This is a genomic window from uncultured Moraxella sp., from assembly GCF_945873075.1.
Classification (GTDB): Bacteria; Pseudomonadota; Gammaproteobacteria; order Pseudomonadales; family Moraxellaceae; genus Moraxella.
Window position 1 is genome coordinate 1 of sequence record NZ_CAMCBS010000008.1, and the last position, 57,671, is coordinate 57,671.

Sequence of the window (57,671 nt, forward strand, 5' to 3'; positions counted from 1 at the left end):
CCGTAGGTGCTGGTGTTGTTGCAACTGTTAAAGACTAATCGTCAAACAGAACAACCAAGCAAAAAGACAAATCCGAGAGGGTTTGTCTTTTTTATTATCTACCAATAACTTTTTTGCAAAAAAAGCTTGCAAAATCAAAAAAGCTTGCTATAATAGCAACCCATAACTAACCCTAGGCGATTGGCTCAATTGGTAGAGCATCGGACTCCAAATTCGAGGGTTGGGGGTTCGAGTCCCTCATCGCCTGCCATCTTCTTATAATACCACTCTTTTACATCAAAATTGGTCATTCCAAGGCAAGTCACTGCATGAGCAATAACAAAGACAATTTGGATACCCAATCTAGCAATACCGAATCATCAAAAAAACCAATTACTATTTCAAAAGAAAGCGTTGTCGAAGTTGCTAAAACTCGTACGGGCTTAGATTCTATTTTATGGTTATTGGCGATTGTTGCATTAATCTCATCAACTTTGGTGAGTGAGTATTTGCCACGATATTGGGCGCCAGCCAATGATATTTGGACACAGGTTGGCATCACCGCAGCATTGGTTATTTTTGCGTTTGCTTGCTTGGCTTTGACGCATCAAGGCCGTGCCTTTAAGACCTTACTAAAAGATGCTGGTATTGAATTGCGCCGTGTGACATGGCCAACCAAAGATGAAACCATCAAATATACATGGCAAGTCATCCTTGTCATGATTATCGTGGGCATCATGGTTTGGCTACTTGATATGTTTTTTGGCTATGTTGTTGGTTTTATTATTTAATATTTAGTGGAATAGACTCATGCGTTGGTATATCATTCAAGCATTTTCAGGTTATGAAAAACAAGTACAGCGTTCATTAATCGAACGTATTAAGCGCAGTGACTTTGCTGATAAATTTGGTGATGTACTTGTACCAACCGAAGAAGTCATCGAGATGCGTGATGGCAAAAAACGCACAGTTGAACAAAAACTATTTCCTGGTTATGTGCTCATCAATATGGAAATGAACGAAGATACTTGGCATGTAGTCAAAACTTGCCCAAATATCACAGGTTTTATTGGTGGTACGCCAGAAAATCCAGCACCAATCACCAAAGCAGAAGCGGACCGTATCCTAAATCGCATTAATAAAACTGGCGATGCACCACGACCGAAGACGCTATTTGAACCAGGTGAGGAAGTCTTGGTCATCGATGGCCCATTCACCGATTTCAAAGGTTTGGTGAAAAAAGTTGATTATGACAAATCAAAACTTCATCTAACTGTCAGCGTATTCAACCGCCCAACTGAAGTTGAGCTTGAATTCACCAAGGTTGAAAAGATTAACTAATTTGCGTATAATACGCAGTTTGGGCTCTAGGCGTCTTGTCTAGAGCTTGTTATTCACGGGGAGCTCATTGAGCGTTTGTACCCACCATAGGAGAGATTCTCATGGCAAAGAAGATTGATGGCTACATCAAACTACAAGTGCCTGCCGGTAAGGCAAACCCTTCACCACCAATTGGTCCAGCTTTGGGTCAAAAAGGTGTTAACATCATGGCATTCTGTAAAGAGTTCAACGCAGCATCTGCGAACATCGAACCAGGCTTGCCAATTCCAGTTGTGATCACTGTATTTAGCGACAAATCATTCACATTTGTGATGAAGTCACCACCTGCAGCCGTACTACTACGCAAAGCAGCTGGCATCGCTAAAGGTTCAAGCACACCACACAGCGCCAAAGTTGGTACTGTCACTCGTGCACAACTAGAAGAAATCGTTAAAACCAAGCAAGCAGACCTAACCGCTGCTGACCTTGAAGCGGCAGTTCGTACCATCGCTGGTACTGCTCGCTCAATGGGTATCACTGTGGAGGGTGTATAATGGCTAAGCTAACTAAGCGTCAACAGCTAATCAAAGATCGTGTCGATAGCAATAAGCTATACACCATCGAAGAAGCGGTAGCAATCCTAAATGATCTACCAGCAGCAAAATTCAAAGAGTCAATCGACATCGCAATCAACCTAGGCGTTGACCCACGTAAATCAGACCAAGTGGTTCGTGGTGCAACTAACCTACCAGCAGGTACTGGCAAAACTAAGCGTGTTGCTGTATTTGCTCAAGGCGCTGCTGCAGAAGCTGCAAAAGAAGCAGGTGCGGATGTTGTTGGTTTTGAAGACCTAGCAGACAGCATCAAAGCTGGCAACATGGACTTTGATGTGGTTATCGCATCACCAGACGCTATGCGTGTTGTTGGTCAGTTGGGTACTATCCTTGGCCCACGTGGCTTGATGCCAAACCCAAAAGTTGGCACAGTAACTGCTGATGTCGCTACTGCTGTTAAGAACACGAAAGCTGGTCAGGCTCAATACCGTGTTGATAAAGCGGGTATCATCCACGCTTCAATCGGTCAAGTTGGCTTCACTGCTGAACAAATCGAACAAAACGCAACTGCACTTCTAAACGACCTTAAGCGTGCTAAACCTGCGACTTCTAAAGGTATCTATATCAAGAAGATCACGCTATCTAGCACTATGGGTCCTGGCATTGCAATCGATCCAGTTCCACATCGCGTTAATAAGTAATTTGATTAAAAATCAAGTAGATACAACATTTAACTTGATTTTAAAATAAATTCACTTATAATAGTGCGACTTTTCATCATCAAGCTACCCGCTGTCTTTGACAAATGGCCTGATGATGAATCAAGAATTTATTAGTTCAGCACAACGGGTTGTGCTGTCTAAGACCGTAGGTGCTCTTATGAGTCTAATTGGGAAACCTGCCTACGCAGACGGTGAGACACATGTCGCCGTAATGGTGCAAAACATCTTTTGATGCTTTGTGAAATTAGCTTATTGCTTATGCCATATAAGCAATAAAATTGGAGACAACCCATGGCACTAAATCTTCAAGACAAACAAGCAATTGTTGCTGAAGTAAATGAAGCTGCCAAAGGTGCGCTCTCTGCTGTAGTTGCCGACTCGCGCGGTGTTACAGTAGCAAAGATGACCGAACTTCGTAAAGCTGCTCGTGAAGCAGGTGTTGATATGCGTATCGTGCGTAACACTTTGTTGCGTCGTGCCCTAGCTGACACTTCATTCGAGTGCATGAACGATGTATTCGTTGGTCCTACTTTGATTGCATTCTCTAACGAACATCCAGGTGCAGCAGCACGCTTGTTCAAAGAATTTGCAAAGGCCAATGACAAGTTCGAAATCAAAGGCGCAGCTTTTGAAGGTGAATTTATCGACGCAAAATCTATCGATCGCCTAGCAACTCTACCTACTTACGACGAAGCTATCGCTCGCCTAATGGGTACAATGAAAGAAGCAGCAGCTGGCAAACTAGCTCGCACCCTTGCTGCTCTACGCGACAAGATGGAATCAGAAGCGGCTTAATTTACCGTTTTATTTTAAACTTATTTACTCTCATACCTTTATTTAGGAATAATTGCTATGTCACTAACTAACGAACAAATCCTAGACGCAATCGCGGCAAAATCAGTAATGGAAATCGTTGAGCTTATCTCTGCGATGGAAGAAAAATTCGGCGTATCTGCAGCAGCTCTAGCAGCAGCTCCAGCAGCTGGTGGCGACGCTGGCGCAGCAGCTGAAGAAAAAGACGACTTCAACGTTGTTCTAACTAACGGCGGCGACAAGAAAGTAGCTGTAATTAAAGTTGTACGTGAAGTAACTGGCCTAGGCTTGAAAGAAGCTAAAGACCTAGTTGAAGGCGCTCCACAAACTGTTAAAGAAGGCGCTTCAAAAGCTGAAGCTGAAGAGCTTAAGAAGAAGCTTGAAGAAGCTGGCGCGACCGTTGAACTTAAATAATTTGACTGATCTGACTTTGGCAGCTTAGCCAAACAAAGATCAAAATTATTTAGCGAAAAAGCCAATAATGTTATTGCATTATTGGCTTTTTTTTATTATAATTTAGTATTTGACCTTTTGTGTTATACATCTTTCAGCAGATGCCATGACACACCTCAAAAGGACAAACGCACCCATGCAAGCTGAACGACATTTCCACGCATAAACATTGAGCTAAATGCCTTTGGTATTTGGCGTTTTGTTGTGTCTACCGTCTTTTTGCTGGTGCGAAAGTCTTAAAAAAGTTCAAAAATGGGTGCATAAATCGCGAATTGCAATGATTCGCAACGAATTTTTGGGGCTAATTCAAGCTTTTGGATCAGTTCTGGGCTGTGTTTGCCGTTGGGCGACACGATTTTAAGTTTAACCTAAGGAATCTTAATGGCATATTCTTATACCGAAAAGAAACGCATTCGTAAAAGTTTTTCACGGCTTCCAGATGTCATGGATGTGCCGTATCTACTTGCCATCCAAGTGGATTCTTATGAGCAGTTTTTGCAAGAGCATAAGAAACCTCAAGCTCGTGCAAATGTTGGCTTGCAAGCAGCGTTTTCATCGATTTTCCCAATTGAAAGCCATTCTGGCAACGCACAGCTTCAATTTGTCGAGTACTATTTGGGTGAGCCTGAGTTTGATGAGCGTGAATGTATCATGCGTGGCTCAACTTTTGCAGCGCCATTGCGTGTCAAAATCCGCCTAGTTATCAAAGACAAAGAAAATAAAACCGCCATCAAAGACATCCGTGAACAAAGCGTCTATATGGGCGAGATTCCTTTGATGACTGACAACGGTACATTCATCATCAACGGTACTGAGCGTGTCATCGTATCGCAGCTACATCGTTCACCGGGCGTGTTCTTTGATCATGACAAGGGTAAATCACACTCAAGCGGTAAAGTGCTATATAACGCTCGTATCATTCCTTATCGTGGCTCATGGCTTGATTTTGAATTTGATGTCAAAGATTTGGTGTATGCGCGTATCGACCGTCGCCGTAAACTGCTTGCAACCATTATCCTGCGTGCTATTGGTATGGATACACAGCAGATTTTGGATGCGTTCTTTGAAAAAGTGGAAGTGTTCAAAGGTCAAGAGTCATTCGAAATCGAATTGGTTGCTGATCGCCTAAAAGGTGAGATGGCGCAGTTTGACATTGTTAGCCCAGACGGTAAAGTAATCGTTGAGCAAGGTCAGCGTATCAATGCTCGCCGTGTGAAGCAAATCATCGAATCTGGCATGACTAAGCTTGCTGTGCCTGATGAGTACCTATATGAGCGTATCATCGGCGAAGATGTGATTGTTAATGACGAAGTTATCGTCCGTGCCAACAGCCTAATTGACCATGAAACATTGGTTAAACTGGCTGAAAAAAATGTTCAGTCATTCAAGATTTTGTTCACCAATGACATCGATCACGGCTCGTTCATCGCTGATACATTGCGTGCAGATACAGTGCTGACTCGTGAAGAAGCATTGATTGAGATCTATAAAGTGATGCGTCCAGGTGAGCCGCCAACGCTAGAAACTGCCGAAAAATTGTTTGAATCAATGTTCTTTAGCCAAGAGCGTTATGATCTGTCGAATGTCGGTCGTATGAAGTTCAACCGTCGTTTGGGTCGTGAGTTCGTTGATACTGATGACATCGAAGTACAGCGTGAACAAGGCGTGCTATCAAACGCTGACATCGTTGATGTGCTAAAAGAGCTGATTGAGATTCGTAACGGTCGTGGCGAAGTCGATGATATCGACCACTTGGGTAACCGTCGTATCCGTTCGGTAGGTGAGATGACCGAGAACCAATTCCGTATTGGTTTGGCTCGTGTTGAGCGTGCGGTCAAAGAGCGTCTAACCACTGCTGAATCTGACAGCCTATCACCACAAGATTTGATCAACTCAAAACCAGTAGCAGCTGCCATCAAAGAATTCTTTGGCTCAAGCCAGCTGTCTCAGTTCATGGATCAAAACAACCCATTGTCTGAGATTACCCATAAGCGCCGTGTATCAGCGCTTGGCCCGGGCGGCTTGACTCGTGAGCGTGCAGGCTTTGAAGTGCGTGACGTACATACCACGCATTATGGTCGTGTGTGTCCGATCGAAACGCCTGAAGGTCCAAACATTGGCTTGATTAACTCATTGGCGGTATTTGCCAAGACCAATAACTTTGGTTTCCTTGAGACGCCTTATCGCCGTGTCATCGATGGTCGTGTGACTGACGAGATTGATTATGTGTCAGCCATCGAAGAAGTGGGTATGGTTATCGCTCAGGCTGACTCGCCAATGAATGACAAGGGTGAGCTGACCGAAGAGATGGTAATGGTACGCTATCAAGGTGAATCGGTGCGTATGAGTGCGGACAAGGTCACGCATATGGATGTTTCGCCACGCCAAGTTGTTTCCGTTGCGGCAAGCTTGATTCCATTCCTTGAGCATGACGATGCGAACCGTGCCTTGATGGGTTCGAACATGCAACGACAAGCAGTACCAACATTGCGCTCAGACAAGCCATTGGTCGGTACGGGCATGGAGCGTCACGTAGCTCGTGACTCAGGCGTGTGTGTGGTCGCTAAGCGTGGCGGTGTGATCGAAGAAGTCGATGCTAGCCGTATCATCGTGCGTGTCAATGAAAGTGAGATGACCGCCGGTGAAGCAGGTATTGATATCTATAACTTGATCAAATACACCCGTTCAAACCAAAACACCTGTATCAACCAGCGTGTTATCGTCAATGAAGGCGATCAAATCGCTCGTGGCGACATCCTAGCTGACGGCCCATCGACTGACTTGGGTGAGTTGGCACTGGGTCAAAATATGCGTGTGGCATTCATGCCGTGGAATGGTTATAACTTCGAAGACTCGATCTTGCTGTCTGAGCGTGTGGTTCAAGAAGATCGCTTTACTACCATCCACATCCAAGAGCTGACCTGTGTGGCTCGTGATACCAAGCTTGGCCCTGAAGAAATCACTGGCGATATTCCAAATGTCGGTGAAGCAGCACTTGCCAACCTTGATGAAGCAGGTATCGTGTATATCGGCGCTGAAGTTGATGCGGGTGATATCTTGGTCGGTAAAGTCACGCCAAAAGGCGAAAGCCAATTGACCCCAGAAGAGAAGCTACTTCGTGCGATTTTTGGTGAAAAAGCTGCTGATGTCAAAGACACGTCACTGCGTGTCCCATCATCAACCAAAGGTACTGTCATCGATGTACAGGTCTTTACCCGTGATGGTCTAGAAAAAGACAGCCGTGCCAAGTCGATCGAAAAAGCGATGCTCGATAACTACCGCAAAGACCTAAAAGAAGAGCTGGTGATTTTTGAAGCAGCGGCAAAAGGTCGTATCCTAAGCCTACTTGATGGCAAAAAAGTCTCAGGTGGTGCAGGCTTTAAGGCGGGTACGGTATTGGCATTGGCTGACATCGAAAACTTGCCACTAGAAACCTTGCTTGACATTCAGCCAGCCGAAGAAGAAGTGTCAGAGCGTCTAAGCCAAATCGCTGAATTCCTAAGCGATAAGCAAAAAGACATCGATAACAAATTCGCTGAGAAAAAACGCAAATTGACTCAAGGTGATGATTTGGCACATGGTGTCCAAAAAATCGTCAAAGTCTATTTGGCAGTCAAGCGTCGTATTCAGCCGGGCGATAAGATGGCTGGTCGTCATGGTAACAAGGGTGTTGTCTCACGCATCATGCCTGTGGAAGATATGCCGTACGACGAAAACGGTAAGCCAGTTGATATCGTACTAAACCCACTGGGCGTACCATCGCGTATGAACATCGGTCAGGTACTTGAGACGCATCTGGGTATGGCGGCAAAAGGCTTGGGTGATAAGATTGATGGTATGCTGCGTGCGCAAGCAAGCATCAATGAATTGCGTGACTTTTTAGATAAGATTTATAACAAGGTTGGCGGTGAGCAGGTGGATCTTGACAGCTTGTCTGATGAAGATCTGTTGGCACTGTGCCAAAACCTAAAAGATGGCGTACCAATGGGTACAGCGGTCTTTGACGGTGCTAAAGAAACGCAAATCAAAGAGCTACTGAGCCTAGCAGGTCTATCAACCACCGGTCAGCAAACCTTGTACGATGGCCGTACTGGTAAGAAGTTTGACCGTCCTGTGACTGTCGGCTATATGTATATGCTTAAGCTGAACCACTTGGTTGATGACAAGATGCACGCGCGTTCAACTGGCTCGTACTCGCTAGTGACTCAGCAGCCACTTGGTGGTAAAGCGCAGTTCGGTGGTCAGCGTTTCGGTGAGATGGAAGTCTGGGCACTAGAAGCGTATGGCGCAACTTATACACTTCAAGAGATGCTGACAGTCAAGTCGGACGATGTTGAAGGCCGTACCCGTATGTATAAGAACATCGTTGATGGTGAACAATACATGAACCCAGGTATGCCAGAGTCGTTCAATGTCTTGACCAAAGAGATTCGCTCGCTGGGTATTAACATTGACTTAAAAGAAAAGAAATAAGTCAGCCAAGACCAAAATTTGCTTAGCCATCGCCAATGATGGCTAGGTGTCAGAATTACGACGAATACAACGGAGAAACCTTTTGAAAGATTTATTAGATATCATGAAAGGCCCTGCTGATAGTGGCGCAAGAGAATTTGACAGCATTCAAATCTCACTTGCGTCGCCTGAAGCGATCAAATCTTGGTCACACGGTGAAGTTAAAAAGCCAGAAACGATCAACTATCGTACCTTTAAGCCTGAGCGTGATGGCTTGTTCTGTGCCAAAATCTTTGGCCCTGTCAAGGATTTTGAGTGCTTGTGTGGTAAATATAAGCGCCGTAAATTCCAAGGCATCATCTGCGAAAAATGTGGCGTTGAAGTCACCGCTGCCAAAGTTCGCCGTGAGCGCATGGGCCATATCGAATTGGCAAGCCCTGTTGCACATATTTGGTTCTTAAAATCACTACCAAGCCGTATCGGTCTATTGCTTGACATCACGCTGCGTGATATCGAGCGTGTGCTGTATTTCGAAAGCTACATCGTCACCGATCCAGGCATGACCAGCCTTGAAAAATACCAACTGCTTGATGATGAAGAATACTTCAATGCGCTTGAGCAGTATGGTGATGAATTTGTTGCCAAAATGGGTGCTGAAGCGGTTCAAGACTTGCTCAAAGACATCGATGTCGATGGCGAGATTGACGAGCTACGCCAAGCCATTCCGCAAACAGGTTCAGAAACCAAGCTGAAAAAAATGGCAAAACGCCTACAGCTACTTGAGTCATTCCGTGATTCAGGCAACAAGCCTGAGTGGATGGTGATGACGGTATTGCCTGTATTGCCACCAGATTTGCGCCCGCTAGTACCGCTTGAAGGTGGTCGATTTGCTACTTCAGACTTGAACGATCTATATCGCCGTGTCATCAACCGTAACAACCGCTTGAAGCGCCTATTGGAGCTAAATGCGCCTGACATCATCGTGCGTAACGAAAAGCGTATGCTACAAGAAGCGGTGGATGCGCTACTAGACAACGGTCGTCGTGGTCGTGCTATCACTGGTAGCAACAAGCGTCCATTGAAATCTTTGGCTGATATGATCAAAGGTAAGCAAGGTCGTTTCCGTCAAAACCTACTAGGTAAGCGTGTGGACTATTCAGGTCGTTCGGTCATCGTTGTTGGCCCGACACTACGCCTACATCAATGTGGTCTGCCAAAGAAAATGGCACTTGAGCTATTCAAGCCATTTACTTATGCCAAATTGCTACAAAACAACATCGCAAGCACCATCAAAGCTGCTAAGAAGATGGTAGAGCGTGAAGAGCCTGCCGTTTGGGATATGTTGGCGATGGTGATTCGTGAACATCCAGTACTGCTAAACCGTGCGCCGACACTGCACCGTCTGGGTCTGCAAGCGTTTGAGCCTGTACTGATTGAAGGTAAAGCCATTCAGCTACACCCACTGGTCTGTGCGGCATTCAACGCCGACTTTGACGGTGACCAAATGGCGGTACACGTACCATTGACACTAGAAGCACAGCTAGAAGCTCGTGCGCTGATGATGTCAACCAACAACATTCTATCGCCTGCAAACGGTGAGCCGATTATCGTACCTTCTCAAGACGTTGTTTTGGGTCTGTACTACATCAGTCGTGCGTGTGTCAATGCTAAAGGTGAAGGCATGGTGTTTAGTACCGTGAACGAAGCGTTGCGTGCGATTGGTTCTGATGATTTGTCAGTCAATGCCAAAATCAAAGTGCGTGTGGCAGAAACCATTTTGGACGAAAAAACTGGCGAAAAAACCAGCCGTACCGAAATCAAAGAAACCGTCGCTGGTCGTCTATTGATTTGGAACATCATGCCTGAAGGGATGGCGTTTAGCGAATGTAATACTGAGATGACCAAGAAAAACATCTCAAAACTACTAAACTCATGCTATCGCAAACTGGGCGTCAAAGAATCAGTACTATTTGCTGACCACTTGATGTATCTAGGTTTTGCACAAGCGACGCTATCGGGTATCTCGATTGGTATGGAAGACATGGTCATTCCACCAACCAAAAAAGAAATCGTCGATGCTGCTGATGCTGAAGTGCGTGATATTGAGCATCAATTTGAGCAAGGCTTTGTGACCGCAGGTGAGCGATACAACAAAGTTGTTGATATTTGGGCTCGTACATCGGACAAAATCGCCAATGCGATGATGGAAAACCTATCAACCGATGAAGTTGTGAACCGTGATGGCGAAACTGAACGCCAAAAATCGTTCAACTCAATCTATATGATGGCAGACTCTGGTGCTCGTGGTAGTGCGACTCAGATTCGTCAGCTTGCAGGTATGCGTGGTCTGATGGCAAAATCAGACGGCTCGATCATTGAGACGCCAATTAAGGCGAACTTCCGTGAAGGCCTGACTGTTTTGCAGTACTTTATCTCGACGCACGGTGCGCGTAAAGGTCTTGCTGATACCGCATTGAAAACGGCAAACTCAGGTTACTTGACCCGTCGTCTGGTCGATGTGGCTCAAGACCTTGTCATCACCCAAGATGACTGTGGCACAGAAGCAGGTCAGCGTATGACACCAGTGATTGACGGTGGTGAAATCGTTGAACGCCTGGGCGATCGCGTACTTGGTCGTGTCGCTGCCAAAGATGTCGTGAATGCTGATGGTGAAGTCGTTGTCGCAGCTGGTACGCTGATTGATGAGCGTTTGGTTGAACAGCTTGATGCCAATGCGATTGACGAAGTTTATGTCCGCTCAGTCATTACCTGTGAAGCCGGTCAAGGCGTGTGTGCTAAGTGTTATGGCCGTGACCTAGCTCGTGGTCACTTGGTGAATATCGGTGAATCTGTGGGCGTTATGGCAGCACAGTCAATCGGTGAACCGGGTACTCAGCTGACCATGCGTACTTTCCACGTGGGTGGTGCGGCATCGGCAGCATCTGTGGACAACAGCGTTTCGGTCGGTAATACTGGTACAGTCCGTTTCCACAACATGAAGACTGTAGAGCACGTCGATGGTCATTTGGTGATCGTCTCTCGTTCAGCTGAAATCGGTGTGGCAGATGCCCAAGGCCGTGAGCGTGAGCGTTATAAAGTGCCTTATGGCTCAAGCGTACTAGTGCGTGATGGCGATGCAGTAGAAGCAGGTCAAGTGATCGCCAAATGGGATCCACATACCCATCCAATTATCACAGAATTTGCGGGTACGGCGCGCTTTAGCGACATCACCGATGGTATGACTGCGACTGTCAAGGTTGATGAAATGACGGGTGTCAGCTCGTTTGAAATCTTGGCAAGTAAAGACCGTCCAAGCATCGCCAAAGACTTGCGTCCTGCGATTATCCTTGATACTGATGATGGCAAAGAAGTTGTGTACTTCCTACCAAACGACACCATCATCCGTGTTGCCGAAGGTGAGCATGTGACCGCAGGTTCGGTACTAGGCCGTGTTCCTCAAGCCACTTCAGGTACTAAAGATATTACCGGTGGTCTGCCACGAGTTGCTGACCTATTTGAAGCCCGCCGTCCAAAAGACCATGCAATCATGGCTGAGATGAGCGGTGTGGTGAGCTTTGGTAAAGAAACCAAAGGCAAGAACCGCTTTATCATCACCAACGAAGATGGTGATGTACACGAAGAACTGATTCCAAAATGGCGTCAAATCAACGTGTTCGAAGGTGAAACGGTGGAGCGTGGCGAAATCGTCTCTGACGGCCCACAAAACCCACACGACATCCTGCGTCTTAAAGGTGAAACTGCATTGGCAAACTACATCGTCAATGAAGTCCAAGAAGTTTATCGCTTACAAGGTGTTAAGATCAACGATAAGCACATCGAAGTCATCGTGCGTCAGATGTTGCGCAAAGTTGAAATCATCGACGGCGGCGATTCGAACTACTTCAAAGGCGACCAAGCGGAATACTCGAAGATCCGTGCACTCAATGCTGAACTGATTGCGAATAACAAATTCCCAGTACAGTACGAGCGTCAGCTACTTGGTATCACCAAGGCAAGCCTTGCAACCGAAAGCTTTATCTCGGCAGCATCGTTCCAAGAGACTACCCGTGTCTTGACAGCAGCTGCGGTGATGGGTAAAGTCGATGACCTAAGCGGTCTAAAAGAGAACGTCGTGGTGGGTCGCTTGATCCCAGCTGGTACTGGTTTGGCTTATCACCAAAACCGCCAACGCAAAGCTGAAAAGGCAATCAAAGAAGCGTTGCCAGTTGAAGAGCTATTGGCTGATCTGACCGCAAGCAGTGAACCTGCTGCTGCTGACCTAAGTGTCGAAGATAGCTTTGCCAAAGCCTTCGCCGATGAATTGGGTAGCCAAGAATAATGGCCCAGTAATACCAAAAGCCTGTCAGTAGTGATGGGCTTTTGTGTTTTTTTATCCTGTGAATTTTGTGAGTTGGGTGCGTTATTCCAAGATTTTATAAACTAATTACTCGCCCAATCTTGCAAATATTTATTAATAAGTGTATAACAGTACATTGAATTTCACCCGCCAAAGGAATCCGACATGACCTTATCTCTACAAAAAGACAAGATTCGTTTTCTGCTATTAGAAGGCGTGCATGATAACGCCCTAAAAGTGCTGAACGATGCTGGCTATACCAATATCGAATACATCAAATCAGCACTGGATGAAGCTGAATTGATCGAAAAAATCAAAGATGCACACTTTATCGGCATCCGCTCACGCACGCAGTTGACCCGCAAAGTGCTTGAAAGTGCCGAAAAGCTAATCGCCATTGGTTGCTTCTGCATTGGCACGAACCAAGTGGATCTAGAAGCAGCGCTTGAGCTGGGTATCCCTGTCTTTAATGCGCCATATTCAAACACTCGCTCTGTGGCTGAGCTGGTATTGGCTGAGACCATCATGCTGATGCGTGGCGTCCCTGAAAAAAATGCCGTCGTGCATCGTGGTGGCTGGAACAAATCAGCCAAAGACAGCTATGAAGTGCGTGGCAAAGTGATGGGTATCGTCGGCTATGGCTCAATCGGCTCACAGCTGTCTGTGCTTGCCGAAAGTCTTGGTATGAAAGTTATCTATCATGATGCGGTGACTAAACTGCCATTGGGTAATGCTGTGCAAGTCGGTAGCCTAGAAGAGCTACTTGCTAAGGCAGATGTCGTGACACTACACGTACCTGATTTGCCAAGCACTCGCAATATGATGACGGCAAATGAATTTGCCCAAATGAAAGATGGCGCATTCTTTATCAATGCCGCTCGTGGTGGCTGTGTGGATATTGATGCGTTGGCTGCAGCACTTGAGAGCAAAAAAATCTTAGGCGCTGCCATCGATGTGTTCCCAAAAGAGCCAAAATCAGCGGATGAAGAGTTCGAATCACCACTGCGTGCCTTTGACAATGTTATCTTGACCCCACACGTGGGTGGCTCAACCCAAGAAGCGCAAGCCAACATCGGTCTTGAAGTGGGTGAGAAATTCGTCCGCTATTCTGACCAAGGCGACACCACCAGTGCGGTCAATTTCCCGAATGTCTCTATCCCATTCATCGATGGCACGCACCGTCTATTGCACATCCACCGCAATGTCCCGGGCGTACTATCACAAATCAATGCATCCTTTGCTGATGCGGGCATCAACATCGCCGCACAGTCATTGATGACCAAAGGTGATGTTGGTTATCTGGTGATGGATGTTGATGACAATGATTCAGCCAAAGCGATGGAGCGTCTGCGCGCTGTCCCTGAGACTATCCGTGTGCGCGTGTTGTTCTAAGTGCTGATAAGACATTACTAGCATCAAAAGCCAAATTGCATCGTCGATTTGGCTTTTTTGTTGGTGGCGAAACAGCCAAGCTTTGGCTATAATAGCGATTTTGACAATTGAGATGACCATGAACCAATCGCTACTCATCACCATCTATCTGTGGGCAAGCCTAGCTGTGGCGCTGATGATTATTATCGAAAATGGACTGCTACGCCGACATGGCGGTCGCCTGCCCAATACGCCTGTGCTGATGGTGATTAGCATGGTGACGAGCATTTGGGGCTTTGTTGTGCCTGCAGCGATGTATTTTTTGCCGATTGATGGGCTGATGCGTGCAGTGCCTGTGGCGTACATTGTCTATGTGTTTGCCACTTTGGTGTATAGTTTTCGCTTGGTGCGTGGCAAGGATTTGCCCGATGACCCCAATGACATCATCATGCCGAGCGCTTATATGAATTTTTGCCAGTCGTTTGGCATCGTGTATTTGCTGTTGTGTGCTGTGGTGCTGGCTTGGCATTATGGCATTATCCATCTGCCACTGTGATGCATCATTCACCGAGTGAATATTTTTATAAATAATTTAAGACTTTTTGAGAAAAATTTGTTATAATAATCCACATGGTATTTATGTACCAGAGTTTGATTTGTTTAGGGCATAGAATTTTCTTGGTCTAGACCAAAATGACTTTGATAACTGCAGACAGACGCAGTGGTATCAAGCGTTCTTTAGAAAGACCAGTAAGTTTCTTATTTGGATGAGTGAAGAAGTTAGGGTGATTTGCCCGTGATCCCGATCGTTTTGTAAGTTTTGCATGAATAGCATAAGTTGCGTGTTTTACGCTTTTCATCATCCAAATTAGGAAAATTGTTATGTCAAACAAAGTTTTAGGCACTGTTAAGTGGTTCAATGAATCAAAAGGTTTTGGCTTTATCGCTCAAGACAATGGCGGTCAAGATGTGTTCGCACATTATAGCGCCATCAAAGGTTCTGGTTTTAAGACCCTTGCTGAAGGTCAAAAAGTATCATTCATTCTAGGCGAAGGCAAAAAAGGCCCACAAGCTGAAGAAATCGAAGCAATCTAATCGCTTGGTATTGCCAAGTTGCAAATACCGCCTATAATGATTATGGGCGGTATTTTTATTGGAATAAACATATGGCACGCATCAAGACAACACCGGCAAAAACGCCATCAACCACCATCGCACACGCACTCATCTCACCGCAGATGACGGCGCATTTTGGGCTATTTGGCTTGGCACTCGTGGCGGTGTCTTTGTTGTATCTTGTAGGGGCAAATTGGTTGCTACTGCCTGATATAGTCAAGATTGCCATTCCGATGGTGGTACTCGTGCTGTCTGCTGTGGTGAGTCTGCGTACGGCGGGCGTGTGGATGAGTGCGCTACATACGGTATGTGCACTGATGGCGGGGCTGCTGCTTGCGGTGATTGGTCAGGTGTATCAGACGGGCGCAGATAGTCTGTGGTTGTTTGTGCTGTGGTCGCTATTGATTGTGCCGTGGCTGTATCGTGCCAATGACGGGGCGATGGTGCTATTGATGGTGGTGTCGCAGATTGCACTGTGGCTGACGGTCGATCAGATGGCATGGGATGAGTATTGGTATCCTGCGTGGGCGATGGTGTTATTGCTTGGGGTGTGGCGAGCGTTTGGGCGGTGTCGTCTGTCGTGGCTTGTGGCGCTGGGCTTGTCCATGATTGCGGTTTATACGGCAAGTGTCGATTGGTCTAGGCTGTCTGCGGCACAGTTGTTTTGTACGCTTATGGTGGTGGTCTCGCCGTGGTTATTTGCATTATGGGCAAGGGTTCGCCTGTCGGCATCTAAGCAGACAGCAAGTATTGCCATTGGTGTGGTCGGTGGGGCGTTGGCGGTGTTTGGTGCTGTGGTGATGGGTCTTGAGATACACTCTTTGCCCGTCATCACCATCTTGGCTCATGTGTGGTTTGGGGCGCTTGCCTTTGGTATTTATCAGCACTTTGGGCAAAATCTTGCCAAAGTCCAAACGGCACTGCTTGCTGTTGGTGGCTGGCTAAGCAGTTTATTTGCCTTGATTTGGCTGGTGGTAGATGTGCTGATGGGTGTGTCATCGGTGTGGGTGAATGCCGTGTATGCGCTCGTGGTGCTGATGCTCGGCTTTGGAGTGCTGATCAAATGGCAATACAGTGCCTATGCTCGCCATCTGGGTTATGCGCTCGTGGTCGTTGGCATGGGGCTTGTGGCATATACGCTGTTGGATCAGCTTAAGCAAAACAGTCTATGGGCGCTGATGGCGGTGCAGGCGTGTGTACTCGTGTTACTGTGGCGATGCCGTGTGCATTGGTTGTATTTGCTTGTACATACGATGGCGTTATATCTATCGATGGTGGTGCAAAGCTTTGGGTCGTTTGATAGGCTGGCCGATTATGAGCATCTAAGCCCATCGGGGGTGGTACTGTATGCGCTTGGCTTATTGCCTGTATTTTTGCTGAGCAAGCAGGCGTGGCTGGTGCGGGCGCATCTGTCATGGCGATGGGCGGCGTGCTTGGTGCTGACGGTGGTGGCAGGATTTGGGGCGTATTTTGGCGTTGCTGGGCATCAGCTGGATAATCAAGTGATGGCGGCGTTGCCATTGTTGATACTATTTGGCGTGCTACTTGCTCGCTTGCCGATGAGAGTGATGCTGTGGCTATTACCGCTTGGGATGGTGGCAGGGTTTGGCTATGGGCATTTGCTTGCGGTGCTGATGGTGCTTGGGGTGGCGGTGATGCGTCGTGATTATCTGGTGTATGCACTGGCATTGATAGTGGGAATTGGGCTGTTGTGGCTGTTTTATTATCAGTTATCATTGCCGTTTTTGGTAAAATTTGCCACGATTTTTGTGAGTGGAGTGGTGGTGCTGACGATGGGTATTTTGCTAGATCACCAAGTATCTGCTGAGCCTGTCAAGGGGGTGAGCGTATGAAATTGCAACCAATCATCATCGCCATACTGACGATAATCGTAGGCGGTGTGCTGATTTATCAGCATGAACAGCATTTATCGCAGGGGCGGACTGTCTATGCCAAGCTTGCACCTGCCGATCCTAGATCGCTCATGCAGGGTGATTATATGCAATTAGGCTATGAATTATCAGGCGTGAATGATGGTGAGATGATAAGCGAAACCGCCCGATGGCGTCAAGCATGGGCGCAGATTGATGGTGATGGGCGTATTGTCAGTGTCGATTGGCAAACATCTGCCAAGCATGATACGCCGTTAATGCTCAAATACAATAGATGGCAGTGGCATCCTGCAACCGATAGCTTTATGTTTGCCGAAGGCTTGGGCGAGTGCTATGCCAAAGCAAGCTATGCCAAGCTGTCTGTTCGTGATAATGGTCAAGCCATGCTTGTGGACTTGGTGGATGATACACTTGCGCCACTTGGTTGCACGGCGCAGACATCATGGTGGCAGGGCGTATCTTATGCCGATGGCGGTGAATAATAGCTTGGCGATAAATCATCAGCCAAGCGTGCGCACTCGCGATTCGTGCACCACTTTTTTGCTATGCACTTCTAAATACCATAGCAAAAACACCGCCGCCACGCCAAGCGAGATGACCAGTGCCGTCCAAAAGCCATAAATCCCCATACCGCCAAAAAACGCCATCACATAGCCCGGTATCAAGCCACAGCCCCAAAAGGCAATGATATGAATCACCATCGGAATGCTTGTCACCTTATAGCCACGCAGGGCATAGCTTGCCACGCATTGCACCGCATCCACCAGCTGAAACGCCGCTGCAAACAATATCAGCGATGCCGCAATCTCAATCACTGCCATATCATCGGTGTACATCTGCGCGAGCGGATAGCGAAACGCCACGAGAAATAACGCTGTGCCAACTGATGCCACAATCGCCGAGAGAATCGCCACACCTGAGATATAGCGTGCTCGTGCAAATCGCTCTTGTCCAAGACTAAAGCCCACACGCACCGTTGATGCACTGCCAAGACTTTGGGGAATCATAAAAATCAAGCTTGTCAGGCTCATGACAACTTGCTGTGCAGCGACAAAATCTTCGGTATTGCCGTCCAATTTTGCCACCAAAAACATGATACAGGTAAACAGGCTAACTTCAATAAAAAACGATAAGCCAATCGGCACGCCAAGCCGTGTCATCTCGCCTAAGGTTTTGGGATTGGGCAGGCTAAATCGTGCCATCAAGCCAAATTGGTCAAAGTGCTTATCCTTGACAATCAGCACCCACAGCACAGCAGCATTGACCCAAAACACAATCGCCGTCGCCAGCCCACAGCCAGCCCCGCCCAACGCAGGCATCCCAAATTTGCCATAAACAAAAATCCAGTTTAATGGAATGTTTAGCACAAAACACAGCCAGCTGACCCACATGATAAGCTTGGGTCGGTTTAGACTCGATGCATAAGCGTGCAAAGCTCGATGAATCATCGCCGCAGGCATGGCAAATCCGATGAACCACAGATAATTCTCGGCGATGGTGAGCGTCTGCTCGCTGACATCCAGCCATAGCTTAAACGGCGTAATCGCAAGCCACATCAGCCCCATGCCGATGATACCCATAATCAGCCCATACCACAGCCCTTGTCGTCCCATCTCGCCCACTTCATGACTGCCTTTTGCGCCAAATAGCTGAGCTATCATCGGATTGAGCGATGTCATCACCCCCATCAAGGTCACATAGACAGTCACAAACACACTGCTACCGAGTGCCACCGCTGCCAAATCTGACTTGCCTGCACCGCCTGCCATCACCGTATCGACAAAGCTTGTGCCGACTTGGGCAACCTGCGCAAGTAGCATGGGAATGCCAAGCGTAATCAGCTCGGACAGCTCTTTTTTGTAGGTGGCGAATTGATAGCGGTTTAGGTCAAGTAGCATGGCGATATCATCATCTAAAAAAGCGATATTGTATCAGATTTGCCTTGTCATGTATGATAAGCATGATAAAAAAAGCAGAATGACTGACATTCTGCTTTATTCTGCTTTTGGCTTGATAATCAAGACTTACAACGGCAGCTGCTGAGCGTGTTTCCACTGCTGTTCTTTGACCTGTTGTTCAAAGGCGATTAGCACATCTTCGACGATATCGGTCACAAGTATCTGCACTTCTGGGCGTGATGTATCAATCTGCGCCACACCATGCGCCACCGATTGCATCAGCCCGTCAAGCGTCTCATCATTGAACAGATGTGCATTGATGGCGGTGGTAACATTCTCGCCGATGTGCTTGCCGACATTGGTGATTTGTGACTCAATCATACCGCCAGCAATCGGAATCAGCTTAAGATATTTACGCAATTCAGGCGTATCGATGAGTGCTTTTTCGACCGCACGGCCGATATCGGCGGATAGCTTAGCGCCTTGTTCGGCAAGTAGCGCCGCTTGCAGGCGTGGGGTCAGCTCGGTGCGTAGCATGGTCAAGAGCGCCGTTTCGATTTCATGGCGGTTTTGGCTGACGGTGCGGTGCAGTAGCTCGCCATGATTTTGGTGATGACTTAGCTGTGCTCGAAAATTATCAATCGCCGTCAAAATCACACGGTCAGACAGCTCTTCTAATAAGATATGATAATAAAAGCGAGCCGATTTGAGCCATTGCTCGGGAATGACTTGGATACCAAGACTGTGTAGTCGCTTGATAATCACCACCGCACGCAGCAGTCGAAACGCACGCAGCGCAGGAAAACAGCCAAGCACTTCATACCAATGCACAAATGGGAAAAAGAACCAGCGATAATAAGTGCGTTTTTTGATGGCAATCAACCAACGAATGCTCAAATCCGCCACCCAAAAGATGGTAAAAAATCCTGCCACCGTCGCCACCGACAGATGGTAAGTATTTTGATAAGTGCTGAGCGCATCAGGCGCGCCCAGATAGCTTACGATGCTACCAGCAAATTCGCTCATCAAAATATTATCCACCGCAATCAGGGTCAAATCAATGACAAGCAAAATCAACATCAAGATGTCATAGGCAAGCTTAGCCGTGCTGACTTCTCGTGTCTCATCCTTGTCCGTGCCATAGATGGGAATGACATCATCAGGCAGTTCGTGCTGTTGGGGCAGTTTAAAATCGTCTAAATCAGGGGTTTGTCGCATAGTTGTCGCTTAAATATCGCTTAAAAAAAGTGCAAAGGATGCATCAAAAATCAGGGTGTGTTATTGTCAAAATCGGCAAGCATCTCATCAATCTTGGCATCTTTGGCTTGCCAAATCGTATCAAGTGCGGTAAATAACTCGGCTTTGATGGCATCATTGCTGTTGTATTCGCCACGCTTGAGTGCATCAAACAACGCATCATCCAGCTTGATATGCTCAATGTTTACGCCCAATCGGGTCAATTTGCCCGACCATAAATCGCTATATTCAGGCGTGCCATCAGGATAGACGATGGTCATATCCAAGATACCGTCAATCTCTTCGCCTAGACTTGAGATAGCAAGCGCAAAACCGCCTGCTTTGGGCTTGAGCAGATGTCGATAAGGCGACTGCTGTTTTTGGTGCTTGGCAGGGGTAAAGCGTGTACCTTCAAGATAATTGAGTAGTACAAACGGCTTACCGGTCAATAGCTGACAGGCACGGCGAGCTTCTTCGATGTCACGACCAGCGAGCGCAGGATTTTTGGCAAGCGCTTCTTTTGAGTGGCGCTTCATCATCGGAAAGTCCAAAAAATAAAAGGTCTGACCGACAATCGGAATATAAATCAGCTCATGCTTGGCAAAAAAACGAGTAATCGGCAAGCGATTTTCGCTGATGTACTGAATGATACTCGTATCCACCCACGATTGATGGTTGCAGATGAGTAGGTATTTGCCGTTGGGGTTTAGGTCATCAGGCAGGGTGATGCGCCAATCTTTTTTTGGTAATACCTTATCAATCAATAAGTTATTGGTATTAATCCAATGATTGGCGATGCCGATGACAGTATCGTCGGCAAGCTTGGATTTGGTCAGTGTTTTTAAGATGCCTGCACTCATAACAGGCAAGCCAAAGGCAAGACTATTGGCAGCAATCGTGCCCGTGCTTGTGATGAGTGATAATTTTTGCGCAAGCTTGGGCGTGCTGTCGTGGAGCTTTTGAAATAGAGCAAAGGGCTTACGCTTGGGGGTTGTTTGGGTCATGATAAATTCCATTTGGCTAAACTTGACGGCATGAAACGATAACTTTGCTACTTTAACACATCACACATCGTACACATCACCAAATTCAGCGAGAATGTTACAGAATGTGTCAAAATGCCGACAAGTGTTCACAATTTATCTTATTTTATCAAAAAACCACCAAAAACGGCGAGAATTTACGATACAGACTGTAAATGGGGTGATTTTTGACAAATTTTGAAACAATATTGCCAAAAATAGCGTTACATTTGGCGTGCTACTGGTTAATTTTTGACCATATTGGGGTGGCTTGGGGGTAAAATTGAGTGATTTTTGCACAAAATGATGGCAAATTGCTTAATAAATTGGCAAATTTGTGCAATTTTTTCAAGCAACATTAATAGAAAATACACGTTTGGGCTACAGATGTCGTACAAATGAGAAAGTTTCTTAGTTCATAATACAAACCAAGCAAGTCATCAAGCGTTTTGATGGCGTTTATAAACATTCTCAACAAGGAGAAAACGATGAAAAGCATGAAAGTTCTAGGCGTATCGGTATTGGCGGCAAGCGTTGTATTGGCAGGCTGTGCATCAACTTCAGGCACAACAGGCACAACCACCACTGGCGCAGGCATCAATAAAGCAGTTATCGGTGCAGTCGCAGGTGCACTAGGTGGTGCTGCTATTTCAAAAGCAACTGGCGGCGAAAAAACTGGTCGTGACGCCGCTATCGGTGCGGTGATTGGTGGTGCAGCGGGTGCATATATGCAAAAGCAAGCTAAGCAAATCCAAACTCAAATGGCTGGCACTGGCGTTGAAGTGAAACAAGACCCAACTACAGGTAACATCAACCTTGTCATGCCAGGCAACATCACTTTTGCTTATGATGATGCAACGCTAAACCCATCATTCATGGGTAGCCTAAACCAATTGGCACAAACCATGAAGCAATATGACCAAACAACCATCGTTGTTGCTGGTCACACTGACTCAAACGGTTCTGATGCGTACAACATGAACCTATCAAAACAACGTGCACTATCGGTAGCTAACTACCTAGTCAGCCAAGGCGTATCAGCAAGCCGTATCCAAGCAGTTGGTTATGGTGAAGCACAACCTGTTGCATCAAATGCTACTGATGCAGGCCGTGCCCAAAACCGCCGTGTTGAGCTAACCATCAACACCCCACAAAATATGTAATCAACCCGTTTGATTGCAATTTTGCAAGACGAGTCATCAGCCGATGGCTCGTTTTTTGTTGGGTGAAATTGGTCTAAGCATGGTACAATCTGTGCAATTTTATAATCATTATCACAGGTCAAATCAGTGCTTAACTGGATAAATCAAAAAGACACAATGACAAGCTTGCACGATGACTTTGCTCAAGCGGGTATGCGTCTGATATTGACCAAAAAACGCATCAAAAACATCAACTTTCGGGTGAAATTGGGCGAGTTTTTGGTCAGCTATCCTGTGCATATCAGCGAGCATCGGCTGATTGCGATGATTCGTGCACGCTTTGATTGGGCGGTATCTGCACACCAAAAACTTATCCAAGCCAATGAGCAAAAGCCGACAGCGATGCATTATCTGTGGGGTGAGCCGTTTGATTTGGCAATGTGGCTAGCAAGCCATCAGCAGCAAATCCACGCACGCACATTTGGGCGACTGACGACGCTTGCACCCGATGACTGCAAAGCATGGATTGACCGCTATGAATTGGCGAACTATGTTGATGAAATTTTGGCAAAATGGCAAGCCAAAGTCGGTAAATCAGCAAGCCATATCAGCATCAAGCCGATGGTGAGTCGCTGGGGCAGCTGTAATGTACGCACCGCCAAAATTGCACTTTCTACGCATCTGGTCAGCTATCCTAAGGCTTGCACGGATTATGTATTGGTGCATGAGTTGTGCCATCTGATTCATGCCAATCACAGCCGTGAGTTTTGGGCGAGTGTCGAGACTGTCATGCCTGATTATCAGACATGGCATCGAATGCTCAAAGGACGAGTGTGATGGGGTTGTTATTAAATGGTATTTACTTAAGTGAGAATGCTTAAAACCGCGTGTCAGCATGCTATGAATGGCTGAAACCTTATTTTAGCCAAGAAGTAAGTAACGCTTGTGGTTTTTATAAATTAATCAATTTGTGCTATTTTGCTAGTATGAAAGATTGGTGAATGTTAATTATCAGCTTGGATTGTATAGAGAAGGTTTGGATAAGATTTATGTACCATCACCTCAAGAAAACCTTGCTGAGAAGAACAAGGCTTGGGCTGAAATCGCTAAATCAGATGACTTGGGCTTAAGTGATAGCTTTGGTCGTTAATGGTTGTTTGTAGAAAAAAACCCGCAAATTTGCGGGTTTTTTTTGGTCTTTAATAAAAAAGGAACATGTATATTTCTGCAAATATATTTGAGAATATAGCAGAAATTAACCACCAAATACCATATAGAATACCCCATATAATACCAATAATAATTGCAAAAACAAGCAATATAGGCCAGAATGGAGCTAATACCACCCAGTAAGGGCTTAAATTATGGTCTCTTAAAAACTCTGGTGTCATGTATATGACAACTGGATAGGCGACAATAAAGGCAATAAGGAGTGCAGTAGTGCCTTTAGTGCCACCACCTACATGAGATACTGAGTACTGCTGAGCCTTATTTAAACCTTCTTGATAACCGTGATTATATCCATTGTCGTATTTGTTTCGAAAACTCATAAAAAACTCTCCTTATAACTTGTAAATATAAAGAATATATTTACAGTAATATATGTTTATTATATATCTATTTTATTTATCAGTCAATTAACTAATGAAAAAAAACTTAAGTATACAATGTGCATAGCCAAATAAATAGGTAATTCTACAAATTTGGTTACTATGTACCCATGTTAAGATATTTGATTGTTCACGACTGGTTACTATGTATATTTGTTTCTTGTCTTAATTATTGCAATGCTGTAAAATAACAGAAACCTCTTTTAAAGCCTCTATTTTTCCTATAAGGATACCTAAAGGAAAAAGAGCCAGTCTTTCTTGAAAAAATTTATCATTAATGATATTGAAGACGTGGAGTAACATCATATCACCTATTATTATTTGGGATTGAAATTTGGGAAAGTTCTTATTAAAAGCTGTTAAATGGTATTTCATCATTGTTATCTGTGTGTTTGGTTGGAAAGCTTTTAAACAGTATTATATTTATGGCACGACAGAAGCAACAGTTGTTACTAAAAGTGGTGAGAAATACCTAGGTCGTATTACGCCACGACCAGGTTTGCCAGCTATGTATGTTCACGATGTAAATCTTGTAAGAAAGTGTATGAATTCCGTAGATCCACTAAACATTAGGGAATTTAGAAACTGCGGAAAGCACTACATCAAAATCGATAAAGATGATGTTGAGCAAATATTTGTGGACGAGGTTTTGACCAAAATGAATGAGAGGGAATTTTGGGAATTTAGTAGATAAATATCAATTTTATTTACCTTTAAAAGTCTCAAGTATTATTTGTGCTTAAAGCATATCCAAATTAATGACAAAAACCGTTCGTGCTGTGATAAGCGTTACGAACGGTTTTTTTATAAGCTTGTAAAAACAAGTTGTTAAACTTACATCACATAAATGCGTGTGGCACAAATAAGCTTGTGTCCTTAGTAATCAGTGTACTATCTTCACGCACGCCAATCCCTGCAGGGCTATGACCGATAATCCAGCTACCTATCACCGTATAGACGGCTTGGCCTTGATGATTGGTGAACTTCGGTAGTGGGCTAAGTGCTTGATAAACATAGCCTTCTTGACCATAGATGCCATCGGTTGCGATGTTCATGCCGTCTTGGTGCAGGCTGATGTTTGCCCCTTCACGAGAGAAAAACGGCTTTTTGACCATATTGCCTGCGATGGCAGATGGATTTAGGCTTGCGGGTAGCAGATTTGGATGATTTGGGAATAGCTCCCACAGCACAGCAAGCAAGGCTTTGTTGCTCATGAGTAGCTTGTAGGCAGGCTCGATAAACTGCGTGCCACTGTGCTCGATATGACCACCAAAGGCTTCGGAGAGTAGCCACTCCCACGGATACAGCTTGAACAGATGGCTGATGGCATGGTCTTGTAAGTCGGTAAATCGCCCATCATGTGCCCGATGACCAATCGCACCGATATCGATATAGTCAGTATTAAGCCCTGCTTGGATGGCGACATCTTGTAGATAGCGGGTGGTGGTGTAGTCTTCGACACTGGCAGAGACAGCGGTGAAATACAGCTTATCTTGCCCAATCGCAGGCTTCATCGCCCCAAATTCCACCAATAGCCGTTCGTGAATGCTATTAAACTGGTCAGCGCCACTTAGCTCACCGCCTTGTGCCTGTAGCCAATACCACTGGGCGACGCTAGCTTCAAACAGGGAAGTGGGCGTGTCGGCATTGTACTCGTATAGCTTGGGCGCGTTTGTCCCATCAAAGCACAAATCAAAGCGACCATACAGGCTCGGCTCACGATTTTTGAAGCTGTGCTCAATCAGGCGTGCAGCAGTATCTGATAGCCCAAGCCGTGCATAGTCGCCTGTTTTGACGACATGGGCGACGGCTTGTAGGTACATCTGATGCAGTGTCTCGGTGGCGGTTTCGATGGTATCAATTTGGCGTTCATCGAAGATATAGCAGGCATCTTCTTGCCAATAATTGCCATCGATGCTGTGATAATCAAAGCCAATGCGAGCCATTTCCCCTTGCCAGTCGGGGCGTGGGGCGACCTTGATGCGTCTCACGATGCAGCGCTCGTGCTACCGCCAGTTGCCCCAAAGCCTTGACGGGTCGTGCCTGTCTTATTATCCGCTGTGGCTTGTGCTAGCGATTGGCGGTTTTGGTTGGCGGTTTGTTGTTGGGTGTTTTGTACAGGTTGCTGCGTGGTGGTTGGCGTTTGGGCAGTTTGTGATGCGGCAGCTGTCTGTGCTTTGCCTGCGCCAGCGGCTTTACTTGCTAGATAACCTGCGGCAGCACCAGCAGCGGCAGCACCAAGCATCGTGCCGACACCGCTACCATTTTCGGCAGTGGCTTCGCCATTTTCGGCTTGTGAAACAGCTTGTTGTTCAGCCTGTGCCTGTGCTTCTAGCTCAGCAGCTTGTGCTTGTAGGGCGGCGGCTTGTTCTTGCAGGGCTTGTGCTTCAGCACTGGTGTATTGCTGGGTTTGCTCTTGCGGTGCAGGGGCAGCAGCTTGCGGTGCTTCAGCAGGTGAGCAGGCGGTTAGCCCAAGACCAGTTGCGCCTAGTAGTACTAGTGAGATTTGGCGAGATGCTTTTGAAGGTTTGGTTGTCTGTGTCATCAAAGTATCCAGTTTGGTGAATGAATTTACAACGATAATCCTATCATTATGCAGTCAAATCACCGATTTTACAAGGGATGGCAGGCGGATTGTTGATGAAAATTGCCAGAATCGCTTGCCAAATTTTGTATAGAGTAGGGCGAATTGTGCTATAATAGGTAGGCTTTGCCACTGATTTTGGCAAAGTGATGAGCGTAATTTTCAAAACTCTTTTCAACTATGCAACCTTTGAGCTAGGTAGAAAAATGCCAAAAAATAGCCAAGCCACCAATAGCACGAGCCAAGCCAGTTTTTTTGGGCGACTTTGGCAAGGATTTTTGACCACTGTCGGCACTGAGCGATTTTTTCAGATTTTTTCACCTTGGGTAAAATATCTTGCCGCCATCGCAGCGATTTTGCTTGGTGTCGGCACGGTGTGGGGCTTGGGCTTTGCGCCGCCTGATTATTTGCAGGGCAATAGCTATCGCATTATCTTTATCCATGTACCAGCAGCAAGCCTTGCGATGAGCATTTATTTTGCGATGAGTGTGCTTGGGGTGATTTTTTTGGTATGGAAAATCAAGACCGCCAACATCGTCGCCCAAGCCATTGCGCCGATTGGCTTTATCTTTTGTGTGCTAAGCCTGTTGACGGGGTCGATTTGGGCACGGCCGACTTGGGGCACTTATTGGGTGTGGGATGCGCGTCTGACATCGATGCTGATTTTGGCGTTTTTGTACGCAGGCGTGATGGCGCTGTTTGCGGCATTTGAGCATAGCAGTAATCGTGGCAAGGCGGCGGCGATTTTGTCCATCGTCGGTGCGGTGAATTTGCCCATCATCAAATATTCGGTCGAGTGGTGGAATACTTTGCATCAAGGGGCGACCTTTACCGTGACCAATGCACCCAAGATGAGTGCGTCAATGTGGGTGCCACTATTGATTATGATGCTTGGGATGTATTTTTTGGTGGCGGCATTGGCGATTTATCGCACCAATTCGCTGATTTTGACCCGTGAAGCCAACAAAGCGTGGGTGACTCGATTGGTTAATTCGGATAAATAGGGCGAGCGATGACACCGTATTTCAAGACTTTTGGTGATTTTTTGGCAATGGGCGGGCATGGCTTTTATGTGTGGCTGTGCTATGCGATTACTTTTTTGGCGGTCTTTGGGCTGATTATTTATGCCAAAAACGAACGCAAGCAGACATTGCAGCGACTTGGCAGACAGCACACACAGTCACGCCTAACCAACAAACAGCGTAAGCAATCTTAAATTATTTATAAAGAGCGACATCATGAATACAGTCAGACAAAAAAAGCTGATGTGGGTTATCGCAGTGCTACTCGGTGCTGTGGTGGCGGTGAGTTTGATTTTGTACGCCATTCGCAATCAGACGGATTATTATTTTGATCCGACTGCCATCGCCGCAGGGCAAGCGCCCGAAGCCAAGCGTATCCGTGCCGGTGGTATGGTCGTGGCAGGCAGTGTCAAGCGTGACCCGAATGATCAGCTCAATGTGCAGTTTGAAATCACCGACTTTAAGTCCACCGTGCCAGTCAGCTATCGTGGTGTATTGCCCGATCTGTTCGCCGAAAATTCAGGCGTCGTGGCAACGGGCGAACTACAAAACGGTACCTTTGTCGCCAGTGAAGTGCTTGCCAAGCACGACGAAAACTATATGCCACCTGAAGTCGCCAAGTCGCTCAAGACTGAGCACGCCGCTCGTGGCACGGATGTCAATAATGGACAGTTTGTCCCTGCGACATCGATGAGTGAGATCGATGAGCGTAATGCCAAAGAAGCTGAACAAAAGTAAATGGCTTAAAACCAATAAAAGCATATCGATGGATGCGCTTTTATTTTAAAGGAAGTTTATTATGGTGATATTGATGGCACTAATGGCGCTCATTGCTTTGGTGTTTTCAGGGTTTAGCATTAAGTTGTGCTATGAGCTAGTCAAAGCACAAAGATGGTTTGGTGCAGCACTCATGACGATTGTTAGTGTGTTGGGTTTGGGCGCTATGGCTTATTGTGCACTCGTCATTTGGGCGGTTTTTCATATCTCTGTTTAAAGTTCAATGACTTATGATAAATCGAATTAAGTTAAAAACAAACAACAGCACCAACACTTTTTTGGCGAATGATACTTGACTCATAAAGACTGCTCCAAAGCAAAATCCCCATCATCGCACGATGACAGGGATTTTTAGTTCGGTGAGATTACCAACCTTTGACCACAGCGCCTTTGAATTCTTCTTTAGCTTTGGCTTCTACTTCATCAGTTTGGTATGCTTTGACGAAGTTTTGGATAGCTTCAGAGTCTTTGTTGTCAGTACGAGCAACGATGATATTGACATATGGTGAGTCTTTGTCTTCAACAAATACACCATTTTCAGCAGCGGTTAGACCTGCTTGACCTGCATAGTTGTTGTTCACAACGGCTAGATCCACATCATCAATCGCACGAGCGGCAACTGAAGTATCGACTTCTTTGATCACTAGATTTTTTGGATTTTCAACGATATCTAGTGAAGTTGATAGTAGGTTGGTGTTATCTTTTAGCTTAATTAGACCTTGTTTTTCAAGCAAAATTAGCGCACGAGCTAGGTTTGATGGGTCGTTTGGCACAGCGATGATTGCACCATCTTTGAGCTCTTCCACTGATTTGATGGTCTTTGAGTAACCAGCCAGCGGATATACAAAAGTATTGCCCACGATCACAAGATTATCAAGCTTTTTCTCTTTGCTGTCAGTGTCAAGATATGGCTTGTGTTGCATGGCGTTAGCATCCAAATCACCTTTTGAGACAGCGGTGTTTGGCAGTGCGTAGTCGTTAAACTCAACCAATTGGACATCTAGGTTGTATTTTTCTTTCGCGATTTTACTTGCGACTTCAGCAACGGCTTGCTCAGGGCCTGCCATCACGCCAACCTTGATGGTTTGGGCAGCAGGGGCGTCGCCTGCAGGCGCAGCAGCTTGTTCTGTTTTTTTGTCTTGACCGCAGCCAGCTAGAGCGATGCCTGAAGCAAGGGCGCAGATACCAAAAAATTTACCAAAATTCATAATTCATCCTTAGAAATAAACACAAAAAATTGTTCAATATCGTCATACAACTGTCATATTAAATCACAAAACCCTTGATAGAACAAGCGTTTGGATATGACAATCTGAGCAAAAGCTTGTGAAAAAAGCGAATAATGCCAAAAGGTTTGAATACAGTATTCGCCGATGTCATAAAGTCATAACAATCAGCGGTGATCGACTTTGGCGGCAAGCACATCACCAGCCTTTTGGCAAATCATCACAATCGCCACGATGATGATGGTTGAGATCCATTTGACATAGACCATGTTGCGGTGCTCGCCATAGCTGATGGCAAGATTGCCAAGACCGCCACCGCCGACGACACCCGCCATCGCCGAATAGCCGATGAGCGACACCAAAGTGAGTGTGACGGCATTAATTAGAATTGGCAAGCTTTCGGGGAAATAATATTTGCTCACCACTTGCCAATGCGTTGCACCCATCGATTTGGCGGCTTCGGTCAGACCAGTTGGCACTTCAAGCAGGGCATTGGCGGTCAAGCGAGCAAAAAACGGAATCGCTGCCACGCTCAAAGGCACAATCGCTGCGGTCGTGCCAAGCGTCGTCCCCACCAAAAAACGAGTCACCGGCATCAAGATAATCAGCAAAATAATAAACGGCACAGAGCGACCGATATTGATAATGACATCAAGCACGCTAAAGGCAGTGCGATGCTCAAGAATGCGACCTTTGTCGGTCAAAAACGCCAAAAACCCCATCGGCAAACCAATGATGACGGCGATGGCGGTGGCAGCTAGCCCCATGTAGATGGTTTCCCAAGTGGATTGGGCGACCATTTCCCACATTTTTGGGTGCATTTCGCTCATAAAATCGGTGATGAATTTATCCCACATAGCCGAGTATCTCCACATTGACATGATGGTCGGTTAAATATGCAATCGCACGGTTTCGGCTGTCGCTACCGCCGATGACTTCAGCGATGGTAAAGCCAAACTTCACACCGCCTGCATAATCCATCTGCGAAGTCAAAATGCTAAACTCCACGCCAAATTGCTTGGTCGCCTGCGAAAACAGTGGCATATCTACCGAATTGCCCGTAAACTCAAATTTCACCAAAGGATGTGATTCTGCCGATGGTGATGATTGTAGTTTTGATAAATAATCATCAGGTAAGCCGATATGAAAAGTTGAGCGGATAAATTCTTTGGCAAGCTCGGTCTGCGGATTGGCAAAAATCTCGCTCACTGTGCCTTGTTCAATCAACACGCCTTGGTCGATGACGGCGACTTTATCGCAGATGCGTTTGACCACATCCATCTCGTGCGTGATGAGCAAGATGGTGATGCCAAGCTGTTGGTTGATTTGTTTTAATAGCTTAAGAATCGACTGCGTGGTCGCAGGGTCTAGTGCGGATGTGGCTTCATCACACAGTAGCACCTTTGGGTCGGATGCGAGCGCACGAGCGATAGCGACACGCTGTTTTTGACCGCCGGATAGATTGGCGGGGTAGGCATCTTTTTTGTCGGATAGCCCAACCAATTCAAGCAGTTCATTGACTTTGGTGGTGATGGCAGATTTTGGCGTACCTGATAATTCTAAGGGCAAAGCGATATTGTCAAATGCTGTGCGAGAATGTAGCAGATTAAAATGCTGAAAAATCATGCCGATGTTGCGTCGCTCGATGATGAGTGCTTGCTCGGATAATGCGGTGAGCTCGACACCATCAATGATGACACGACCTGTGGTGGGTCGCTCAAGCAGATTGACACAGCGGATGAGTGTGGATTTGCCTGCGCCTGATGAGCCGATGATGCCGTAGATTTCACCTTGATTGATGGTCAAATCGGTCGGCTGCACGGCGGTAAAGGTGCTGACTTTGCCGTCTTTTTCGATGGTGAATTGCTTGCTGATGCCGTGCAGTTCAATCATCGCTTTGGATGGGGCGTGAGTATTCATGATAAAGTTAAGTCAAATCGTCAAATTAACTGATTATTATATCATGAAAATACTCGGTGCTCATACTTATGTTTTGGCTTTGTCCTTGTCCTTATCTTTATCTTTATCGTCTGTACTCATCACAGGCTTGGGGCGCATGGGTAGCACCACCAAAAAGCGGGTATGACCTTGCCAAGTGTCGGTGCTGATTTTGCCTTGATGAGCTTCGACGATTTGTGAGACGAGTGATAAGCCAAGCCCTGAGCCTTTTTTCTCTTGTTTGAGACGGACAAAGGGGCTAAAAATATCTTCTCGCTTATCTTCGGGAATACCATTACCTTGGTCAATAAAGGCAAGCACAGCAAAGTTCGGCTGCGGTTTGGCTTTTTCTTTTTCTTTGGTGCGAGTCAGTCGCTTGAGAAAATCGCTGGTTTTTTTGGCGCTTTTAACATCAAGCGCATCTGTCGACTGAATCATATCAGCATCGCCATCATCGATGGTGCAGACGCTATCAAGTAGGCTCTGTGGAATGACGGCGGCATCTTTGGCATCTACTACGCCATACAGATACACTTCAATCGGTGGCACGCCGTGAATCATGGCGTTGTTGAGTAGATTACGCACCAGATGCGTGAGTAGCTTGGGCTGTGCAAGAAGGCTAATCGGCTCTGCCATGAGTGTCGCTTCAGGATAGTGCTGACATTCTTGGCGAGTCAGTTCATACAGATCGACCTGCTCGGCAGCTTGCAGGGCATGACCGGCATCTAGGCGTGAGACCAGTAGGATGCTTTCAACCAAATCATTTAGCCCTGTCAAATCACGATTCACCGCCGCTGCTCGTTTATCAAACTTAGCTTTGGTATCGTCATCCAGACGACTTGCAAGCATATCCATCATCTCAATCTGCAAGCGAATACGAGTAATCGGCGTGCGAAACTCATGCGATGCGTGCGCAAGCAGTAAGCTGTTGGCATTGATAAGCTGTTCGATTTTTTGTGCTGATTGGTTAAACCCGTGTGCTAGTACAGCAATTTCGTCATTGCCATGTTCGCTGACACGCACGCTAAAATCCCCTTCGCCAAGTCGGCTCATCTGACGGCTCATTTGGTTAATCCGCCAAGTCATACTGTGCGAAATCCACCACAGCACCGCCGACATGATGACAAGTAGCAGTAAAGTCCCCGAAAATAGGTTGAACCACGCCATCAACGGGCGTTCAGGTGGCTGTTTACGAGATTCGTACCATAGAGTGTAGCCAAGTGCGCTATCGACGGTGATGTGTGGCGGGGCAGGCGAGAAAATCTCACTAATCCACGGCTGTTCGGGCAATAGTCTGCTTGGCAGTTCGGTGTTTTCGGTTTGGAGAATCAGCTGACCTGCTGGGTCGTACAGACCGATTTTGGCGTTGAGACTTTCATCAAAAATATCAAAGCTTTTTTTGATGACGACCAGCGCAAAGCGAGCTTGCAGGCGGTTATTTTGGGCGTTTAGTTGTTCAGCTTCTGCCAAAAATGGCTCAATCTGCGTCATGATTTGGCTAGCAATCGCACGAGAGCGTGCCGAGTCTGAATTGTTGTGCGTAAATTGCGACAACAACACAAAGGCGATGGCAAAGCCCACCAATGCCAAAAAGACACTGATAAATAACCGTGCCGAAATCGAGCGAAAGCCAAATTTACCATGCGAAGCTGAATTCATAACAAACCATCAATTTGAAAAACAACGAAAACCATCAAACGATTGCTTGATGGTTTTTGGATAATTTTTGATCAATTACACTTGATCGGTGGCGAACTGATAGCCGACACCACGCACAGTGATGATGCGTTTTGGTTGGCGTGGATTGTCTTCGATCAGTGCACGCAGGCGAGAGATATGCACATCGATAGCACGATCGATATTCTCTGAGCTGTCGTCATTTGGCATCGCTTGCCATAGCTGTTCACGGTTAAGCACCTTGCCTGCATGGGTAGCAAAATAGTGCAATAGCTGGAACTGATGCGTCGTCAGGCGGACAGGTTTTTCGTCGATGGTGACTTCGTGGCTGTCAGGATAGACGGTCAAGCGACCAAAGGTTAAGCTACCTGAATTGGTGTCTGCTTGGTTCGGTGTCTCATGGCGGCGCAAGACGGCACGAATACGAGCCAACAGCTCTCGTGGCTCAAACGGCTTGGCGATATAGTCATCCGCACCCATCTCAAGACCCAGTACACGATCGGTGGTGTCGCCTTTTGCGGTCAGCATCACGATTGGCACTTTGTTGATCATGGCGTTTTTGGATGAACGCACTTTTTGGCAAACTTGCATACCGTCCATATCAGGTAGCATCAAATCAAGCACAATCAAGCTGATATCACGCTCTTTGGCTTCTAGGATATCAAGACCGCCTTGACCGGTCGGTGCGTGATGCACTTCATAATAATTCATGGATAGATAGTCGCTGATCAGCTCGGCTAGATCTGGATCGTCTTCGATGAGTAGAATTTGTTTATTATTAACCATGTGGGTTCCTTTTATAAAGATTTGATTATAGAAATTTGGTGACAATATTTTTGATATATCTTGCCAAGATTTCAAGCGATTGGCAAGCGATAATTTGTAGTTATTTTTAAATAGTTTGGCTAAAAACTCACAACGCACTTATCTTGGCAAAGTGTCAGTAACAATTTTGTGCCAGCTGATAGCATGGAGAAATATTATTTTGATCACATCAAAAATACCGCCAAACTGCAAATTTGTCATCAAACTGATAACCTATCATCATGTCTATCTGTAGATAAGATACAAAACGCTACATTCTTGGCAAACTGTATCAAGGATGATTTGGTATAATTTGTCTAAGTTTTAATCTCTTTTTTTGATACTTTTTATTATTGGTAAGAGTTTGGATGTGTCGATGGCGTGCCATAGGCGTATCTGATGGAGTATTTATGAATCATATCACACATGCCGTTGTTCAAAAATACAGCGTGTCGGCACGCATTTTCCACTGGATTGGCGCGCTGTTGATTGTGGCTGCTTGGGTACTGATTGAGCAGGGCGATGATTATCTAAGCCTACATAAGGCAGTTGGGGTGAGTTTTTTGATTTGGACGGTGCTACGCATCCTAAACCGCTTGGTGAGTAAAGCGCCGCCCCCTGTGCCAATGTCAAAACTACAAACCGGCATTGCGCATTTGGTACATTTTGGACTGTATGTGGCGATGCTGGGTATGCCTTTGACAGGTCTGCTGGCATCTTTGTATGATGGCGTGAGCGTCAGTGTGTTCGGACTATTTCAGATTCCTGCTTTTGCCACGACCAATTATGACTTGGCTGAGCAGCTGATGGGCGTACATCAAGATTTGATGTGGCCGCTACTGCTTGGCTTGGTGGGTGCGCATATTTTGGGTGCGCTACATCATCAATTTATCCTAAAAGATAATCTCATCGCTCGTATGCGCTAGGCGCTGATGACGATAAAAGCAAGCTTTCATGGCTTGCTTTTTTTGTGGGGTTGGTTTGACTATCCGTCACGCCACTGTCTTTGAGTGGCGACAGCATCCATGCCAATAATGGAGCGATTTGGACGGTTTTTTGCACGCTCAATCAAAGGATTTTTTGGGGCGAAGTGCTGAGCAATCAGTTCATTGATACTGATGCCTTGTGCTTTGGCGGTATCAATGATAAGTTGTTCGACCTGTGGCGGTAAGTCTAGTGTTAGCATAATATTTCCCTGAGCTTATTCAATCATATCTTAGCAAATTGATGGCTGTTGCACAATCAAGCTTTGTATGTGAATTAGAAAATCATTCACGGAAATGCTTTGTACGAAATATCTTACAACAATTGACGCATTTTGCGTATTTTCATTATGCATAAAATCACGCATAATACGCACATAGCAACGGAGAACCCTGATGGAGCAGGGCAAGGATGAAATGCTATTCAAGGAAGGTTGGTAAGGATACGGATTTTACGGTGGTAAAATCAAGGAAAACAACGGGCGGTGTCTGATGGCATCGCCCGTTGTTTTTTTGTGTATTGGTTTATCAGCCAAAAAAAATAAACCGTTCATCTTAATGATAAACGGTTTGTAGGTTTTTTTGAGCCAAATATCAATGCGCCTGATCCCAGTTATCACCGATACCGACTTCGACGACGAGTGGTACGGCAAAGTCCACCTGCCAGCCACGAGCTTTGGCAAAGTCATCCAGTACCGATTGCATGGCGTCTTTAATGATGATGGCGATGTCATCGGCTTTATCTGCATCGACTTCAAACACCAGCTCATCATGCACTTGTAGCAGTAGCTTGGCATGGTCTTTTGGCAGCACTTGATCGACAGCAATCATCGCAAGCTTGATAATCTCGGCAGCTGAGCCTTGTAGCGGTGCGTTGATGGCGGCACGCTCGGCGGCTTCTTTGATCATGCGATTGCTACTATTAATATCAGGCGAATACAGCTTACGCCCAAGTAGGGTCTGCACATAGCCGTGCAGCTTGGCATGGGTTTTGGTATTTTCCATATAGTCATGGATGGCAGGGTAGCGAGCAAAATAGCGTTTGATATAATCCTGCGCCACCGCACGATCGGCGCCAAGCTGTTTGGCGAGACCAAAAGCACTCATGCCGTATAATAGCCCAAAATTCACCGCCTTGGCAGCTCGGCGCTCATTCGATGTCACCGCATCAAGTGGCTTATTCATGATCTCACTGGCGGTGGCGGTGTGAATGTCTAAGCCACGATGAAATGCATCAATCAGTCGTTCATCCCCGCTAAAATGCGCCATCAAGCGCAGCTCAATCTGTGAGTAGTCCGCTGCCATGATGACACGACCTGTTGGCGCGATGAACGCTTCACGAATCAGACGCCCTGTATCGGTGCGAATCGGGATATTTTGTAAGTTTGGGTCAGATGACGACAGGCGACCTGTGGTGGTCAGCGCCTGATGGTAGCTTGTGTGCACTCGGTTGTCCTTATCGGCAGCACGAGCGAGCGCATCGGTGTAGGTGCTTTTTAGCTTAGATAAACTGCGATGCTCAAGCACGACATCGACGAGCGGATGATCGATTTTGGCAAGTACGGCTTCGGATGTCGAGTATTGGCCGGTTTTGGTTTTTTTGCCGCCTGATATGCCAAGCTTATCAAACAAAATCTCGCCAAGTTGTTTTGGGCTTGCTAGATTAAACTTTTCACCGGCAAGCTGTTCGGCTCGCTGTTCTAACCCCAAAATCTCGGTATCAAAGCGGTGCGACAGCGTACCAAGAAACTCGGTTGCAATCAAAATCCCGTCATGCTCCATCTGTGCCAAAATCTGCGCTGTTGGGATTTCAAGCTCATGCAATAGGCGGTGCGCTGTGCTATCTTTGGATAGATATTGTGAAAATATACTAAATAGTCTAAATGTAATATCAGCATCTTCGCAAGCATAGTGGGCAGCGGTGTCGATGTCGATTCTATCAAAGGTGAGCTGTTTCGCACCTTTGCCTGCAATATCTTCAAAAGTAGTCGTCGTCACGCCCAGATAGTGCTTGGCGATGTCATCCATATTGTGCCGTGTGGCGACATTGTGGATGACATAACTTGCTAACATGGTATCAAACCAACCTGCCCACTGTCGCCCCATTGTTGCGTTAGGCTCGCTCACAGTACTGGTTGTACAGCTTCGCTCACCTGCCTTGCACTCGGACGACATTGGATTGGTTGGTGTTTTGAGCGTGTGAATGATGTCGATACCATAATTGGCAAAAATATGTGCATCATATTTGATGTGCTGACCGATTTTGCCGATGGCAGGGTTTTCTAGTAGTGGTTTGAATTTGGCAAGGACGGTATCTCTTGGCAGTTGTCCATCAAGCAATACGCCTAAATCATCGACATGACCGACAGGGATATAATAAGCGTCAAAGTTCTGATAGGCGATGCTGATACCGACCAATTCAGCCTGTTGCCAGTTGATACTTGTGGTCTCAGTATCGATGGCAAAATACGGCACAGTATGAAGTTTAGCTAATAATTTATCAAGCTCATCCATCGTGCTGATGGTCTGATAGGTGGTAGGCTGTGATGGTAGGCTAGGCACGCTAAGCGTATCAGTAGCTTCATTTAGTATGCCAAGCTCCCCAAAGGCTTGTGCAAACTGCGCTTCAAGCTCGGCATCCATCGTGGTATCACTATCGGTGCTGTCATCATCGGCATGAAAGGCAGTTTCAAGCTTGGCAAGCTTATCGCTGATGGCGCTAATCTCGGTGCGAAACTCAAGCTCGCTAAATAAGCGGTGCAATTCGTGCAGGCGTGGCAAATCATCACGGTTATCAAGCTTGATATCATCAAAATCAAACGGCAAGCGTAGATTGGTCACGATGGTCGCAAGCGTGCGATTGAGCGGAATCTCATCACGGTGTTCGGTTAGATTTTTGCCCACGACGCCTTTGATGTCATCGAGATTTGCCAAGATGCCATCGATGTCTTGGTATTCGGTGAGTAGCTTGGCGGCGGTTTTGGCACCGATTTTTGGGATGCCTGCGATGCCATCGGACGCATCACCCATCAGTGTCAGATAGTCGGCGATTTGGGTGGCGGTGACGCCAAATTTTTCGATGACTTGAGCAGGGTCGGTCAGCTTACCAGTAAAGCTGTCTTCGAGCGTCACGCAGTCATTGACCAGCTGTGCCATGTCCTTATCGCCGGTTGAGATGATGACAGGGTGGCCTGCTTGACAAGCTTGATACGCAAGCGTGCCAATGATGTCATCTGCTTCAAAGCCATCAAGCTTAATCAAGGGAATGCCAAGCAGTTCAATCATGCGATGAATATAAGGAATCTGCACCCGCAAATCATCATCCATCGGTGGGCGATGCGCCTTGTAGCTGTCCGATAATTCATGGCGAAAGGTCGGCGCTTTGGTGTCAAATGCCACCGCCATATACGCAGGCTTGTAGCGGCGCATGAGCTTGTTTAGGGCGTTTAGCACGCCACGAATGGCATTGGTTGGCAGACCGTCTTTGTTGGATAAAGGCGGTAGTCCAAAAAAACAGCGAAACAGATAATATGAGCCATCGACCAGCACCACAGGCGCGCGCGTGCTATCGATGTGGCTGGTGTCAAATTTGGCAAGGTTTGGGATGTTGGTATAGTCGGTCAAATCAGTCATGGGTGTACTTAAAGCTTAGGTAAGTCAAACCTTATTGTAGCACAGTTGATAAAAAAAGCACGATTTCATGAATCGTGCTTTGATTGGGAAGTGATGATCATTGGAATTGGCTAAGATAAGCGGTACGCTCTGTTAAGTGCTCGACTTCACAATTTAGGCGAATCAGTTCTTTTTCATCGCCTGTAGTGCCAGTCTCATTGGCTAGTGCACGGCAGGTTGATTCGCGTTCGGTATTAGATGCTCTTTGCTCTTCACGAAGATTATCTTTGGTTTCTGAGCTCAAAGATTTCCAAGTGGCATTGAGATCAGCGTGTCCTTGATCAAAAGCGGCTTTGGCTTGGGCGAGCTCACCGCTAAGATCAGCGGTTTCAAATTCGGTTTCTGGTTCGCTGTGTTCAACTTCACTGACGGCAGGGGCGGTGCTGTCGGATTGATTGGTTGATGTAGCATTGCTCGCATCAGCACTCACAGTCTCCGCAAATGATCCACCATTATTTGTTGATGGATTTAAAAGTGACAAAATTACCAAAGCAGAAATGCCTTCGCTGATTTCTTTATTTTCAATTTTTGCAAAAATTTGTTTGCCATCGTCACTTGGTTGCAAATCATATAAAATTTGCACTTTATAAGCATTGGCGGCGTCTGATGAGAGTTCATAATTTGCTTTTTCCATCAAAGACTCAAGATCGCTTGCGCCAAGAAATTCATAATCTTCAATCTTGGTATTAATGGTTTTTAGCATCTCGCTTGGGATGGTGACTTCAAGGTTGCCTTCGCAGTAAACCTTTGTGCTGTTTGGATCTTCTTTTGAAATGCGAATATCTTTAATGTCCAAGCCAAGAGAATTGAGCGATGCACGGATTGCTGATAGGTTTGGCGTATCCCCAAATAAGACTTCAAGAGCGGCAGCATCTTTTTTAAATCCTTTTTCGATGCTTTCAGCAATGGATGTTTTGACAAGTTCGATACCTTGTTTATCAGAGCAAGAAAGTTTTTTATCACCAAAGCATCCTGCTAGAAGTAAGCTTGAACTTAGAGCGGTTACAATAGATAGTGATTTAATAGAGAGTTTCATGATGCACCATTACAATGAAAATTTACCTAATTGTATCAAAATTCTAACCTTTTGTATAATTAAATTATCCAGTCTAAAAACTTCTATCCGCTCGAATCCATTCAGGATAACAGACGGCAAGCTTGGTGCAGATGGCTTTGGCAAGGATTTGGATGATAAAAGCAAAGATAATCATCACGCCGATGTAGATGGCGACTTCAGACCAACTTTTGTTATCCAGTCCTGCGCGCTGACTGGCAGAGAATACGAGCACAAAGCCAAGCACCATCATGGCGTATTTGAGCCACAGTTTGCGCTGATAGACATTAAGCGCAACCAAAATCAAACCAAGTAGTGCATAAATCACGGTAAGAGCCATAAAAGTCTCATTGTATCAAGCGGGTATTAGCCATCATTATAGCAGTCAATACCGTCATTTCATACTCAAAAATTTCTTGAATTGTGCTATAATTTGCCATCATTTTTCTTATAAATTTGCCAAACTGACCGAATACGATTATGACCACTCAACTCTCCGAAATTAAGCGCCGTCGCACCTTTGCCATCATCTCGCACCCTGACGCAGGTAAAACCACCATGACCGAAAAGCTCCTGCTATGGGGGCAGGTCATCCAAAAAGCAGGCGAAGTCAAATCCCGCAAAACCGACAAACACGCCACATCCGACTGGATGAGCATGGAGCAAGAGCGTGGGATTTCTATCACCACATCTGTCATGCAGTTTCCTTATGGCGATAATATGGTAAACCTACTTGACACCCCTGGTCACGCTGACTTCTCTGAAGATACTTACCGCACACTGACCGCTGTGGATAGTGCCTTGATGGTGATTGATGGCGCAAAGGGCGTCGAAGAGCGTACCATTAAGCTGATGGATGTCTGTCGTATGCGTGATACGCCGATTATTTCATTTGTCAATAAGCTTGACCGTGAAATCCGTGACCCTTTATCACTGCTGGATGAAATTGAAAGCGTGCTAAAAATCAAATGCGTGCCCTTTACTTTTCCGATTGGCATGGGGCAGGATTTTGTTGGCGTGTATCATTTGGGCGAAGATAAAACCTACTTTTATAAAAAAGGCTTTGGCACACAAATCACCGACATTGAAGTGCGTGATGGCTATGATCATGACGACATCAAAGAGCGACTGGGTGAGTTGATGTGGAATGAGTTCCTAGAAGGCTTGGAGCTTGCACAGATGGCACATGAAGACTGGGATGAAAGCGAGTTTTTGGCAGGTAAACAAACGCCTGTGCTGTTTGGTACGGCTTTGGGCAATTTTGGGGTGAATATGATTTTGGATGTACTCACCCAATACGCCCCACCGCCAAAAGACCATGAGACGCTTGAGCGTACGGTCAAAGCAGACGAGCCAGAGTTTACAGGCTTTGTGTTTAAAATCCAAGCCAATATGGACCCCAAGCACCGAGACCGTGTCGCCTTTATGCGAATTTGCTCGGGGCGATATGAGCGTGGCATGAAGATGAACCATGTGCGTATCGGCAAAGAAGTGCGTGTGTCGGACGCTTTGATGTTCCTAGCGGGCGACCGTGAGACGCTGGACGAAGCTTATGCCGGTGATATCATTGGCTTGCACAATCATGGCACGATTCAGATTGGCGATAGTTTCACGAGTGGCGAAAATTTGAACTTCACAGGTATTCCGCACTTTGCCCCCGAGCTGTTTCGCCGTGTGGTGCTAAAAGACCCACTTAAATCTAAGCAGCTACAAAAAGGACTACAACAACTCTCCGAAGAAGGCGCAACCCAAGTGTTTATGCCACAAATCAATAATGATTTGATTCTAGGGGCGGTGGGTGTCTTGCAGTTTGAAGTGGTGGCACATCGCCTAGCCGAAGAATATAAAGTGCAATGCACCTTTGAGCCTGTGTCTATCGCCACCGTACGCTGGGTGCATTGTGATGATAAAGTGGCGTTTGAGAAATTTAAGAAAAAAGCCCACGACCAGCTATCTGTCGATGGCGGTGGCTATCTGACCTATCTTGCCCCAAGCCGAGTGAATTTGCAACTGATGCAAGAGCGTTATCCTGAAGTGGAGTTTCGTGCGACTCGGGAGCATTGATGGTTTGATTTATGGATTTGATAAATAACGAGCAACATTTTACCCAAGACATCATCACGCTGATTGAAAAGAGCAAACAAAATCTTGCAATCAGCGTAAATGCCGAACTTACCCTGTTGTATTGGCATATCGGTGAGCGTATTGCCACGCATATTTTGCAAGGCGAGCGAGCAGATTATGGCAAACAGGTGGTACAACATTTGGCAAATGACCTAACGGCTAAATTTGGCAAAGGTTGGAGTAAGCGTAATTTGTTGCAAATGATTAAGTTTTATCAAACTTTTCCCCATCATCAAATTGTGCAGGCACTGTCTGCACAATTGAGTTGGACGCACTTTGTACAGTTATCGAGCGTTGAAAACCCCCTAGCACGAGAGTTTTATGCGACAATGGCAATGCAAGAAAAGTGGAGTACTCGCACGCTTGATGAACGCATTGGCTCGCTGTTGTTTGAGCGGACAGCCATTTCCAAAAAGCCTGAAGCCACCATCACCGCTGAGCTAACGAGCCTGCGTGAAAAAGGCGAATATAACCAGCAGTTACTTCTAAAAGACCCTTATATTTTGGACTTTTTGGAGCTTAATGACCGCTATATGGAAAAGGATTTGGAAGATGCGATTTTGCGTGATATGGAGAGTTTTTTATTAGAAATGGGGGCGGGGTTTAGTTTTATTGCACGGCAAAAACGCATCAGTATTGATGAAGATGATTTTTATATTGATTTGTTGTTTTATAACCGCAAATTAAAATGCCTTGTAGCAATTGATTTAAAAACCGAAAAATTCAAACACAGCCACAAAAGCCAAATGGAGTTGTATTTGAATTATTTGGCAAAATATGAACAAGAGCCTGACGAAAATCCCCCAATCGGCATTATCTTATGCACATCCAAAAAGCAAGAACAAATTGAGTTATTGGGCTTAGAAAATAGTAACATCCATGTCAGCGAATATTTAACAATACTACCACCCAAAGAACTGCTTGAGCAGCGTTTACATCTGGCGGTACAAAGAGCAAAAATGCGTTTTGAGTAGTTTGGGATTAATAAAAACCGCTTTTTGGTGGTTTATCTAACACTTAATTGCAATCATTGGCTATAAAATAAGCTGTTTTAACTAAATTTTCAAAATCCTGTCTTGCGGTTGGCAGAGTGGTGATATCCGAAGGAATGACATTGGTGTTGAAGGCGTATCTAATCTTTCTATCAAGTGCAAGTTGGGTTACTTTGTCAAGAGCAATTATCATAACTTCATCGTAACTAATATACTTCCCAGTGCCAAATTGGTAGTATGGAGAGAAAAAATGATCGGGATTGGTAAGTAGCTCATATTTTAGATCGCTAATTGCGGCACAATAAGCATCCTCCATCTTCATGCCTGCGAAAATTGCATAAATAATATATGCACCAATTAAGCCGACAGCCCATAATAAAATTTCCAACATGTAATTTCTCTCTTGTTGAGCTAAGAATTTGATTCAGAAAGGGTCTTTGCAAACTTGACTCTTGCTTGAATATCTTCTACTGCAATTTGATTGGCAATCTCGTAAGAGCTTTTTACCAATTCTTCAAAAACTAATAGAAAATCAGGTGAGGATTGGATATCGAACCATACTAAATTTGCCGTACTACGCGTACGAAGTCCTTCAGCAATAGCCATGTCGGTAATAATATTTAAAAAACCTCGTCGAAGGTCATTTAGGCTAAAATGGACATTTGATCGGATGAAAAAAATCGACCTAAAGAGTCTATCTGGTTCTTCCTGCGATAGTCGAATAACATTATCTAAAATCTTTCTATAACTAGATTTTCGCATAATATTCCGGAAAAGACTGCGAAGGTAAAAAAAGCCGGCAATGGCAACAATAAATACACCCCATTCTAGAATTTCCACTTAGTCTCTCCTTATAAATACTATCGTAATGGTGAAGATGGTGGTAATAATTGATGTGTTTTCCGTCAATGATTGCTACTGCAAGAAGCTAAACTAATGCAGTGCTGATACTAAGGGTTTGGATTAGACTGCCATCATCAGAGCCTTGGTTGTGCATCGTTGATTTTTTTTAACTGCAAAATTGTCGAGATGAACGCAAAACATCTAAGTAGAATGAACCAAGCTCATAATCCTGCATTTCTTGCACATGTCTAGCATTATTGTAGAACATTCTATGAAACATAAAAGCTGGAAATAAAGGTGCAAAAATATGAACTGCACCTGCTGCGAAAAACGAAAATAACGCAACAGTTAGTCTGTCTTCAAATGGCTTTCCTTCTGGTGGCATAAAAAACACCAAAGCTAATAGACTGTATTTACATACAGTAGCTACAAGTTGTAGAGGTACGAGCCAGCTTGGTAGCATAAAGTCAAAAACAGCTTGCATAGTGCCAAATTCTTTTGCAAGATTGTAGGTCACTCTTTGCATGCTAAATGTATAGTGACCAACCAAGACCACAACCGGAAAGGCATAAAAAAAGAAATCGAAAAAATCCATAATTTGGCTGATGAAAATATAGAGCAAGATTGAAAAATTGATGTTATAATACTTGAAATTCAATATTGTTCTCAACCAACAAAACAGTATTTTTATTAACCATTTTTTAATATCTTCTAACCACAAAACGGGTTTTCTATGCCAATACACACCAACTTACAAAAGCTGCGTTCAAAGCTTGATTTGAGCCAAGAAGAAATGGCTCATGAGTTGGGTATGTCAAAAAATGGCTACGGTAAGCTTGAGCGTGGCGAGAGCAAGATTACTGTTGAACATCTACAAAATATCGCCAATGTGTTTAATATTGATATTGCAGATTTATTAAAAGAAGATAGAGAATTTACATTGCTTTTGGGTGATAATTATACAAACTGTGCCAATAAATACTATGACAATGCCCAAGAAGTCGAAAAATTACAACTTATCATCGACCACCAAAAACAACTGCTTGAACAAAAAGACAAAGAAATCGAACTGCTAAGACGATTGCTTGATTAATGCAACTGTGCCCACCCATTTTGATCTTCTATATACAGCAACATAGCTAGACCTTGCGCAAACAGATGAACCTCTTGTCCTGACATGTTGGCATTTTGATAAAGAAAAATATTGCCAGCTTCGGCCAACTCAATTGATCTCTGATTTTGCAAAGTAAAGCCTTTATGCAAACCATGCGCATCCCCGATTGCCGCCTGCTGACGAATATCAAACCCTTGATAGCGATAGTCGATGGGTATATTATGCCATTGTTGTGCAATGGCAACAAAAGCATTGCATAGCTCACTATCATAGCACTCTTGAGTGGTTGGGGCGAGTTCAGGCTTGTGATAAACTGCCATTATATTGCTGTAATCGGTTGTGACCACCGTATTTGATGCATCGGGTGTGGGTTGTGTGCCAGTGCCTGCATTCTGATAAATCCAACCTTTTAGGGAGGTGTATTGAGGGGTGTTGCAAGTACTTAGATTGCTATTTGTTGCACAAAAATTTCCATGGTAGTCAACATGAAACCAACCATTGTTATAATGAGCATCATTTGTATCGGTGGTGATGATTAGTTCCTCGCCTTGAGGGATAATGCCAAGAATTGAACAGTTAGCCGAGGCGCATTCATATAAATAAATATCTTGGGCTGTTGTAATAATTTCTCCTAATTGGTGTATTGCTTGTGGGCTGTTAGATTTGATTGATGGTGTTGATTCAACAGAGTTGTTGGACTGCTGATGCGTATTTTCGCCATCTTGATTTGCTAGGCTTATAGTTTGGCGTATTTCTGAAACAGCGATCGCTAGCATCGCAAGGTTGATGGCTATCAAAAGAAGGGATAGGTAGATAAAAGAATAGTCGTATCTTGCATTCTCATGTTGGAAATTTTTGTTTGGGATACGCGGATCGGCACCGAATTGATTTACGCCTTTTGTAGCTGGTGCAAAAAGTATAATTAGCTGAACAAAAGGTAAAGCTGTCCACCAGCCACTATAGTTGCAGTCATGTAATCTTTTGATGGAAATAAATGTGATGAACAAATATGGAATTAGCTCTAGTATTAAAAGTGCCATCATAGATAACACAGGGATTTCGCCTGTAATTGCAGCATCCATACCTAGATGAACTCCAGCGTCATGAGTAAGATTTCGAATAAATATTGCAAGAACAGCGGTCGGGATAAATAGCAGAATATAAGTGCGTCTCCTCATGCGACCATGCATTGACCAAAAAGAATGCAAGGCATGCTTGGTCTGTGCTGAATAATAGGTGAAGTCATGCCTCTGATGGGGATTGGCTCTTTCATGATCGTTGGAGCGCTGGTAATTATAAGTGCGCTTAGTGTTTTGAGAATATTGTGTTTCTTGTGCATCAATCCACTGATCATATTGGGCTCGACGGCTGGGATCCGACAGGACTTCATAAGCTTCATTGATGCTTTTCATCTTTTGTTCGGCGTCAGAATTGTTTGGGTTCTTATCTGGATGATATTTGCTCGCAAGTGCTTTGTAAGCGGCTTTAATAACTTCGGGTTGTGCATCGCGTGATACACCAAGGCTGTCGTAGTGGGTATGAATCTTGGTCATAAAGCTATATTGGATTTATAAATACAGTAAAGATTTTGCAATTAATTGGCAATAAGTTTATAGTAAATATGCTAATAAAAGCAATAGTTATTATAAAAATACTTATGACTGTAAATTTGAAGAAGAATTGTTGAATGTGCATGCGTTTACATTAATACATAAGATTGATAAGATACATCTGAAATAAAATGTATTAACACAGTGTTTTATTAGCCACCCCCCAATTATGATACAATACCCCAAATCGTATCCACCGAAGAACATCATGCCCAAAACTCCCCACACTGACACAGGTTCATTTCTCGGCTCGCTATGGATGGTCGCGGGGTCGGTGTGTTTTACCGTGATGGGGATTTTGGTCAAGATGACAGGGCTGAGATTCGCCATGCACGAGTATGAGCTGGTGTTTTGGCGAGTGGCGTTTGCTGCGGTGGTGCTTGGTGTGCAGGCGATGCTGATAGGTCAGTCTTTTGCCACCGCTTATCCCAAAGAACATTTTTGGCGGTCATTGGCAGGCACGACAGCACTGTGCATGATTTTTTATAGTATCAATCATCTGCCTTTGGCGACGGCGACGACTTTTAGCAATACTTCGGCGATATTTTTGGCGATTTTGTCAGTGGTGATTTTAAAGCAGATGCCAAGCCGTACCACTTGGTTTGCCCTGATACTTGGCCTGATTGGCATTGGGCTGATACTACGCCCGAGTATCTTGGGGCATGGCGTGCTACCGACTTTGATGGGGCTTGGCGGTGGTGCGATTGCAGGCTATGCCTATTTGCAGGTGCGAGAGCTGTCACTGCTTGGTGAGCCGTCGTGGCGGATTGTGTTTTATTTTTCGGCATTGGCGACTGTGCTATCAGCGGTGGCGAGTACGGTGGTTGGTTGGACGCCATTGCGTCTTGAGATGTTGCCGTATTTGCTTGGCATTGGTGTGACAGCGATAGGTGGGCAGATGCTGATGACGCACGCTTATAAGGTCGGGCGTAAGTTTATGGTATCGGCATTAGGCTATCTGTCGGTGGTGCTATCCACGCTGTATGGGGTGGTGGCGTTTGATGAAGTGCTACCGATGATGGCGATGGTGGGGATTGGGCTTGTGATTGTCAGTGGGATTTTGGCGGGTAAGAAATGAGCCTACCCACCCAAAAAGCGACACAGCTGTGCTACAATAGCCGATAATTTTTATTAATGCCCGAAACCATGCTGACCTGCCCAATCTGCCAACAGTCTTTGACACTGACCCAAAAAAGCTACCGCTGTCCATCCAATCACAGCTTTGATATCGCCAAAGAAGGCTATGTCAATCTGCACGTCGTCCAGCACAAAAAGAGCAAAAATCCCGGTGATACGCCCGAGTCAGTAGCGGCACGCCGTGCGTTTTTGTCGGCGGAGTATTATCAGCCACTCAAAGATGCCATCAAGCAGACGCTATCGTCACTGCCTACCAAGACAGTGCTGGATATCGGCTGCGGTGAAGGCTACTATACCGATGGCTTGGCAGATGTCGCCGAGCAGGTGATAGCGATTGATATCGCCAAATCAGCGGTGCAAATCGCTGCCAAAGCGGACAAGGCACAGCGTATCACTTGGGTGGTGGGTACAGGTGCAGTATTGCCTGTGGCGGATGGTGCGGTGGATGTCTGCACGAGTCTATTTAGCCCCTTGCCAAAAGATGAGATGTGCCGAGTACTGACGGCAGATGGGTATTTGGTCGTGGCGACGCCAGCACCGCATCATCTGTATGCCATGCGTCAGGCGTTGTTTGGACAAGTGATTGCCCATGAGCCTAAGAAATTCATCGCAAGCCTTGCCCCAGAGTTTGCACTCATCGATGAGCGGATTATTCATGCGGATATGACGCTTGATAATACGAGCCTTAAGCACCTGATTGCCATGACGCCTTATGCATACAAGGCAAAAGCTGACAAACGAGCCGAGCTTGAACGCTTTGATACGCTTGATGTGCGTGGCGAATTTTGTGTGTATGTATTTAAGAAGTGCTAACCAAGCCAGCTGATGATTTACAAAAAATAACACAAAGCGGCGCGAGCTGATCAATGAGCGTGTTAGAATAAGAATTATTCTTATTTTGAGTATATTTTTATGAAAACACCACAGTTATTTGGCATCAGTGCGTTGGCTGCCAGTGTTGCCTTGGCAGGATGCTCTACCATCGCATCGACCATTACGCACATCAATGAGAATCCTATTAATATCAGTGTCATTGATGGTAAATTGCCAAGCATAACGGCCACTCAGTCAAAAACTGCCAAGCCATTGCAGTTTGATGTCAATCATTATAAACCGCTTGATGTCACGGTGGATAACCAAACCATCAAAGTGCGTGCCTATGAGAACATCGTCTATGTCGCAAATCCTGTGGACACCGCTTATCAGTCGATGAATATTTATATCCCCGAAAGTTATTTTGAAGATAAATCCATCAATGGCTATACGGCAAGCACAGCGCCGATTTTTATGCCTAATGCGGTCGGCGGCTATATGCCTGCTAAGCCCATGACGGTAGGCACAGGTCGTGATGGTAAGCCAAATAGCGTGGCACAGGCACTGCATCGTGGCATGATTGTGGCATCAGCAGGGGCAAGGGGTCGCACGCTAAAGAGCGAGCAGGGCGAGTATTATGGCAAAGCCCCCGCAGCGATTGTGGATTTAAAGGCGGCGGTGCGTTATCTGAAGGCAAATGATGGCGTGATGGCAGGCGATGCGGGTAAAATCATCGTCAATGGCACATCGGCAGGCGGTGCGATGACGGCACTGCTTGGGGCGACGGGCGATAGCGCAGACTATGAGCCGTATTTGCAGAAATTGGGCGCTGCCAAAGCGTCTGACAGTGTGTTTGCGGTGTCAAGCTACTGCCCGATTACCAATCTTGAGCACGCTGATATGGCGTACGAGTGGCAATTGGCTGATGTCGTGGATTACAAAAAAATGTCTGTTACCATGCTGGACTATAATGTCAAGCGTGAGCTAGTGCCGGGTCGATTGACTGACAAAGAAAAGCAAATCGCCCAACTGCTTAAAGCAGATTTTCCAAGCTATATCAATGGCTTAAAGCTAAAAGGTCGTGATGGTAAGCTTTTGAGCCTAGATAAAGATGGCAGCGGCAGCTTTAAAAACGAAGTGCTGTATTATCTGAATAAATCGGTCAATACGGCACATAAGCAAGGCGTGGATTTGAGCAGTTATACCTTTTTGGCGCAAAAAAATCAGCCGAGCCGTATTATATCGCCGATTATAGTGAGTTTTTAAAGACTTATACAGGTCGCTCAAAAACACCGCCTGCCTTTGATGCACTGGATTTGTCCGCAGGTGAGAATAATTTGTTTGGGGATAATGCGACCGACAACCGCCATTTTACTGCCTTTTCGGTCAAGCGCAACACCGCCACCGATGCCAAAGTCGCAGATGGTCATACGGTAAAACTGATGAACCCGATGGCATATTTGGATGACAACACTGCCAACACCGCACAGCATTGGCGTATCCGTCACGGCGCTAAAGACACTGACACGGGCTTTGCCATCCCTGTGATTTTGGCGACCAAGCTTGCCAATCAGGGCAAAAATGTCGATTTTGCAATGCCGTGGGATAAGGGGCATGGCGGTGATTATGATTTGGATGAGTTATTTGCTTGGGTAGATGGCATCGCCAAAGCCAAGACGACAGCCAAAACTACCCAAATGACCAACACAGCACAACCTACCCAATCATCAAACACTTATTAATCTTATCAGCCATCAGCTACTATTTGTACTGATGGCTGTTTTTATGTTTGGCTTGAGGGTGACAGGATAAGATTTTGCATTATTTTTAAAGCTTTGTTATGATAAGCTTATCATTATCAGCTTATTTTTGGAGATAAGAATGACAAAGCGTAGCAAGATAAGTGTGTTCGGCAGTGCGTTGATGACTGTCTTGATGATGACAAGCGCGGCGCAGGCGAGCGATATTTATATTCAGCCCAAAGCGGTTGAGATTGATAGTACGCTGTACGAACGCTGCGGCGAGTATTGTCCCGAGATGGATTATCAGCTGATACACACAGGGCAGATGTGGCTTGATAGTATTATTAATAAAGATGTACTTGCCATCATCGATGTGATGGATGAAAACGACCCAAACTCTGCCATCGCCAAGCAGGCCAAAGCTTTTTATGATAAGCCATTGGTCACCGACCGTGAGCTTGCCCGTGAGCTAAATCGCATTACCGATAATCTTATCCGAGCCGTGAATACCGCGCGTGCCGAAGACAGCATTTATAGCTATTCGGTAATGGCGACGCCGTCGATGGTGGGTATGCACAAGGGGCTGGTGTTGATGCGGATTGATGGTGATATTTATACAGGTGGTGCGCATAATTTGCCAAGTAGCTATTACTATGTCTTTGATTTACAAAATAAAAAACAGCTAAACCTGGCTGATGTCATCATCGCAGGACAAGAAGATACCCTTGAGCAAAAACTGTATGCCAAGTTTTATGACTATCTGATACAGATGGATGTCGAACCGTCAAGCATTATGGAGAGTTGGGAATTTGCGGTGACGGATAATTTTGTGTTTGATGAGACGGGGGTGGAATTTTTGTATCAGCCGTATGAGATTACGCCCTATGTCTTTGGGATGCCATCGCTACATCTCAGCTATGCCGAGCTTAAAGGTATCCTAAAATCGCAATACCTAAAATAATGATAATTGGCACACCGCAGTCATCATCTTGCGGTGTGTTTTTTTATAAAAATTTTGATAAAATTATGCTATGATAATAACAATTTTTTATCAAATTCATGGATTATAACAATGTCAAATCCGATGACCAAAGACGAATTTTTGCAATTCAAACACCGTGGCTACAGCCATGTGCCACTCATCAAAAAACGCCTGATGGACGATGCGACGCCTGTGTCGGTCTTTGCCAATATCCGTAAATTGAACCCAAAAGCCTATTTGTTCGAGTCGGTGGTCGGTGGTGAGCGATTTGCCCGCTATTCGATGATTGGACTGGGTAAGGGCGTGTATTTTGAATACCAAGACGGCGTGATGAAAGTTGGCAGTGAGCTTGTCGGTGTGGTATCGAGCACCAAGACGGACAAGCCATTTGATGAGATTCGTAAGTTTATGGCGCAGTTTACCATGCCGACGACCGATGATGTGCCTGCGTTGCCGGTGTTTAGCGGTGGTTTGGTGGGGTATTTTGGCTATGATTTGATTCGTACCATTGAGCCATCGGTGGGGCAGTCGGATGCGCCCAATCCATTGAATTTACCTGATTTGTGGCTGATGCTATCGACCGAAGTGGTGGTGTTTGATAATCTTGAGCATACCTTGTCCATCGTTGTCTATGCCAATAGCGAGCTTGAAAATGGCTATGAAGATGGACTCGTGCGCCTAGCTGCTATCGAGCAGGCATTGGGCGAGCGACCTGATTTGAGCACGACCACAAGAGCCAAGCCAAACTTTGTGTCTGCCACAGGGCAGGATAAATTCTGCAAAGATGTCAAGAAAATCAAAGACTATATCCTAGCAGGCGATGTGATGCAGGTCGTGCCAGCACAGCGGATGACGGCGGAGTTTGATGGGGATGCTTTGAGCGTGTATCGGGCACTGCGTTATCTGAATCCATCGCCATATCTGTTTATGCTACATGGTGAGACCTTTGGCGCAGGTAAATCGCCATTTGATATCATCGGTGCATCGCCTGAGATTCTCTCTCGTATCGAAGATGGTACGGTCACGGTGCGACCATTGGCAGGCACTCGCCGTCGTGGGCGAGATACGGCAGAAGATTTGGCGCTTGAAGCTGAGCTACTTTCCGACCAAAAAGAAATCGCCGAGCATCTGATGCTGATTGATTTGGGGCGTAATGACATCGGGCGAGTGTGCCAAATCGGCTCGGTCAAGGTGACGGATAAGATGTTTATCGAACGCTACTCGCAGGTGATGCATATCGCTAGCAATGTCGAAGGTCAAGTGCGTGATGATGTCGATGCGCTAGATGTGTTTTGTGCGACTTTTCCGGCAGGTACGCTGTCAGGTGCGCCCAAGATTCGAGCCATGCAAATCATCGATGAAGTCGAGCCTGTACGCCGTACGGTGTTTGGCGGGGCGATTGGCTATCTGGGTTGGCATGGCAATATGGATACGGCGATTGCCATTCGCACCGCAGTGATGAAAGATGGTAAGGTTCATGTCCAAGCAGGGGCAGGCGTGGTCGCTGATTCTGACCCGATGGCAGAATGGGATGAAACCAACAAAAAAGCACTTGCCATCATCAAGGCTGTAGAAATGGCGTGTGATGGGCTTGAGATTGGGTAATCTGCCAGCCGAACCAAAATCCGCATCAATCAAAGACTGATGCGGATTTTTATTTGACACAGTGTGTTTTTTTTTGATGTTTGCTATTAAACTGCTATTAAAGGCGCTTGGATTTTGTGCCTGTAACAAACAGATCATTACTGTGATTGATGTGGTTTGTGCTATAATTCGCTGACAAGATAAGGGGTTCAGATGCAAAAAGGCTTTACGCTCATTGAGATGCTTGTGGTGTTAGCGATTATCGCTGTGATGGCGATGGTGGCGATACCTGCTTATCATGCGATGATGCAGCGATTCGAGTCCCAAAGTAGCAAACGGCATATTGCCGAAGCGATTCGCCGTGCTAAGATTGAAGCCAATTTACACCAAAAAGACATCATTTTATGCCCTTATGGTGTCAATGAGCAGTGTGATAGACTAGGGCAGGTGGGTTTGCTGGTATTTGTTGATAAAAATAGCAATAACCGCTTGGATGATGCGGACATTGTTTCGATGAAACAGCCGCTTGATTTGCGCTACGGGTTATTGTCCATGCGGGTATCACTTGGGCGGCACTATATCAAATTCATGAGCGATAATGCCAAACCGCGTGGACACATTGGCAATATTCGCTACTGCAACACTGAACAAAACAACAGTCTAAGCCATCTGACGACCATCAATATGCATGGCGTGGTTACAGCCAAATCGGGTGATGTGGTGAGTATTGACTGCGGATAAGAGATAAGATTATGGCGGTAGATTTTTCAGAAACGCTAATTGTTGCAATTTCGGCAACGGCACTATTTGATTTGGCGGATAATGAAGCCAAATTGGCAGATTTTATTGCAACGGACAAAGATAGTGCTGCTCGCAATTTTCAAAATTACTTACAAAAACACGAAAACGAAATCCTGCAAAAAGGCTCGGGTTATCCGCTGATTGAAGCTTTATTAAACCTGAATCAATTTCAGGAAAATCAAGATTATGAAGTTGAATCGCCTTATGTTGAAGTGGTGATTGTCTCCAAATCTTCGCCTGATATGGGTATTCAGGTGCTAAACTCCATCCGTGCTTATGGGCTTGGCATCACCCGCTCGGCATTCATCTCGGGTGATTCGGTGGCGAGTTATATCAAGGATTTTAATGTTGATTTATTCTTAACAACCAATCGTGAAGATGCACAAGCTGTCGTTGATGCTGGTGTCTGTGCTTGTGCGGTGCTTGATACGACGCCTGTCAAGGTGCATGAGCTAGATAGCGAGCAGTTACGCATCGCCTTTGATGGTGATGCGGTGCTGTTTGATGATGCGGGTGAATTGGTGTTTCAACAAGAAGGTTTGCAGGCATTTCATCATCACGAAAGCACCAAAGCGGATTTGCCGATTGGTAAAGGTCCGTATGCTGATTTTTTAATAAAACTATCAAAACTACAAGCCAAATTACCCAATCAAAGCACCGATGCACCGCATAATCCCATTCGCATTGCGCTTGTGACCGCTCGCAATGCACCAGCGGATTTGCGTGCGATTAAGACCTTGCGTGAGTGGGGCGTGGTGGTGGATGTGGCGTTTTTCTTGGGTGGGCTTGATAAGACGGGCGTGCTCAAGACCTTTGCGCCGCACATTTTCTTTGATGATTCGATTAAGCATATCAATGCGGCTCGCTCGGTTGTGCCATCGGCATTGGTGCCGTATCATTCTGAATCATTGCTAAATGGTTTTGAGCAAGCGACTCGTGCGACACATGACACATTGACCCATGTCAAAGAGAGTAAAGCTACCAAAGAGCCAAAGTCTAGCCATGCCAAAAAGAGCAAATCATCATGAAGACAGCATTAAAAGTTGCCATTGTATTGGCTTTGGTGTCATTGCCAAGACGCAGTAGCAAAACACCACAAGCCAAACCCACGCTGCATGACAGCCAAATAGTGAATTGAGCACAACCATGATTCCTAAGTTGATTGATACGCACACGCATTTTGATGTGCCCGAATATGACGATACTCGTGCCCAGATGGCAAATCGTGCTCATCAGCATGGCGTGCGTCATTTGATTTTGGTTGGATTTCTTGCCAAGTATTTTGGGCAGATGGTAGCTACCAATGAGCAAATCAATGGATTGGACGGTGCGCCAAAGTCGCATTTGGCATTTGGCTTGCATCCTTTATATATCCAAGAGCAACAGCATCAAGATTTAGAGCTTCTTGAAAAATTTATAAAAAATCATAGGCCTATCGCCATCGCTGAAATTGGTCTGGATACTTATCCAAGTGAATTAAAAGAACCGAAAACCTTTGCCAAACAAGAGCTATTTTTTGTTGAACAGATAAAGCTTGCCAAGGCGTATGAGTTGCCGATTTTATTGCACATTCGCAAAAATCATGCCGATGTCCTGCGCCTGCTTGAGCGGTATCGCTATGATGCGCATGAGCGTGGTGGTATTGCGCACAGCTTTAGCGGTGGCGAACAAGAAGCCTTAGCCTTTGTCAAACGGGGCTTTAAGCTTGGTATCACAGGACAAATCACCAATCCCAATGCCAAAAAACTGCGTCGTGCGGTGATGGCGGTATTTGCCAAATATGGGGCGGATGCCTTTGTGATTGAGACCGATTGTCCTGATATGATGCCGCTGCCGTGTCAGCACTTGGGGCAGTTTAATGAGCCTGCCAATTTACCCTATGCGCTTGATGAGTTATCAAGTTTATTTAATATTGCTAAAGATGAATTGGTACGCACTTTATGGGATAATAGTTGTCAAGCTTTACAAGTTGATTGGAAATATCATGACCCAAATTGATGATTATGAACGCCGATTTACCGGTGTACGCACACTGTACGGCGATGCGTTTGATAAATTTGCCCATGCCATCGTCTATGTCATCGGCGTCGGCGGTGTCGGTTCGTGGGCGGCTGAGAGCCTTGCACGCACAGCGATTGGCAAGATTGTGCTCGTTGATATGGATGTGCTGGTGGCCAGTAATATCAATCGACAGCTGCCTGCGTTGACGGACACCATCGGCGAGAGCAAGATTGATGTGATGGCACAGCGTATTCGTGCGATTAATCCTAGGATTGAGCTTGAGCTGGTTGATGATTTTTTGACCCCTGAAAATATCACAACGATTTTACCGACAAAGGCACAGGCACAAGCTTGGCTAGCGGATGGTAAGCGGGTGGTGGTGCTTGATTGTGTTGATGATATGGCTGCGAAATTTGCCATCGCCATGCATTGCCGATTTAATAAAATTGACTGCGTCATCTCGGGCGGTGCAGGGGCAAAATTTGACCCAACACGGCTCAAAGTCGCCGATTTGCGTGATGTCACCCAAGACCCACTGCTTGCCAGACTGCGTGCCAAACTGCGTGAAAAAGGTATCGCCAAAGGCGGTAAGGCGAAATTTGGGCTAAAATGCGTCTATTCGGACGAACAGCCGACTGTGAACAAGACCTGCCAAGTGGGGCTAAACTGCGGTGGCTATGGCTCGACAGTGGTGATGACAGCGACGGCGGGCATGGTGATGACTAGCACGGCACTACAGATACTTGCCAAGAAATAAATAAAAAAATTGGGCGTATCACTGATGCGCCCAATTTTTTTTGCAGGTGAATGATTATTCAGCGCGCAATAGGTCGTTTAGGCTGGTTTTGGCGCGAGTTTGTGCATCGACTTTTTTGACGATGATGGCAGCGTATAGGCTGTATTTGCCATCAGCAGATGGTAGACTGCCTGGTACGACGACAGAGCCTGCTGGTACGCGGCCGTAGTGGATTTCGCCAGTTTCACGGTCATAGATACGAGTTGATTGACCGATATATACGCCCATTGAGATGACTGAGCCTTCTTCGACGATGACGCCTTCGACGATTTCAGAGCGAGCACCGATAAAGCAGTTGTCTTCGATGATGGTTGGGTTGGCTTGTAGTGGCTCAAGTACGCCACCGATGCCGACACCGCCTGATAGGTGGACATTTTTGCCGATTTGGGCGCATGAGCCGACAGTTGCCCATGTATCAACCATCGTGCCTTCATCGACATAAGCACCGATATTGACATATGATGGCATTAGGACGACATTTTTGGCTTGATAGCTACCACGACGAGCGACCGCAGGTGGGACGACACGCACGCCAGCGGCTTTGAACTCTTCTTCGCTCCAGTTGGCGTGTTTGGTGGCGACTTTATCAAAAAACTGCAAATCGCCTGATTGCATTGGGGCGTTGTCGTTGAGTTTGAATGACAGTAGCACCGCTTTTTTTAGCCATTGATGCACAACCCATTCGCCGTCGATTTTTTCGGCGACACGGTATGAGCCATTGTCCAGACCTTCGATGGCTTGTTCAACGGCATCACGGATTTCGGCTGATACAGTTTCGGCGGTGAAATTGGCACGGTCTTCGAACGCTTGTTCGATGATGGCAGCTAGATTTGACATAAAATTTCCTTAAGGTTGGTGAAGTGAATGAGTGGATAACTGGTCTTTGAGCCAGCGTACAATATCTTGGTGCACACGCTCATAATCACGCTCATGCAGCGGCTCATGGCGCATATTGGGATATAGATGCACCCGCACATTGTGGACATTGGCACGGATGAGAGCTTGTTGTAGCTGTTTGATGTCAGTGCCTAGATTGCCAACGGGGTCATCTTTACCACTGATTAACAGCACAGGATAAGTGCTGTCCATCATCGCATACCAGTCGCTTTGGCAGGCTCGCGCGATGAGCGCCTGCAAGGTAACAAAGCCATTATTGGTAAAGCAAAATCCGCACAAGGGGTCAGCTTCAAAGGCTTTGATGGCATCCAGATTTTCGCTAAGCCATGCAAAAGGCGATGCGCTAATCGGTGAACGCAGCTGGCTAAGTAGGTATTGATTAAGTAGATAGCCCATGCGTTCGTTGGTTTGCTTGGGTGCTAGGCGGTTTAGGATGCTAAGTGCACCAAGACTTAGCTGATTGATGAGTCCAAAGCGGTTGCCCGTACCCATCAAAATCACGCCATCAAAGCTTGTGGCATGATGTACAAGCACCGTACGCACGATGAATGAGCCCATCGA

General features: G+C 45.8%; 55 protein-coding genes and 1 tRNA gene (1 of these 56 running past the window's edge). 35 read left to right on the forward strand and 21 right to left on the reverse strand.

Annotation, left to right across the window (positions count from 1 at the left end; genetic code table 11):
* Window positions 1-174 precede the first annotated feature (174 nt).
* The 14 genes from Q0N89_RS03975 (at window position 175) to Q0N89_RS04040 (ending at window position 17,511) form a co-directional block, all read left to right on the forward strand.
* A tRNA-Trp gene (locus Q0N89_RS03975) sits at window positions 175-250 on the forward strand.
* A gap of 58 nt (window positions 251-308) precedes the next feature.
* On the forward strand, window positions 309-770 hold the full coding sequence (gene secE / locus Q0N89_RS03980) for a preprotein translocase subunit SecE (protein WP_294033606.1): 462 nt from the start codon (window positions 309-311) through the stop codon (window positions 768-770).
* Window positions 771-789: 19 nt separating this feature from the next.
* The gene (gene nusG / locus Q0N89_RS03985) at window positions 790-1,320 is read left to right on the forward strand and encodes a transcription termination/antitermination protein NusG (RefSeq protein WP_294033608.1); all 531 of its coding nucleotides are present in this window, start codon (window positions 790-792) and stop codon (window positions 1,318-1,320) included.
* Window positions 1,321-1,421: 101 nt separating this feature from the next.
* Entirely contained in the window at window positions 1,422-1,853 is a 432-nt protein-coding gene (gene rplK / locus Q0N89_RS03990; RefSeq protein WP_078253971.1) for a 50S ribosomal protein L11, read from the forward strand.
* Window positions 1,853-2,554 (forward strand): 50S ribosomal protein L1, encoded by a 702-nt coding sequence (gene rplA / locus Q0N89_RS03995; protein WP_078253969.1) that lies wholly within the window; start codon window positions 1,853-1,855, stop codon window positions 2,552-2,554. Before rplK ends, rplA begins: the two co-directional genes overlap by 1 nt.
* Window positions 2,555-2,866: 312 nt before the next feature.
* The gene (gene rplJ, locus Q0N89_RS04000) at window positions 2,867-3,370 is read left to right on the forward strand and encodes a 50S ribosomal protein L10 (RefSeq protein ID WP_078253966.1); all 504 of its coding nucleotides are present in this window, start codon (window positions 2,867-2,869) and stop codon (window positions 3,368-3,370) included.
* 57 nt (window positions 3,371-3,427) lie between these two features.
* Window positions 3,428-3,802 carry a 50S ribosomal protein L7/L12 gene (rplL, locus tag Q0N89_RS04005; RefSeq protein WP_078253965.1) on the forward strand — a complete coding sequence of 125 codons (375 nt, stop codon included), beginning with the start codon at window positions 3,428-3,430 and terminating at the stop codon, window positions 3,800-3,802.
* A gap of 420 nt (window positions 3,803-4,222) precedes the next feature.
* On the forward strand, window positions 4,223-8,314 hold the full coding sequence (rpoB, locus tag Q0N89_RS04010; protein ID WP_294033618.1) for a DNA-directed RNA polymerase subunit beta: 4,092 nt from the start codon (window positions 4,223-4,225) through the stop codon (window positions 8,312-8,314).
* Window positions 8,315-8,396: 82 nt separating this feature from the next.
* Window positions 8,397-12,632, forward strand: a complete 4,236-nt coding sequence (gene rpoC, locus Q0N89_RS04015) for a DNA-directed RNA polymerase subunit beta' (protein WP_294033620.1) — start codon at window positions 8,397-8,399, stop codon at window positions 12,630-12,632.
* Window positions 12,633-12,815: 183 nt separating this feature from the next.
* Window positions 12,816-14,042 (forward strand): phosphoglycerate dehydrogenase, encoded by a 1,227-nt coding sequence (serA, locus tag Q0N89_RS04020; RefSeq protein WP_294033623.1) that lies wholly within the window; start codon window positions 12,816-12,818, stop codon window positions 14,040-14,042.
* A 118-nt stretch (window positions 14,043-14,160) separates the two neighbouring features.
* Window positions 14,161-14,577 (forward strand): hypothetical protein, encoded by a 417-nt coding sequence (locus tag Q0N89_RS04025; RefSeq protein ID WP_294033625.1) that lies wholly within the window; start codon window positions 14,161-14,163, stop codon window positions 14,575-14,577.
* A gap of 326 nt (window positions 14,578-14,903) precedes the next feature.
* Complete coding sequence (locus Q0N89_RS04030; protein WP_078254876.1) at window positions 14,904-15,116, forward strand: cold-shock protein; 213 nt, start codon at window positions 14,904-14,906, stop codon at window positions 15,114-15,116.
* A 71-nt stretch (window positions 15,117-15,187) separates the two neighbouring features.
* Complete coding sequence (locus Q0N89_RS04035) at window positions 15,188-16,990, forward strand: DUF2157 domain-containing protein (RefSeq protein ID WP_294033630.1); 1,803 nt, start codon at window positions 15,188-15,190, stop codon at window positions 16,988-16,990.
* Window positions 16,987-17,511 carry a GDYXXLXY domain-containing protein gene (locus tag Q0N89_RS04040; protein WP_294033632.1) on the forward strand — a complete coding sequence of 175 codons (525 nt, stop codon included), beginning with the start codon at window positions 16,987-16,989 and terminating at the stop codon, window positions 17,509-17,511. Before Q0N89_RS04035 ends, Q0N89_RS04040 begins: the two co-directional genes overlap by 4 nt.
* Window positions 17,512-17,529: 18 nt before the next feature.
* Here Q0N89_RS04040 and Q0N89_RS04045 read toward each other — a convergent pair whose 3' ends face one another.
* The 3 genes from Q0N89_RS04045 to Q0N89_RS04055 all read right to left on the reverse strand — a co-directional run bounded on the left by Q0N89_RS04045 (window position 17,530) and on the right by Q0N89_RS04055 (window position 21,167).
* Entirely contained in the window at window positions 17,530-18,927 is a 1,398-nt protein-coding gene (locus Q0N89_RS04045; protein WP_294033634.1) for an MATE family efflux transporter, read from the reverse strand.
* Window positions 18,928-19,053: 126 nt separating this feature from the next.
* Window positions 19,054-20,145 carry a hypothetical protein gene (locus Q0N89_RS04050; RefSeq protein ID WP_294033636.1) on the reverse strand — a complete coding sequence of 364 codons (1,092 nt, stop codon included), beginning with the start codon at window positions 20,143-20,145 and terminating at the stop codon, window positions 19,054-19,056.
* Between the two features lie 50 nt (window positions 20,146-20,195).
* Window positions 20,196-21,167 (reverse strand): acyltransferase, encoded by a 972-nt coding sequence (locus tag Q0N89_RS04055; RefSeq protein ID WP_294033638.1) that lies wholly within the window; start codon window positions 21,165-21,167, stop codon window positions 20,196-20,198.
* Window positions 21,168-21,673: 506 nt separating this feature from the next.
* Between Q0N89_RS04055 and Q0N89_RS04060 the strand changes: the two genes are divergently transcribed.
* The 3 genes from Q0N89_RS04060 (at window position 21,674) to Q0N89_RS04070 (ending at window position 23,477) form a co-directional block, all read left to right on the forward strand.
* Entirely contained in the window at window positions 21,674-22,348 is a 675-nt protein-coding gene (locus Q0N89_RS04060; RefSeq protein ID WP_294033640.1) for an OmpA family protein, read from the forward strand.
* A gap of 156 nt (window positions 22,349-22,504) precedes the next feature.
* Complete coding sequence (locus Q0N89_RS04065) at window positions 22,505-23,164, forward strand: M48 family metallopeptidase (protein ID WP_294033642.1); 660 nt, start codon at window positions 22,505-22,507, stop codon at window positions 23,162-23,164.
* A 160-nt stretch (window positions 23,165-23,324) separates the two neighbouring features.
* Window positions 23,325-23,477, forward strand: coding sequence for a hypothetical protein (locus Q0N89_RS04070; protein ID WP_294033644.1), 153 nt, complete (start codon window positions 23,325-23,327; stop codon window positions 23,475-23,477).
* Between the two features lie 49 nt (window positions 23,478-23,526).
* Here the strand turns inward: Q0N89_RS04070 and Q0N89_RS04075 are convergent, their stop codons facing one another.
* On the reverse strand, window positions 23,527-23,877 hold the full coding sequence (locus Q0N89_RS04075) for a hypothetical protein (RefSeq protein ID WP_294033646.1): 351 nt from the start codon (window positions 23,875-23,877) through the stop codon (window positions 23,527-23,529).
* Between the two features lie 394 nt (window positions 23,878-24,271).
* Here Q0N89_RS04075 and Q0N89_RS04080 point away from each other — a divergent pair, with 394 nt between their 5' ends.
* The gene (locus tag Q0N89_RS04080) at window positions 24,272-24,631 is read left to right on the forward strand and encodes a hypothetical protein (protein ID WP_294033648.1); all 360 of its coding nucleotides are present in this window, start codon (window positions 24,272-24,274) and stop codon (window positions 24,629-24,631) included.
* Window positions 24,632-24,776: 145 nt separating this feature from the next.
* On the opposite strand, the gene Q0N89_RS04085 is transcribed toward Q0N89_RS04080, so the two are convergent.
* Both Q0N89_RS04085 and Q0N89_RS04090 read right to left on the reverse strand, forming a co-directional pair.
* Complete coding sequence (locus Q0N89_RS04085) at window positions 24,777-25,928, reverse strand: glutathionylspermidine synthase family protein (RefSeq protein WP_294033651.1); 1,152 nt, start codon at window positions 25,926-25,928, stop codon at window positions 24,777-24,779.
* Window positions 25,925-26,482 carry a hypothetical protein gene (locus tag Q0N89_RS04090; RefSeq protein ID WP_294033653.1) on the reverse strand — a complete coding sequence of 186 codons (558 nt, stop codon included), beginning with the start codon at window positions 26,480-26,482 and terminating at the stop codon, window positions 25,925-25,927. Before Q0N89_RS04090 ends, Q0N89_RS04085 begins: the two co-directional genes overlap by 4 nt.
* Window positions 26,483-26,727: 245 nt before the next feature.
* Between Q0N89_RS04090 and Q0N89_RS04095 the strand changes: the two genes are divergently transcribed.
* From Q0N89_RS04095 to ccmE, 3 genes are read left to right on the forward strand one after another with little or no spacing between them, the layout of a single operon-like run.
* Complete coding sequence (locus tag Q0N89_RS04095) at window positions 26,728-27,525, forward strand: heme ABC transporter permease (protein WP_294033655.1); 798 nt, start codon at window positions 26,728-26,730, stop codon at window positions 27,523-27,525.
* An 8-nt stretch (window positions 27,526-27,533) separates the two neighbouring features.
* Complete coding sequence (gene ccmD, locus Q0N89_RS04100) at window positions 27,534-27,737, forward strand: heme exporter protein CcmD (RefSeq protein WP_294033657.1); 204 nt, start codon at window positions 27,534-27,536, stop codon at window positions 27,735-27,737.
* A gap of 22 nt (window positions 27,738-27,759) precedes the next feature.
* Entirely contained in the window at window positions 27,760-28,281 is a 522-nt protein-coding gene (gene ccmE / locus Q0N89_RS04105) for a cytochrome c maturation protein CcmE (RefSeq protein WP_294033659.1), read from the forward strand.
* A gap of 404 nt (window positions 28,282-28,685) precedes the next feature.
* Here the strand turns inward: ccmE and Q0N89_RS04110 are convergent, their stop codons facing one another.
* The 5 genes from Q0N89_RS04110 to Q0N89_RS04130 form a co-directional block, all read right to left on the reverse strand.
* On the reverse strand, window positions 28,686-29,528 hold the full coding sequence (locus tag Q0N89_RS04110) for a MetQ/NlpA family lipoprotein (RefSeq protein WP_294033661.1): 843 nt from the start codon (window positions 29,526-29,528) through the stop codon (window positions 28,686-28,688).
* Between the two features lie 185 nt (window positions 29,529-29,713).
* Window positions 29,714-30,403 carry a methionine ABC transporter permease gene (locus Q0N89_RS04115; protein ID WP_294033768.1) on the reverse strand — a complete coding sequence of 230 codons (690 nt, stop codon included), beginning with the start codon at window positions 30,401-30,403 and terminating at the stop codon, window positions 29,714-29,716.
* Window positions 30,393-31,466 carry a methionine ABC transporter ATP-binding protein MetN gene (gene metN, locus Q0N89_RS04120; protein ID WP_294033664.1) on the reverse strand — a complete coding sequence of 358 codons (1,074 nt, stop codon included), beginning with the start codon at window positions 31,464-31,466 and terminating at the stop codon, window positions 30,393-30,395. The genes Q0N89_RS04115 and metN overlap by 11 nt, the downstream gene beginning before the upstream one ends.
* Window positions 31,467-31,532: 66 nt before the next feature.
* On the reverse strand, window positions 31,533-33,143 hold the full coding sequence (locus Q0N89_RS04125; RefSeq protein ID WP_294033666.1) for a sensor histidine kinase: 1,611 nt from the start codon (window positions 33,141-33,143) through the stop codon (window positions 31,533-31,535).
* 75 nt (window positions 33,144-33,218) lie between these two features.
* The gene (locus Q0N89_RS04130) at window positions 33,219-33,947 is read right to left on the reverse strand and encodes a response regulator transcription factor (RefSeq protein WP_294033668.1); all 729 of its coding nucleotides are present in this window, start codon (window positions 33,945-33,947) and stop codon (window positions 33,219-33,221) included.
* A gap of 428 nt (window positions 33,948-34,375) precedes the next feature.
* Between Q0N89_RS04130 and Q0N89_RS04135 the strand changes: the two genes are divergently transcribed.
* On the forward strand, window positions 34,376-34,891 hold the full coding sequence (locus tag Q0N89_RS04135; RefSeq protein WP_294033670.1) for a cytochrome b: 516 nt from the start codon (window positions 34,376-34,378) through the stop codon (window positions 34,889-34,891).
* A gap of 59 nt (window positions 34,892-34,950) precedes the next feature.
* Here Q0N89_RS04135 and Q0N89_RS04140 read toward each other — a convergent pair whose 3' ends face one another.
* The 4 genes from Q0N89_RS04140 to Q0N89_RS04155 all read right to left on the reverse strand — a co-directional run bounded on the left by Q0N89_RS04140 (window position 34,951) and on the right by Q0N89_RS04155 (window position 40,014).
* Window positions 34,951-35,151 carry a hypothetical protein gene (locus Q0N89_RS04140; RefSeq protein ID WP_294033672.1) on the reverse strand — a complete coding sequence of 67 codons (201 nt, stop codon included), beginning with the start codon at window positions 35,149-35,151 and terminating at the stop codon, window positions 34,951-34,953.
* A gap of 391 nt (window positions 35,152-35,542) precedes the next feature.
* On the reverse strand, window positions 35,543-38,581 hold the full coding sequence (polA, locus tag Q0N89_RS04145; protein ID WP_294033674.1) for a DNA polymerase I: 3,039 nt from the start codon (window positions 38,579-38,581) through the stop codon (window positions 35,543-35,545).
* Window positions 38,582-38,678: 97 nt separating this feature from the next.
* Window positions 38,679-39,656 carry a lysozyme inhibitor LprI family protein gene (locus tag Q0N89_RS04150; protein ID WP_294033676.1) on the reverse strand — a complete coding sequence of 326 codons (978 nt, stop codon included), beginning with the start codon at window positions 39,654-39,656 and terminating at the stop codon, window positions 38,679-38,681.
* 73 nt (window positions 39,657-39,729) lie between these two features.
* A complete protein-coding gene (locus Q0N89_RS04155; protein WP_294033678.1) occupies window positions 39,730-40,014 on the reverse strand; it encodes a hypothetical protein in 285 nt (94 codons plus the stop codon).
* A gap of 140 nt (window positions 40,015-40,154) precedes the next feature.
* Between Q0N89_RS04155 and Q0N89_RS04160 the strand changes: the two genes are divergently transcribed.
* On the forward strand, window positions 40,155-41,738 hold the full coding sequence (locus Q0N89_RS04160) for a peptide chain release factor 3 (RefSeq protein WP_294033680.1): 1,584 nt from the start codon (window positions 40,155-40,157) through the stop codon (window positions 41,736-41,738).
* An 11-nt stretch (window positions 41,739-41,749) separates the two neighbouring features.
* Window positions 41,750-42,772 carry a PDDEXK nuclease domain-containing protein gene (locus tag Q0N89_RS04165; RefSeq protein WP_294033682.1) on the forward strand — a complete coding sequence of 341 codons (1,023 nt, stop codon included), beginning with the start codon at window positions 41,750-41,752 and terminating at the stop codon, window positions 42,770-42,772.
* A gap of 43 nt (window positions 42,773-42,815) precedes the next feature.
* Here the strand turns inward: Q0N89_RS04165 and Q0N89_RS04170 are convergent, their stop codons facing one another.
* From Q0N89_RS04170 to Q0N89_RS04180, 3 genes are all read right to left on the reverse strand, one after another.
* Window positions 42,816-43,181, reverse strand: a complete 366-nt coding sequence (locus Q0N89_RS04170; RefSeq protein ID WP_294033684.1) for a hypothetical protein — start codon at window positions 43,179-43,181, stop codon at window positions 42,816-42,818.
* Between the two features lie 20 nt (window positions 43,182-43,201).
* On the reverse strand, window positions 43,202-43,630 hold the full coding sequence (locus Q0N89_RS04175; protein ID WP_294033686.1) for a hypothetical protein: 429 nt from the start codon (window positions 43,628-43,630) through the stop codon (window positions 43,202-43,204).
* Window positions 43,631-43,799: 169 nt separating this feature from the next.
* Window positions 43,800-44,354 (reverse strand): hypothetical protein, encoded by a 555-nt coding sequence (locus Q0N89_RS04180; protein WP_294033688.1) that lies wholly within the window; start codon window positions 44,352-44,354, stop codon window positions 43,800-43,802.
* A gap of 12 nt (window positions 44,355-44,366) precedes the next feature.
* On the opposite strand from Q0N89_RS04180, the gene Q0N89_RS04185 reads away from it, so the two are divergent.
* On the forward strand, window positions 44,367-44,726 hold the full coding sequence (locus Q0N89_RS04185) for a helix-turn-helix transcriptional regulator (protein ID WP_294033690.1): 360 nt from the start codon (window positions 44,367-44,369) through the stop codon (window positions 44,724-44,726).
* Here the strand turns inward: Q0N89_RS04185 and Q0N89_RS04190 are convergent.
* Window positions 44,723-46,300: a DnaJ domain-containing protein gene (locus tag Q0N89_RS04190; protein WP_294033692.1), complete on the reverse strand. Its 1,578-nt coding sequence runs from the start codon at window positions 46,298-46,300 to the stop codon at window positions 44,723-44,725. The two genes, Q0N89_RS04185 and Q0N89_RS04190, sit on opposite strands and share 4 nt — an antisense overlap.
* A gap of 265 nt (window positions 46,301-46,565) precedes the next feature.
* Between Q0N89_RS04190 and Q0N89_RS04195 the strand changes: the two genes are divergently transcribed.
* From Q0N89_RS04195 to Q0N89_RS04240, 10 genes are all read left to right on the forward strand, one after another.
* Window positions 46,566-47,435 carry a DMT family transporter gene (locus tag Q0N89_RS04195; protein WP_078254856.1) on the forward strand — a complete coding sequence of 290 codons (870 nt, stop codon included), beginning with the start codon at window positions 46,566-46,568 and terminating at the stop codon, window positions 47,433-47,435.
* A 68-nt stretch (window positions 47,436-47,503) separates the two neighbouring features.
* Window positions 47,504-48,307 carry a putative RNA methyltransferase gene (locus Q0N89_RS04200; protein ID WP_294033695.1) on the forward strand — a complete coding sequence of 268 codons (804 nt, stop codon included), beginning with the start codon at window positions 47,504-47,506 and terminating at the stop codon, window positions 48,305-48,307.
* 99 nt (window positions 48,308-48,406) lie between these two features.
* Window positions 48,407-49,573 carry a subtype B tannase gene (locus Q0N89_RS04205; protein ID WP_294033697.1) on the forward strand — a complete coding sequence of 389 codons (1,167 nt, stop codon included), beginning with the start codon at window positions 48,407-48,409 and terminating at the stop codon, window positions 49,571-49,573.
* Between the two features lie 50 nt (window positions 49,574-49,623).
* Window positions 49,624-50,049 (forward strand): hypothetical protein, encoded by a 426-nt coding sequence (locus Q0N89_RS04210; protein WP_294033699.1) that lies wholly within the window; start codon window positions 49,624-49,626, stop codon window positions 50,047-50,049.
* A 139-nt stretch (window positions 50,050-50,188) separates the two neighbouring features.
* Window positions 50,189-51,010, forward strand: coding sequence for an RsiV family protein (locus Q0N89_RS04215; protein WP_294033701.1), 822 nt, complete (start codon window positions 50,189-50,191; stop codon window positions 51,008-51,010).
* A gap of 111 nt (window positions 51,011-51,121) precedes the next feature.
* Window positions 51,122-52,636: an anthranilate synthase component I family protein gene (locus tag Q0N89_RS04220; protein WP_294033702.1), complete on the forward strand. Its 1,515-nt coding sequence runs from the start codon at window positions 51,122-51,124 to the stop codon at window positions 52,634-52,636.
* A 192-nt stretch (window positions 52,637-52,828) separates the two neighbouring features.
* Complete coding sequence (locus tag Q0N89_RS04225; protein ID WP_294033704.1) at window positions 52,829-53,356, forward strand: Tfp pilus assembly protein FimT/FimU; 528 nt, start codon at window positions 52,829-52,831, stop codon at window positions 53,354-53,356.
* A gap of 11 nt (window positions 53,357-53,367) precedes the next feature.
* Window positions 53,368-54,444, forward strand: coding sequence for a 5'-nucleotidase (locus Q0N89_RS04230; protein ID WP_294033706.1), 1,077 nt, complete (start codon window positions 53,368-53,370; stop codon window positions 54,442-54,444).
* A gap of 121 nt (window positions 54,445-54,565) precedes the next feature.
* On the forward strand, window positions 54,566-55,414 hold the full coding sequence (locus Q0N89_RS04235) for a TatD family hydrolase (protein ID WP_294033770.1): 849 nt from the start codon (window positions 54,566-54,568) through the stop codon (window positions 55,412-55,414).
* A complete protein-coding gene (locus Q0N89_RS04240) occupies window positions 55,401-56,174 on the forward strand; it encodes a tRNA threonylcarbamoyladenosine dehydratase (protein WP_294033708.1) in 774 nt (257 codons plus the stop codon). Before Q0N89_RS04235 ends, Q0N89_RS04240 begins: the two co-directional genes overlap by 14 nt.
* A gap of 54 nt (window positions 56,175-56,228) precedes the next feature.
* On the opposite strand, the gene dapD is transcribed toward Q0N89_RS04240, so the two are convergent.
* Together dapD and Q0N89_RS04250 are read right to left on the reverse strand one after the other, a co-directional pair.
* A complete protein-coding gene (dapD, locus tag Q0N89_RS04245; RefSeq protein WP_294033710.1) occupies window positions 56,229-57,050 on the reverse strand; it encodes a 2,3,4,5-tetrahydropyridine-2,6-dicarboxylate N-succinyltransferase in 822 nt (273 codons plus the stop codon).
* A gap of 9 nt (window positions 57,051-57,059) precedes the next feature.
* On the reverse strand, window positions 57,060-57,671 hold the 3' portion of the coding sequence (locus Q0N89_RS04250) for an alpha/beta fold hydrolase (protein WP_294033712.1). 333 nt of this gene lie beyond the right edge of the window; only the last 612 of its 945 coding nucleotides appear in the window; its start codon lies beyond the right edge, outside the window — the gene reads right to left on this strand; it ends in the stop codon at window positions 57,060-57,062.

Bases quoted from the DNA above. Each gene is read 5' to 3' on its own strand.
- rplK (WP_078253971.1), top strand. From the start codon at position 1,422: ATGGCAAAGAAGATTGATGGCTACATCAAACTACAAGTGCCTGCCGGT.
- polA (WP_294033674.1), bottom strand. From the start codon at position 38,581: ATGACTGATTTGACCGACTATACCAACATCCCAAACCTTGCCAAATTT.
- ccmD (WP_294033657.1), top strand. From the start codon at position 27,534: ATGACACCGTATTTCAAGACTTTTGGTGATTTTTTGGCAATGGGCGGG.
- Q0N89_RS04095 (WP_294033655.1), top strand. From the start codon at position 26,728: ATGCCAAAAAATAGCCAAGCCACCAATAGCACGAGCCAAGCCAGTTTT.
- Q0N89_RS04195 (WP_078254856.1), top strand. From the start codon at position 46,566: ATGCCCAAAACTCCCCACACTGACACAGGTTCATTTCTCGGCTCGCTA.
- Q0N89_RS04050 (WP_294033636.1), bottom strand. From the start codon at position 20,145: ATGCGACAAACCCCTGATTTAGACGATTTTAAACTGCCCCAACAGCAC.
- Q0N89_RS04030 (WP_078254876.1), top strand. From the start codon at position 14,904: ATGTCAAACAAAGTTTTAGGCACTGTTAAGTGGTTCAATGAATCAAAA.
- Q0N89_RS04130 (WP_294033668.1), bottom strand. From the start codon at position 33,947: ATGGTTAATAATAAACAAATTCTACTCATCGAAGACGATCCAGATCTA.
- Q0N89_RS04215 (WP_294033701.1), top strand. From the start codon at position 50,189: ATGACAAAGCGTAGCAAGATAAGTGTGTTCGGCAGTGCGTTGATGACT.
- Q0N89_RS04110 (WP_294033661.1), bottom strand. From the start codon at position 29,528: ATGAATTTTGGTAAATTTTTTGGTATCTGCGCCCTTGCTTCAGGCATC.
- Q0N89_RS04190 (WP_294033692.1), bottom strand. From the start codon at position 46,300: ATGACCAAGATTCATACCCACTACGACAGCCTTGGTGTATCACGCGAT.
- Q0N89_RS04155 (WP_294033678.1), bottom strand. From the start codon at position 40,014: ATGGCTCTTACCGTGATTTATGCACTACTTGGTTTGATTTTGGTTGCG.
- Q0N89_RS04220 (WP_294033702.1), top strand. From the start codon at position 51,122: ATGTCAAATCCGATGACCAAAGACGAATTTTTGCAATTCAAACACCGT.
- dapD (WP_294033710.1), bottom strand. From the start codon at position 57,050: ATGTCAAATCTAGCTGCCATCATCGAACAAGCGTTCGAAGACCGTGCC.
- Q0N89_RS04160 (WP_294033680.1), top strand. From the start codon at position 40,155: ATGACCACTCAACTCTCCGAAATTAAGCGCCGTCGCACCTTTGCCATC.
- Q0N89_RS04170 (WP_294033684.1), bottom strand. From the start codon at position 43,181: ATGTTGGAAATTTTATTATGGGCTGTCGGCTTAATTGGTGCATATATT.
- Q0N89_RS04205 (WP_294033697.1), top strand. From the start codon at position 48,407: ATGAAAACACCACAGTTATTTGGCATCAGTGCGTTGGCTGCCAGTGTT.
- Q0N89_RS04225 (WP_294033704.1), top strand. From the start codon at position 52,829: ATGCAAAAAGGCTTTACGCTCATTGAGATGCTTGTGGTGTTAGCGATT.
- Q0N89_RS04165 (WP_294033682.1), top strand. From the start codon at position 41,750: ATGGATTTGATAAATAACGAGCAACATTTTACCCAAGACATCATCACG.
- nusG (WP_294033608.1), top strand. From the start codon at position 790: ATGCGTTGGTATATCATTCAAGCATTTTCAGGTTATGAAAAACAAGTA.
- Q0N89_RS04035 (WP_294033630.1), top strand. From the start codon at position 15,188: ATGGCACGCATCAAGACAACACCGGCAAAAACGCCATCAACCACCATC.
- Q0N89_RS04060 (WP_294033640.1), top strand. From the start codon at position 21,674: ATGAAAAGCATGAAAGTTCTAGGCGTATCGGTATTGGCGGCAAGCGTT.
- Q0N89_RS04135 (WP_294033670.1), top strand. From the start codon at position 34,376: ATGAATCATATCACACATGCCGTTGTTCAAAAATACAGCGTGTCGGCA.
- serA (WP_294033623.1), top strand. From the start codon at position 12,816: ATGACCTTATCTCTACAAAAAGACAAGATTCGTTTTCTGCTATTAGAA.
- ccmE (WP_294033659.1), top strand. From the start codon at position 27,760: ATGAATACAGTCAGACAAAAAAAGCTGATGTGGGTTATCGCAGTGCTA.
- secE (WP_294033606.1), top strand. From the start codon at position 309: ATGAGCAATAACAAAGACAATTTGGATACCCAATCTAGCAATACCGAA.
- Q0N89_RS04055 (WP_294033638.1), bottom strand. From the start codon at position 21,167: ATGACCCAAACAACCCCCAAGCGTAAGCCCTTTGCTCTATTTCAAAAG.
- rplJ (WP_078253966.1), top strand. From the start codon at position 2,867: ATGGCACTAAATCTTCAAGACAAACAAGCAATTGTTGCTGAAGTAAAT.
- metN (WP_294033664.1), bottom strand. From the start codon at position 31,466: ATGAATACTCACGCCCCATCCAAAGCGATGATTGAACTGCACGGCATC.
- Q0N89_RS04200 (WP_294033695.1), top strand. From the start codon at position 47,504: ATGCTGACCTGCCCAATCTGCCAACAGTCTTTGACACTGACCCAAAAA.
- Q0N89_RS04150 (WP_294033676.1), bottom strand. From the start codon at position 39,656: ATGAAACTCTCTATTAAATCACTATCTATTGTAACCGCTCTAAGTTCA.
- Q0N89_RS04240 (WP_294033708.1), top strand. From the start codon at position 55,401: ATGACCCAAATTGATGATTATGAACGCCGATTTACCGGTGTACGCACA.
- Q0N89_RS04090 (WP_294033653.1), bottom strand. From the start codon at position 26,482: ATGACACAGACAACCAAACCTTCAAAAGCATCTCGCCAAATCTCACTA.
- Q0N89_RS04075 (WP_294033646.1), bottom strand. From the start codon at position 23,877: ATGAGTTTTCGAAACAAATACGACAATGGATATAATCACGGTTATCAA.
- Q0N89_RS04140 (WP_294033672.1), bottom strand. From the start codon at position 35,151: ATGCTAACACTAGACTTACCGCCACAGGTCGAACAACTTATCATTGAT.
- Q0N89_RS04025 (WP_294033625.1), top strand. From the start codon at position 14,161: ATGAACCAATCGCTACTCATCACCATCTATCTGTGGGCAAGCCTAGCT.
- Q0N89_RS04045 (WP_294033634.1), bottom strand. From the start codon at position 18,927: ATGCTACTTGACCTAAACCGCTATCAATTCGCCACCTACAAAAAAGAG.
- Q0N89_RS04230 (WP_294033706.1), top strand. From the start codon at position 53,368: ATGGCGGTAGATTTTTCAGAAACGCTAATTGTTGCAATTTCGGCAACG.
- Q0N89_RS04115 (WP_294033768.1), bottom strand. From the start codon at position 30,403: ATGTGGGATAAATTCATCACCGATTTTATGAGCGAAATGCACCCAAAA.
- rplL (WP_078253965.1), top strand. From the start codon at position 3,428: ATGTCACTAACTAACGAACAAATCCTAGACGCAATCGCGGCAAAATCA.
- Q0N89_RS04185 (WP_294033690.1), top strand. From the start codon at position 44,367: ATGCCAATACACACCAACTTACAAAAGCTGCGTTCAAAGCTTGATTTG.
- Q0N89_RS04040 (WP_294033632.1), top strand. From the start codon at position 16,987: ATGAAATTGCAACCAATCATCATCGCCATACTGACGATAATCGTAGGC.
- Q0N89_RS04125 (WP_294033666.1), bottom strand. From the start codon at position 33,143: ATGAATTCAGCTTCGCATGGTAAATTTGGCTTTCGCTCGATTTCGGCA.
- rpoB (WP_294033618.1), top strand. From the start codon at position 4,223: ATGGCATATTCTTATACCGAAAAGAAACGCATTCGTAAAAGTTTTTCA.
- rplA (WP_078253969.1), top strand. From the start codon at position 1,853: ATGGCTAAGCTAACTAAGCGTCAACAGCTAATCAAAGATCGTGTCGAT.
- Q0N89_RS04065 (WP_294033642.1), top strand. From the start codon at position 22,505: ATGACAAGCTTGCACGATGACTTTGCTCAAGCGGGTATGCGTCTGATA.